Source organism: Streptomyces yatensis (assembly GCF_018069625.1).
GTDB lineage: Bacteria > Actinomycetota > Actinomycetes > Streptomycetales > Streptomycetaceae > Streptomyces > Streptomyces yatensis.
The window spans coordinates 1094367-1152037 of record NZ_CP072941.1 but is presented as its reverse complement, the minus strand read 5'-3'; the positions used below and the strand labels follow the sequence as shown (position 1 = coordinate 1152037).

Below are 57671 nucleotides of genomic sequence, written 5' to 3'. Positions count from 1 at the left end.
CGCCGAGCGGACCGAACCCCCCGACAAGGCGCCCGGGGCGGGGGAGTCGTTCGTCACCGCCGCCGTGCTGGAGATCCCCGACGACCAGCCGGTGGTCCGCCTCGTCAACTGCGGACATCCGCCGCCGATCGCGCTGCGCGACTCGGGCGTGAAGACGCTGGAGGGCCATGCGCCCGCACTGCCGCTGGGCCTCGGCCATCTGGTGGCCGACCGGTACCACAGCGAGGTCTTCCCCTTCGAAGAGGGCGATCAGCTGCTGCTCTACACCGACGGGGTCATCGAGGCGCGGAACAGCGAGGGCACCTTCTACCCGCTCACCGAACGGCTCCCGGGGTGGAACGGCGCCGGCCCCCAGCACCTCGTCGACCGGGTGCACCGCGATCTGATCTGCCACACGGGCGGCCACCAGAGCGATGACGCGGCCCTGGTCGTCCTCGAACGCCACGGAGCGGATCGCTGACGCCACCGGGCGGCGAGCCGAGGCGGCCCGGGCGGCGAGCTGGGGCGGCCCGGGCGGCGAGCTGGGGCGGAGCCCGGCTCCCCGATGCCCGCCGCCCGCGGAACCGCCCACGAACGGACATCGGTATCAATCGCCCTTAAACTGGTCACATGGGCAGCGGGAATGAGGGCCCGAACCAGGGCCCCGAGGACTTCGGGCCGGATCCACTCGGCGACTTCCTCGCACGCTTCCTCGGGACCGGGCCGGCCGGGCAGCGCCCCGATTCACGCCATGTCGACTTCGGCCGGCTGATGAGTGAGAACGCGCGGCATCTCGTCTCGGCCGCGGCGTCCTACGCCGCCGAACACGGCAGCACCGACCTCGACACCGAGCATCTGCTGCGGGCCGCGCTCTCCTCCGAGCCCACCCGGACCATGGTCTCGCGCGCCGGAGCCGACCCCGACCGGATCGCCGCGGACATCGACCGGGAGGCGGGAGGCGGCCCGCCGCGCAACTCGGTCGCCGTCACCCCGGCCGTCAAGCGGGCGTTGCTCGACGCCCATGAGATAGCCCGCTCGCGCGGCTCCTCGTACATCGGCCCCGAACACGTACTGATCGCGCTCGCCGCCAATCGCGAGTCCACCGCCGGGCAGATCCTCAACGCCGCCCGCTTCGAACCCCGGGCCCCCGGGCCGCCCCAGACCGGTGGCCTCACGCCCAGCGCCCCCACCACCGACCAGCGGCCCGTCGTGGACCAGCGGAAGACCCCGAACCTCGACCGGTTCGGCCGTGATCTGACCGAACTGGCCCGCGAGGGGCGGATCGACCCGGTGATCGGCCGCGATGAGGAGATCGAGCAGAGCATCGAGGTGCTCGCCCGGCGCGGCAAGAACAACCCCGTCCTCATCGGCGAAGCCGGAGTCGGCAAGACGGCCGTCGTCGAAGGGCTCGCCCAGCGGATCACCGACGCCGATGTGCCGGACATCCTGCTCGGCCGCCGGGTCGTCCAGCTCGACATCGCGAGCGTCGTGGCCGGCACCCGCTTCCGCGGCGACTTCGAGCAGCGGGTCACCGGCATCGTCGACGAGATCCGCGCCAACACCGACGAGTTGATCATCTTCATCGATGAGCTGCACACGGTCGTCGGCGCCGGCGGCGGTGGCTCCGAGGGCGGCCAGATGGACGCGAGCAACCTCCTCAAGCCCGCGCTGGCCCGCGGTGAACTGCATGTGATGGGCGCGACCACGCTCCGGGAGTACCGCCAGTACATCGAGAAGGACGCCGCGCTCGCCCGCCGCTTCCAGCCCATCATGGTCCCCGAGCCCACCCCCGCGGACGCCGTCGCCATCCTGCACGGCCTCCGGGACCGCTACGAGGCCCATCACCAGGTCCGCTACACCGACGAGGCGCTGCTCGCCGCCGTCGAGCTCTCCGACCGCTATCTGACCGACCGTTTCCTGCCCGACAAGGCCATCGACCTCATGGACCAGGCCGGGGCCCGGGTCCGGCTGCGCTCCAGCGGCCGCGGCACCGATCTGCGCGCCCTGGAGCGCGAGGTCGAGCAGCTCACCCGGGACAAGGACCAGGCCGTCGCGTCCGAGAGCTACGAACACGCCACCTCCCTGCGGGACCGCATCGCCGAACTCAACACCCGGATCGCGGAGGCATCGGGTACGCAGTACCACGGCGGGCGCGTCGCCGAGGTGACCGTCGAGGACATCGCCGAAATCGTCTCCCGGCAGACCGGGATCCCCGTCGCCAGCCTCACCCAGGAGGAGCGCCAGCGCCTGCTGGGCCTGGAGGAACACCTCCATCGGCGGGTCGTCGGGCAGGAGGAGGCGGTGGCCGCCGTGGCCGACGCGGTCCTGCGCGCCCGCGCCGGACTCGCCGACCCCAACCGCCCGAGCGGCAGCTTCCTCTTCCTCGGCCCCACCGGCGTCGGCAAGACCGAACTGGCCCGCGCCCTGGCCGAGGCGCTCTTCGGCAGCGAGGACCGCATGGTCCGCCTCGACATGAGCGAGTACCAGGAGAAGCACACCGTCAGCCGGCTGGTCGGGGCGCCCCCCGGATACGTCGGGCACGAGGAGGCCGGGCAGCTCACCGAGGCCGTGCGCCGCCAGCCCTACTCCCTGCTGCTCCTGGACGAGGTGGAGAAGGGCCACCCCGATGTCTTCAACATCCTGCTCCAGGTGCTCGAGGACGGCAGGCTGACGGACGCCCAGGGCCGCACCATCGACTTCAAGAACACCGTCATCGTGATGACCAGCAACCTCGGCTCGGAAGCCATCACCGGACGCGGTGGCCCCCTGGGCTTCGGCGGCGGTGGCGACGAGGCCGACGAGGCGGCGCGCCGGGAGCGGGTGCTGCGCCCGCTGCGCGAGCACTTCCGGCCGGAGTTCCTCAACCGCATCGACGAGGTCGTCATCTTCCGGCGGCTCGCCGACGACCAGCTCCGGCAGATCGCCGATGTGCTGCTGGAGGAGACCCGGCGCCGGCTGCACGCCCAGGACGTCAGCGTGGAGTTCACCCCGCCCGCCGTCGAGTGGCTGGCCCGGCACGGACATCAGCCGGAGTACGGCGCCCGGCCGCTGCGCCGCACCATCCAGCGCGAGGTCGACAATCCGCTCTCCCGGATGCTGCTCGGCGGCACGCTGCCGGCCCACAGCCATGTCCGGGTCGATGTGGAGAACGACAGGCTGGCCTTCCACACACAGGAGGGAGCGCGGACGGGGCAGCCCGGCCCGCCCGGTCAGGCGGAGGAGCCGCGGGACCAGGCGGAGCAGCCGGACGAGCCGGGCGGGCCGGATCAGCCCGAGCGGTAGCGCCACGGCGAGCGGGGGCCGGGTCAACGGCCCATCGTCAGACCGTCCTTCTTGGCGCCCCGGCTGAGCACCGCCTCCTGGATGGTGCTCAGCGCGCTGGTGTAACCCGGGTTGCCGGGGCTCTTCTCCAGGGCCCGGGGGAGGTTCACCAGGGAGATCGGATCGTTGTCCACGGCGTGCGGGATGTACTCCGCCTTCTTCACCTCCCACGCCCTGCCCTCGGCGGTGGGCGGGGCGAAGGTGAAGCGCGCCGCCGAGCCCATCTGGCCGCGCTTGTCGGGCATGATCCCCGCGATCTGGTCGCCCATGCCGTAGACCACCCAGGTGCCGTTGACCTTCTCGTACGCCTGGGGGACATGGGCGTGGGTGCCGATGATCAGGTCGATGTCGCGGCGGCCCCCGTCCTTGGAGGCGGTCAGCTTCTTGGCGAGCGCGAGCTGCAGCTTGTCCGGCGCCTGCTGCCATTCGGTGCCCCAGTGCACGCTGACGACGACCACATCGGCCCCGGCGCGCCGCGCGGCCCGGGCGTCCTTGATGATCCGCGCCGGGTTGATGAGGTTGACCAGCCAGGCCTTGCCCTTGGGGACCGGGATGCCGTTGGTGCCGTAGGCGTAGGCGAGCTGGGCGACCTTGGCGCCACCGGTCTCCATCATCGTGGGACGGGTGCTCTCCGCGGCGGAACGGGCCGATCCGGCGTGCTTGAGCCCGGCCTTGTCCATGGCGTCGAGGGTGCGGACCACTCCCTCGGGACCGGCGTCGAGGGTGTGGTTGGAGGCGGTGGAGCAGGAGTCGTAGCCGAGGCTCTTCACGGCCGAGGCGAGCTGCGGAGGCGTCTTGAAGGTCGGATAGCCGGTGAACGGCCCGTGGGCGGCCCCGTAGACGGTCTCCATATGGCAGATGGCCAGGTCGGCCCCGGCGACGACGGGCGCGGCCGCCCGGATCATGCGCTGGAAGTCATAGCCGTCACCGCCCGCGTCCGCCTGTGCCTGCCGGATGACCGAGGCGTGTACCAGCAGATCGCCGGTGGCCACCAGGGTGAAGCCCTTCATGGCCCGGTGCCTGGCCGGCGCGGTTCTCGACGGCTTCTCCTCGGCGTTGGGGGCGGCCGGTGTCCCGCTGCCGCACGCGGTGACGGCGCCGAGCAGGGCGACGGCGAGCAGCGCCGTCCGATGGCGTGGGTGATGGGACACGGTGCACTCCGCACTGGTCCGGGCCATGCCGGACCCTTTTGTTCTGATTGTCGGATTGTCATATTTATATGCACGACATCCGGAGGGCTTGCGGAGTGGTGGGGAGCTTCACCGGTTCGGCCGATCCGATGTACCCGATGGGCCCGGCCGCCGCTTGTTCGGCGCCCAACGATGGGACAATGCGCGCCGGTCGCGTGAAGCCGCCGCCCGGGCGGTCCCCGAGGTCGCCGTCGGTCGCGTAACTCCCGTGTGAACATGGGCGGTCAGCGATGCGCGCGGGGTGCGGAGCTGACACCATGGGGTGTGCCGCCCGCGACATACGGCGGGAGCTCGGGGGAGGACGCTCCATGCAGATCGGCCGGCCCAGCATCACCGCCCGCGGCGCGGCCGCGTTCCGCGCGGCCCACCAGGAGCTGGAGGGCGGCCGGGTGTTCTCCGATCCGCTGGCGCTCCGTATCCTCGCCGCCGACGCGGACGATCCCCTCCTCGAGGCGGCCTTCCGGCCCGAGCGCGAGGATGTGCGCCTGTCCGTGGCCGCCCGCGCGCGGTTCGCCGAGGACGCCGTAGCGGCCGCCGTGGCGCGCGGGGTGCGACAGGCGGTGGCGCTGGGGGCGGGGCTGGACACCTTCGGCTGCCGCAATCCGTACGAGGCGGAGGGCCTGCGGGTGTTCGAGGTGGACCACCCCGCGACCCAGGAGTGGAAGCGCGACCGGCTGGCCGCCGCGGAGATCCCCGTACCGCCCTCGCTGATCTTCGCACCGGTCGACTTCGAGCGGCAGGGCCTGGCCGACGGGCTGACGGCGGCGGGCTTCGACCCGGCCCGCCCGGCGTTCTTCATCTGGCTCGGGGTGGTGCCGTATCTGACGCACACCGCCGTACTGGACACGCTCGGCTTCATCGCGGGCCTGCCGGGCGGGTCCGGAGTCGTCTTCGACTACGGCGAGCCACCGGACCCGCTGCCACCGGAGCACCGCGCCGTGCACGAGGCCCGCGCGGCATGGGCCGCCGAGGCCGGTGAGCCCTTCCTCAGCTTTTTCACCCCGGAGGAACTCGCCGGTGACCTCCACCGGCTGGGCTTCTCCGCACGGGAGGACATCCGCTACCGCGACCTCACGGCCCGGTACGAGAGCGGACACCGCATGGCCGACGGGTACGCGGACCTGGGCGCCCATGTGATCCACACCTGGATCCAGGGCTGAGCCCGGGCCGCCGGTGGGCGGCCCGGGCCCCGTCAATTCCCTTATCGGTGAAGCGACTTGGTGAGCCCGTCGGCGGCGGTCACCGGTACGGTGACCCGGCTGCCGCCCAGGTCCACCGTCACCTTGGCCCCGGTCGCCTCCTCGAAGTAGAGGAAGTCGGCATCGGTGCCGCCGAGGACCAGCCCCAGCCGATGGCCCGGTTTGATCTCGTAGTCGTTCGGCAGGGTCTTCCAGGTGATCCGGTAGGACCGGCCGGGGGTCATCGGCTCGGGGGTGGTGACCGAGTGCCGGTTCTGGGCGTCCATCCAGCCGCGGGCGATCACCTCGGAGGATGTGCGCGCCGTCACATTGGCGGTCTTCTGGTAGCAGGCGTCGTCCTGGGCGGTGCTCTCCCCGTGGCAGGACTCCTCGTCCAGTCCCCGCAGACCGTCATGGATCCTGTTCTGCGGCTCGTTGCGGTTCCAGTCGATCCGTTCGTCCTCGCCGTAGTCCACGAGCAGCGCGGTGAGGTTCGACGTCGGTTTGTCGAGCGTGACCCGCAGATCCACGGTGGGCGTACCGGAGAGCCGCACCCCGGTGCGCAGCGGCGGGGTGCGGAACGCCAGCCGGCCCGGACGGCTCGCCGATGGGTCGGCGGTGAGATCCGCCTCGCTCAGCTTGGTGTCGGTGAAGGTCCCGGTGCCGCTCACGGGGCTCAGTGCCAGGGAGCCGTCGGGCCCCGGGCGCAGGGGCACCGAGGAGGCGCCGGCGGGCCAGTCGGCCTGGGTCGTCCAGGTGGTCGGGCCGGTCTGCAGATCGACCCGGGGCTCGTCCATGATCCCGTTCCGCACGCCGTAGAGCCAGTGGTCGAACCACCGGTGCACGGTGTCGACCCACTGCGCGCGCCGACCGGGCCAGTCGAACGGATCGGTGTGCCCGTAGCGGCCCAGCCACAGCTTGCGTGGCACATCGCGCTCGGCCAGCGGGGCCCACCAGTTGGCGAGCTGGTCGATCCGGACGTTGTAGTCGCTGAGGTCGTGTGCGGCGAGGACGCTCGCGCGCACCTTGTTCACCTCGGGCGTCGGCTGCGCGATGTAATTGCGCTCATGCCAGTGGGCGTTGTAGTTGCCGGTGGCGTCGTCCTCGCCGGCCTGCAGCCGGTCGCGCACCGCCTGGCACTTCTGGGGTGGGTCGGTGTCCAGCGCCGTCGTCAGATAGGAGGCGAAACCATTCCAGTGCTTGGCGCCATTGGTGCGGGCGAAGTCGTACCACGAGCTCATCCCGGAGATCGGGACGATGGTCTCCAGTCCCTCCACACCGGTGCCGGCCACGGCGTTGGCCAGCATGCCCTCGTACGAGTGGCCGATCATGCCCACCTTGCCGGTGGACCAGGAGGCCTTCACCTCGCTGCCGTCGGCCGCGTACGCCGTGGCCCGGCCGCCCAGCCAGTCGATCGCCGCCTTGGCCGCCGCCACGTCGGAGGCGCCGCCGATCGTCAGACAGCCGTCGGATCTGCCGGTCCCGGTCACATCCACATCGACCACGGCGTAGCCGCGCGGCACGAAGTAATTGTCGTAGAAGAGCGGGAACTTGGCCGGGGCGCCCTGGGCGTCGTAGCTCTTCCGCTCCGACTCGAATCCGCGGCCCACGGTGTCGTTGTAGGGGCTGGCCGACATGATGACCGGCACCTTGAGCCCCTGCTGGGTCTCCTTGGGCCGGATGATGTCCACCGCGACCCGGTCCTCGTGTCCATCGCCGTCACTGTCGATGGGCGTCTGGACCATGAGGTGCTCACGCACGGCATCCGGATACGAGAACACCGGCTGGGTGCGGCCGTCGACCACCTTGGCACCGGGCGGGCCGACGGGCTGGGCGGATGTGCGGGCCGACGCGGGCCCGGCGGGCAGTGCGGCAAGGGCTGTCGATATCGCGACCGCGGCGATCACGGCGCCGCGCCATCGTGAGGTGGGCATACGGACCTCCTGGCCACGGCCCCCGCCCCGGGATCGGAGTCGGCGATTGACCGGTCGGCGATCCCGGGGTTCCGGGGCCATGGAGGCTACTCGGCGATTTTCGTACGCATGGTCCAGCGAAAGATCGCTGTGGTGATGTCAGCGGAATCGCTGACGAGTTCGAAGTGCTCGTATCCGTCGCGATGCTGGATTTTGAGCTTCTTGCTGGTGAGGGTCGACCGTCCGGTCCGGAATGCCCGGGGCAGATCGTCAGGTCCGCCTTCGAGGACGACCTGGATCGGGCTGCCGTCGGACAGGTAACTGACGTGATCGCTCATATGTCCACCTCCTTACGCGGTCTTCCTCATGCGGGAACATGCAGTTCCAGCCGGTCATCCGAGGTGAGGATGGCTCGCTGCATGTCCTGCAGGGCCCGGCACGGTTCGAGCCCGAGTTCCTCATTGAGCGTCTTGCGCGCCGCTTGATACACATGCAATGCGTCCGCCCGGCGGCCACAGCGGTAGAGCGCCAGCATCAACTGACGGTGGAGTGCCTCCCGCAAAGGATGCTCGGTGGTCAACTGGTACAGATCACTCACCAGTTCGCGATGGCGGCCGAGCATGAGCCGGGAATCCGTCAGCATCTCGATGCATTCCAGCCGGGCCTCCTTCAGCCAGGTCTGAAAGCCTTCGAGGATCGGCCCATGGCATACATCATCCAGCAACGGATCGCGCCAGAGATCGAGTGCGCTTTCGAATGTGGCCGTGGCCTGCTGGTAGCGCCGCTCCCTGAGATGATCCCGGCCCTCGCACACCAGTCGTTCGAAGCAGTGGAAGTCGAGGCGATCGGGGCCCAGCCGCAGGACATATCCCGGGGGGCGGGTGAGAACGGGGCTTTCGCTCTGGTTGGGCCGGCGCAGGAACTTACGGATCTGGGAGACATACACATGGAGCCCGGCGATCGCCCGGCGCGGCGGATACTCCCCCCAGATCTCCGCGATGAGCTGGTCGATCGGGACCACCTGATCGGCGCGGACGAGAAGAACGGTCAACAGGACCTCGATCTTCCGCGCCCTGATGGTTAATTTCCGCTCTCCTTCTACCACCCGGAGAGGTCCCATGATCTCATATCGCACGATGTGCCCCATCCGAGTCGCCGACGAGTGCGGTCATGGGACAGTCGGCGCCTTTGCCGGAAGTGCCCGCGATGTTTTCTGGGTGTTTCCTCGATTTCGAGGACGATGTCCGTCTGCTTCCGGAGGCGAACGCCTGTGCGGGATGGGCTCTGGTGGTCCGCGCGGATCGCCGCCCCCGGCCGCCCGGGTGGCGCGCGGAAATTGTCACGTCCCCGGAGTCCGGCGACCCCGGAGGGGATGGGAAGTGGGCGCTTGCTGAGCCGCTTGCGTGTGGAAAGTGGTCCGGTCGCGCCCCTCTGCGCGGGGACGGGCGGTGCCGCCGGATCCACTGACGCACGCCGTTCGCGACTGCCATTACTCACCCCTCTTTTATCGGGGGCCCCGCCGAGGAATCAGAGAACTGACAAGATCGGACGCCTTCGGCGGGTGCCCCACATCGTAAGCAAGTCCTATGACTACCCACCTCACCTAGAATCCGGATATACGCGCCCTCGAGGCGGCGTCCTCGACGGTGCGGAGCGGGTATTCGCAATACGTCCGGAAGATCGGAATCCGGATATCCCGCACGTGAGGTGTTGCAGTCCGCGAATGAGAATACGCGGATCGCATCGGCCGGGACAAGCGAATCATGCGAGATCATGGGCCCCCTGGCGCCGCTTTGATGAGGAGCGAGGAATTCCGGCTCCACGGGACCCATGAAGGGGATGTCGAATAACCGTCAGGTTTGTTGCTGATTCAGGGCTTGTGGGCCACCACGATCGCGCAGCCGGCGCTCGGCACGGTGGGGAGCGCCGACTTGGCGGCGTCCAGTACCTCCTGGACGCTGACCCCGTGCCGCGCCTCGAACTCCCGGCGGCAGCGCAGGATGCCGTCGATCATCCGGTTGGCGGTGTCCTTCGTGTTCTCGGTGACATCGGTCAGCTCGTCGAGCACCAGCCCCGCGTCACCGATCAGACCGGGCCAGTCCTCCAGCCGGGTCAGTGAGGTGACCACGTCGGGATCGCCGTCCGGCTGGTAACTGCCGTCGCTCGGCGGGGTGACATCCGTGAGCACCAGCCGGCCCCCGGAACTCAGCACCCGGGCCATCTCCCGCAGCGCCGTCGGGCGGTCCATGTGATTGATCGATTCGAATGCGAGTACGGCATCGAAAGCCGCGTCCTCGAAAGGCATGGCCATGGCGTCGGCGTATTGGAATGCCACCTGGTGGGACAGATCGGCCAGCCGGGCGGATTCGGTCGCCTGCTTGACCTGGAGCTCGCTGATGGTGATGCCCAGGACATGGGCACCGGTGGCGGTCGCCACGCGCATCGCGGGTTTCCCGATACCGCAGCCGACATCCAGCACCCGGTCTCCCGAGCCCACCCGCAGCCGCTCGATCAGCAGATCCGTGAAGCGATCGGTGGCCTCCTGGACCGAACGGGTATCGGACGGGCCGTCCCAGTAGCCGAAGTGGAAGTTGTCGTCCCACGCCATCTGCAGAAGCGGTCCCAGCGAGCTGTAGTAGTCCGACACCGTGCCGCCTGGCGGCACGGCCGATGGAGATGTCATGACACTCCTCCTGTGTGCTGGAGATCGGGTCGGCCAAGGGCACATAAAGGGCTCACCCGCTCAGCGATGGTCATGGGTTCCGGTAACGCGTCTCTAAAGTCACCGGCCGCGGCCTATTTGGTCTTGCTTTAGAGCCGCGCCCCACGATGGGCCACGTGCTCGCACCGATCATCAATCCGGAGCGGGAGTGCCGCCCATGACCCAGAACACGCAGATGTTCTCCCAGCGCCATATGGGGTGCGATGGATAGCGCCGCGCCCAACCGGACACCTCAGCAAGCGGAGCCCATCGCCGTGGTGGGAATGGCCTGCCGCCTGCCGCACGCACCCAGTCCGTCAGCCTTCTGGCGGCTGCTGCGGCAGGGCGGGAACGCCGTCACCACCATGCCGGAGGACCGCCGCCGGACCGGCGCCGCCGCCACAGGCACCGTCGACACATGGGGCCCGGCCGGTGGCACCGTCGTCGCCGACGGCCCGGCCAGTGGCGCCGTCGTCGTCGCCGACGGTCCCGTCGCCGACGGCCCCAACTCGGCGGCCCCGACCTGGTACGGCGGCTTTCTGGACCGCGTCGACACCTTCGACGCCGCCTTCTTCGGCATCTCGCCCCGCGAGGCGACGGCCATGGACCCCCAGCAGCGGCTGATGCTCGAACTCGCCTGGGAGTCGTTCGAGGACGCGGGAATCCGCCCCGGAACACTGGAGGCCACCCGGACCGGTGTGTTCGTCGGCGCCATCTGGGACGAATACGCCACCCTGCTGCGCCGGGACACCACCGCGGCCGCCCGGCACGCCATGACCGGTGTCCACCGCAGCATCATCGCCAACCGGGTCTCCTACGCGTACGGTCTGCGCGGTCCGAGCCTCACCGTCGACACCGCACAGTCGTCCTCGCTGGTGGCCGTCCACACGGCCTGCGAGAGCCTGCGGCGCGGGGAGTGCACCCTGGCGCTGGCCGGCGGTGTCAACCTCATCCTCACCGAGGACAGCATGACGGCCGCCGCCGCCCAGTTCGGCGGGCTCTCCCCGGACGGGCGCTGCCACACCTTCGACGCCCGCGCCAACGGCTTCGTCCGTGGTGAGGGCGGTGCGGCGGTCCTCCTCAAACCCCTGGAAGCGGCCGTACGCGACGGCGACCCGGTGTACTGCGTCATCCACGCCGGAGCCGTCAACAACGACGGCGCCACCGACGGACTGACGGCCCCCAGCCCGGCGGCCCAGGAGGACGTGGTGCGCACCGCCCACCGGCGGGCCGGAGTCGCACCCGACGAGGTCCAGTACGTCGAACTGCACGGCACCGGAACGCCCGTCGGCGACCCCGTCGAAGCGGCGGCACTCGGCGCCGCGCTCGGCACCGCCCGGACGGACGGCACACCCCTGCTCGTCGGTTCCGCCAAGACCAACGTGGGCCACCTCGAAGGCGCCGCCGGCATCGTCGGCCTTCTCAAGACCGCCCTCGGCATCAGGCACCGCCTGCTCCCCGCGAGCCTCCACTTCGCCACCCCGAACCCGCGGATCCCGCTGGCAGAGCTCGGACTGCGGGTCCAGGACCGGCTCGGCGAATGGCCCCGCCCGGACCGGCCACTGTTCGCCGGGGTCAGCTCCTTCGGCATGGGCGGCACCAACTGCCATCTCGTCGTCGGCGAAGCACCCGCGTCCGCGTCCGTGCCCGCGTCCGCGTCCGTGCCCGCACCCGCACCCGCGTCCGTGCCCGCACCCGCGTCCGTGCCCGCCTCTGTGCCCGCACCGGCCGACACCCCCGCGCCCCCTGTGGTGGCCTGGCCGATCTCCGCGAAGACCGACGCGGCGCTGCGCGCCCAGGCCGGGCGGCTGCGGGACCATCTGGCGGACCACCCCGATCTCTCCCCGGCCGACATCGCACACTCGCTGGCCACCACCCGCACCGCCTTCGACCAACGCGCCGTGCTCCTCGGCGAGGACACCGACGAGCTGCTGAGCGGGCTGGACGCGCTGGCCGAGGGCGGGGAAACTGCCGGAATGGTGCGGGGCCGGGCCGTGGACGGCGGCCTCGCCTTCCTCTTCAGCGGTCAGGGCAGCCAGCGAGCGGCCATGGGGCGTGAGCTGTACGCCGCCCATCCGGTCTTCGCCGCGGCGCTGGACGAGGTGTGCGACTGTCTGGACGCACGGCTGGCGGAGCCGCTGCACGAGGTGATGTCGGCCCAAGCCCCCTCGCCGAGGGCGGAGTTGCTCGACCGGACCTCGTACACCCAGCCCGCGCTGTTCGCCGTCGAGGTGGCCCTGTTCCGGCTGGCCGCATCCTGGGGACTCACCCCCGGCCATGTGATGGGCCACTCGGTCGGCGAGATCGCCGCGGCCCATGTGGCCGGTATGCTCACCCTGCCCGACGCCTGCGCTCTGGTGGCCGCCCGCGGCCGGCTGATGCAGTCGGTCACGGCGAAGGGGGCCATGGCCGCGCTGCAGGCCGACCCGGACGAGGCCGCCGGACTGCTCGCCGGATGGGAGGACCGGCTGGACATCGCCGCCGTCAACGGTCCCTCGTCCGTGGTGATTTCGGGCGACCACGACGCCGTCCACGCGGCAGCCGCCGTCTGGCGCGAGCGCGGCCGCAAGGCCCGGCTGCTGAAGGTCAGCCACGCCTTCCACTCGCCGCACATGGACGGCATGCTGGACGAACTGCGCGCCGCCGCCTCGGAGCTGACCTTCTCCCCACCGGCCGTCCCCCTCGTCTCCAATGTGACGGGACGGCTCGCTACCGCCTCCCAACTCGCCTCACCCGACTACTGGGCCCGGCACGCGCGCCACGCGGTGCGCTTCATGGAGGGTGTGCACACCCTCCTGGACGCCGGTGTCACCACCTTCGTCGAACTCGGACCGGACGCCCCGCTCACCGCCATGACCCGCGAATGCCTGACCGCACGGCCGGGGCCGGCCCCCGGGCGGCCGGGCCCGGCCGCCGTGGCGGCGCTGCGCCGCGACCGACCCGAGGCGCGCACCTTCGCCACCGCCATGGCCCAGGCGTATGTCCGCGGCGCCGAAGTGGCCTGGGACCGGGCCTGCGGCGGGCAGCCCCGGCAGCGGATCGCCCTGCCGACGTACGCCTTCCAGCGGGACCGCTACTGGCCCGGCACCCCACCCGAATCCACCGCACCGGCCACCTCCGCCACCGAGACGGCCACCTCCGAGACGGGGACGGCCACCCACGCCACCGGGACGGACCGCGCCCCGGATCCGGTACCGCCCGCAGGAGAGACGGCCGAGCCCGCCGACGCGGCGTGGCACCGCGATCCACTGGACACCGTGCGGACGCATGTGGCTCTCGTCCTCGGGCACTCCGAGCCGGGCGCCATCGATCCCAGCCTCACCTTCAAGGAGCTGGGCTTCGACTCGCTCGCGGCGACCGAACTGAGCGAGCGGCTCGGCGCGGCCACCGGGCTGCCCCTGACCGCCACGCTCGCCTTCGACCACCCCACGCCACTGACCGTCGCCGACCATCTGCGCGCCCACACCACCCCCGTCACCGGCCCCTCCACCGCGTCCACGGCCACCACACGGCGCGACGCCGGTGAACCGATCGCGGTGGTGGCCATGGGCTGCCGCTTCCCGGGCGGGGTCGATTCGCCCGAGGCGCTGTGGCGGCTGGTGGCCGAGGGCGCCGACGCGATCGGGGAGTTCCCCCGGGACCGCGGCTGGGACCTGGCCGGACTCTTCGACCCCGACCAGGACCGCCCCGGCACCAGCTACGCCCACGAGGGCGGCTTCCTCCACGACGCCCCGGAATTCGACGCGGAGTTCTTCGGCATCAGCCCCCGCGAGGCGCTGGCCACCGACCCCCAGCAGCGGCTGCTGCTGGAGACCGCGTGGGAGACGTTCGAACGGGCGGGCATCCGCTCCACCACCCTCCGGTCCAGCCCGACCGGTGTGTTCGTCGGCGTGACGGCCCAGGACTACGGCCCGCGGCTGCACGAGGCGCCCAAGGGGCTCGACGGCCATCTGCTGACCGGCGGCACCCCGAGCGTGGTGTCCGGCCGCGTGGCGTTCACGTTCGGCCTGGAGGGGCCCGCGGTGTCGGTGGACACGGCGTGTTCGTCCTCCCTCGTGGCCGTCCATCTCGCGGTGCGGGCGCTGCGGCAGGGCGAGTGTGCGCTGGCCCTGGCCGGAGGGGTGACGGTGATGGCCGCACCCGGGATGTTCACCGGCTTCTCCCGTCAGCGGGGACTGGCCCCCGACGGGCGGTGCAAGCCGTTCGCGGCGGCAGCCGATGGCACCGGCTGGAGCGAGGGCGTCGGCCTGCTGCTCCTGGAACGGCTGTCCGACGCCCGGCGGGAGGGCCACCGGGTGCTGGCGGTGATCCGGGGCTCGGCCGTCAACCAGGACGGCGCCTCCAACGGCCTGACCGCGCCCAACGGCCCCTCCCAGCAACGGGTGATCCGCCAGGCCCTCGCCGACGCCCGGCTCTCGCCCTCCGAGGTGGACGCCGTCGAGGCACACGGCACCGGGACCACCCTCGGCGACCCGATCGAGGCCCAGGCCCTGCTCGCCACCTACGGTCAGGAGCGGACCGGGGAGCGGCCCCTGTGGCTGGGCTCGCTGAAGTCCAACATCGGCCACACCCAGGCCGCCGCGGGCGTGGCGGGCGTCATCAAGATGGTGATGGCCATGCGGCACGGCCTTCTGCCCGCCACCTTGCACATCGACGCGCCCAGCCCGCACGTCAACTGGGACAGCGGCGTGGTGCGCCTGCTGACCGGACCGGTGGAGTGGCCGCGTGACGAACGCCCCCGCCGCGCGGGCGTGTCCTCCTTCGGTATCAGCGGCACCAACGCACACCTCATCGTGGAACAGGCCCCCGAGCCGGAACCCGCACCCGCCGAGGCGCCGACGGACGAGGACGACCGACCGGTGCCCTGGGTGCTCTCCGCCCGGAGCGCCGAGGCCCTTCGAGGACAGGCCCGGGAGCTGGCCTCCCGCATGGCCGCCGACAACCCGCCGTCAGCCCGGGACGTGGGCTGGTCACTGATCACCACCCGGACGGCGTTCGAGCACCGCGCGGTGGTGGTCGGCGACGACAGCGACGAACTCACTGCCGCACTCCGGGCGTTGGCGACCGAGGGCACCCACCCGGGCGTGGTGCACACGGGCACGGCCGCCACGACGGGCGGTGCGGGCCCGGTGCTGGTCTTCCCCGGACAGGGCTCGCAGTGGGCCGGGATGGGTGCTGGACTGCTGGACGCGTCCCCGGTGTTCGCGGCCCGGGTGGCGGAGTGCGAACGAGCGCTCGCACCCCACGTCGACTGGTCGCTCACCGACGTTCTGCGGGGGGCCGAAGGCGCCGCCGATCTGAGCCGGGTGGACGTGGTGCAGCCGGTGCTCTGGGCGGCGATGGTGTCCCTGGCCGCCGTATGGGCCGAGTACGGTGTGCGGCCCGCCGCCGTCGTCGGCCACAGCCAGGGCGAGATCGCGGCGGCCGTGGTGGCGGGGGCGCTGTCCCTGGAGGACGGCGCCAAGGTCGTGGCACTGCGCAGCCGGGCCCTGCGGCGACTCGCCGGAGGCGGGGCCATGGCTTCCCTCGGCGTGGGCCACGAGCGGGCGGAGGAGCTGCTGTCCGGGCTCGGGGATCGGGCCGCCGCGGTAGGGGTGGCGGTGGTGAACGGGCCCGGGTCCACGGTGGTGTCCGGGCCGCCGGAGCAGGTGGCCGCCGCCGTGACCACCTGCCAGGGGGCGGGCGAGCGGGCGCGGATGATCGAGGTGGACTACGCCTCGCACAGCCCGCAGGTCGACGAGATCGCCGATGAACTCACCGTACTTCTCACCGGAGTTGAGCCGGTCGGCGCTTCCGGGTCCGGGGTGGCGTTCTACTCCACGGTGACCGGTGGCCGGGCCGATCCCGCCGTCCTGGACACGAGCTACTGGGTGCGGAATCTGCGGGATCGGGTGCGGTTCGCCGAGGCGGTCCAGGCGCTGCTGGCCGCCGGCCACCGGGTGTTCATCGAGGCCAGCACCCACCCCGTCCTCACCATGGCGATGCGGGAGAGCTTCGAGCACGCGGAGAGCACCGCCGCCGCGGTGCCCACTCTGCGCCGGGACCACGGAGACCTGGTCCAGCTGACGAAGTCGGTCGCGCAGGCGTTCATCGCCGGGGCCGAGGTGGACTGGTCGGCAGCGTTCCCGGGCGACCCCACGCCTCGTACGGTCGATCTGCCCACGTACGCCTTCCAGCGCCGGCGCTACTGGCTGGACGCCCCTGGCGGGTCCGGCGGGGACCCCGGCGCCCTCGGCCTGGTCGCCGCGGACCATCCGCTGTTGGGCGCCGCAGTGCGGCTCGCCGACGGCAGCGGCCATGTGCTGACCGGACGGCTCTCCCCGCAGACGCACGGCTGGCTCACCGACCATGTGGTGGCGGGCGTGGCCCTGGTCCCCGGAACCGTGCTGATGGAGTGGGCGCTACGGGCGGCCGACGAGGCCGGCTGCGGTGCGGTGGAGGAACTCGCGCTGCGGCTGCCGCTGGTGATGCCCGCGACGGGCGGTCGGTGTGTCCAGGTGGTGGTGGGCCCGTCCGCCGCCGACGGACGCCGTGACATCGCGGTCTACTCCCTCCCCGACGACGCCCTTCGCACGGGCGGGGACACCGACTGGATGTGCCATGCCGTGGGCGTCCTCGGCCCCGCCGTACCGGAGAGCCGAGCGGGGGAGCTGCCCGGGACATGGCCGCCGCCCGGAGCTCGGCCGGTGGACACCGACGGTTTCTATGAACGGATCGCCGCATCCGGATACGCCTACGGAGCCGCGTTCCAGGGGCTGCGCACGGTATGGCGGGACGGCGCCGATCTGCTGGCCGATGTGGAACTGCCCAAGGCCGCGGGAGAGCCCAGTGGATTCGGTATCCACCCGGCCCTGCTGGACGCGGTGCTGCATCCGACGCTGCTGACCGGCCAACTCGATGCCGGGCCGGAGCCGGACGAGGGGCGGATGTGGCTGCCGTTCACCGTGAGCGGCGTGTCCTTGTGGGCGGCCGAGGCCACCGCCGTACGGGTCCGACTCACCCCCCGTCCGCGGACCGCCGAGGGCGAACGGGAACTGCGGGTTGTCGTCGCCGACGCCGTGGGCGCCCCGGTGCTGACGATCGACGCGCTGCTGCTGCGCCCCGCCGAGCCCGATCAGCTGCGGGCCCTGAACACCGGCCGGGTGGCCACCGATGGCGGCGGTGGCGGAGGCGTACGGCGGCGCACCGCTGCCGCCGCCGAAGTGCCGTCCGTCGACTGGGGCGCCAGGCTGGCGCGGCTGTCGGCCGTCGACCGGTATCGCACGCTCCTCGGCCTGGTGCGCGACCACGCCGCCACCGTGCTGGGCCACACCGATGCCGAGGCGGTGCGCGCCGACGCCAGCTTCAAGGAGCTGGGCTTCGAGTCGCTGACCGCTGTCGAACTGCGCGATCGCCTCGCGGCCGCCACGGGGCTGCGGCTGCCCGCGGCCCTGATCTTCCGGCATCCCACCCCGGAAGGCATCGCCCACCACCTTGTGCGACGGCTGACCTCGGACGGCACCGCCGCCACCCCCACCGCGATCGTCCCGCCGAGCACGCAGGTGCCACGGCAGCCGACGGATGAAATGAGCGCGGCCCAAAGGCTGGAGTCCGCCTCGGCGGATCAGGTCCTTGAGTTTATTGACAACGAGCTTGGTGTGTCCTGAATGTGCCGGGCGCGACGATCGCTGAAGGCCGGGTGACCCTCATGGCGAACGAAGAGAAGCTGGTCGAGTACCTCAAGCGCGTTTCCGCCGATCTGCACGATACGCGTCTGCGTTTGCGCGAGGTGGAGGAGCGTTCCCACGAGCCGGTGGCCGTGGTCGGCATGGCCTGCCGCTTTCCCGGCGGGGTCACCTCCCCGGAGGAGCTGTGGGAACTGCTCGTCTCGGGTGTCGACGCCATCGGGGACTTCCCGACGGACCGTGGCTGGGACCTCGAGAACCTTTACCACCCCGATCCGGAGCACTACGGCACCAGCTGTGTCCGCCAGGGCGGATTCGTCGAAGCGGACCGGTTCGACGCGGCGTTCTTCGGCATCAGCCCCAGGGAAGCGCTGGCCATGGACCCGCAGCAGCGGCTGGTGCTGGAGATGGCCTGGGAATCCTTGGAGCGGGCCGGTATCGACCCGGTGTCGCTCAAGGGCACCCGCACCGGTGTCTACGCCGGTGTGTCCAGCCAGGACTATCTGTCCCGGGCACCGCGCATCCCCGAGGGGTTCGAGGGCTACGCCACCACGGGCGGACTCACCAGCGTGATCTCGGGCCGGGTGGCCTACACCTTCGGTCTGGAAGGGCCGGCGGTGACCGTGGACACCGCCTGCTCCGCCTCGCTGGTGGCCATGCATCTGGCGGTACAGGCACTACGGCAGGGCGAGTGCACCCTGGCCCTGGCGGGCGGTGTCACCTCACTCGCCACCCCCATCATGTTCACCGAGTTCTCCCGGCAGCGCGCCCTGGCCCCGGACGGCCGGTGCAAGTCCTTCGCCGCCGACGCGGACGGCACCGGCTTCTCCGAAGGCGTCGGCCTGGTGGTGCTGGAGCGGCTCTCGGAGGCGCGGCGCAACGGCCATCGGGTGCTGGCGGTGATCCGGGGCTCGGCCATCAACCAGGACGGCGCCAGCAACGGCCTTACCGCGCCCAACGACGTGGCCCAGGAACGCGTCATCGCCCAGGCCCTGGCCAACGCTCAGCTGACGCCCGGCGATGTGGACGCCCTCGAAGCACACGGCACCGGCACCAAACTCGGCGACCCGATCGAGGCCGAGGCCCTGACCGCCACGTACGGCCGGAACCGCCCCGCCGAGCGGCCACTGCTCTTGGGCTCGCTGAAGTCCAACATCGGCCATACGCATGCGGCGGCCGGTGTGGCAGGCGTGATCAAGATGGTGATGGCGCTCCGGCACCCACACCTGCCCGCGAACCTGCACCTGGACGTCCCCACCCCGCATGTGGACTGGGAGGGCAGCGGGCTGCGGCTGCTGGATCAACCGGTGGAGTGGCCCCACCTGGAACGACCCCGTCGCGCGGCGGTCTCCTCGTTCGGCATCTCCGGCACCAACGCCCATCTGATCCTGGAGCAGGCGCCTGAGGACGATGCGCCCATGGGCCCGGCCCGCTCGGACATGGGCACGGTTCCGTGGGTGCTCTCGGCCCGGAGCAAGGAGGCGCTGCGGGGGCAGGCTGCCGCTCTGGCCGAGCGGGTGGAGGGCACGTCCGAGCTGTCGTCTGTGGATGTGGGCTGGTCGTTGGTGACGACGCGTTCGGTGTTTGAGCATCGGGCGGTGGTGGTGGGCGGTGACAGGGCCGAGTTATTGGCTGCTGTGGAGGCGTTGGCGACGGACGTGTCGCATCCGGGTGTGGTGGAGTCGGGTGGGGCGGCGTTGGGTGGGGCGGCGTTGACGGGTGATGTGGGTCCGGTGTTGGTGTTTCCGGGTCAGGGTTCGCAGTGGGTGGGGATGGGTGCGGAGTTGTTGGAGGTGTCGCGGGTGTTTGCGGCGCGGGTGGGGGAGTGCGAGCGGGCGTTGGCGCCGTATGTGGAGTGGTCGTTGACGGATGTGTTGCGGGGGGCTGATGACGCCGCCGATCTGAGCAGGGTGGATGTGGTGCAGCCGGTGTTGTGGGCGGTGATGGTGTCGTTGGCTGCGGTGTGGGCGGGGTTTGGGGTGCGTCCTGTGGCGGTGGTGGGTCATAGCCAGGGTGAGATTGCGGCTGCGGTGGTGGCGGGTGCGTTGTCGTTGGAGGACGGCGCGAAGGTGGTGGCGTTGCGGAGTAAGGCGTTGCGGCGGTTGGCCGGTGGTGGGGCGATGGCGTCGCTCGGTGTGGGTCAGGAGCGGGCGGCCGAGTTGTTGTCCGGCCTGGGTGATCGGGTGGCCGGTGTGGGGGTGGCCGCAGTGAACGGGCCCTCGTCGACGGTGGTTTCGGGTCCGCCTCAGCAGGTGGCTGCGGTCGTCGCCGGGTGTCAGGAGGTGGGGGAGCGGGCGCGGTTGATTGAGGTGGATTATGCCTCGCATGGTCCTCAGGTGGAGGAGATCCGGGGTGAGTTGGATGAGGTTCTGGGGGGTGTTCGTCCGGTTGTTGGTGGGGTGGATGGGGTGGCGTTCTATTCGACGGTGACGGGTGGGCGGGTGGATGCGTCGGTGCTGGACGCCGGGTATTGGGTGTCGAATGTGCGGGAGCGGGTGCGGTTCGCTGATGCCGTTCAGGCGTTGGTGGCGGATGGGCATCGGGTGTTTATCGAGGCCAGTAGCCATCCGGTGTTGACTCTCGGTCTGCAGGAGACGTTTGAGCGGGTGGGTGTGGACGCGGTTGCCGTGCCCACGTTGCGTCGCGATCACGGTGGCCAGGCTCAGCTCCTCCACTCGCTGGGCCAGGCGTTCATCGCTGGGGTCGAGGTGGACTGGCGGGCCGCGTTCCCGGCCGATCCCACGCCTCGTACGGTCGATCTGCCCACGTACGCCTTCCAGCACCAGCGCTATTGGCTCGACGGCCTCAGCGGCGGCCGGGATGCCGATCCCACCGACCTCGGCCTCGTCCCCGCGGGGCATCCGCTGCTCGGCGCCGCCGTGGAGCTCGCCGACGGCCAGGGCCATCTGCTGACGGGGCGGCTCTCGGCACGGTCCCATGGCTGGCTCGCCGACCATGTCGTGGCGGGCGCGGCTCTGGTGCCCGGGACGGCCCTGGTGGACTGGGCGTTGCGGGCCGCCGATGAGGTCGGCTGCGGTGGGGTGGAGGAGCTGGCGCTCCAGGTGCCGCTCGTGTTGCCGCCTCACGGCGGGGTCCGGCTGCAGGTGGTCGTCGGCGGGCCCGGCGCCGATGGCCGGTGCGATGTGCGGATGTACTCGCGTCCGGACGACGGTAGCGACACGGCGGCCGGATGGGTGTGCCATGCGGAGGGCGTGCTGAGCCCGCCTCCCGAGGGTTCCGGGCCGGTGGAGGAGTTGGGTGGGGCGTGGCCACCGGCGGGTGCGAAGCCGGTGGAGCCCGTGGACTTCTACGAGCACATCGCGGCGTCGGGGTATGCGTACGGCCCGGCCTTCCAGGGGCTGCGCGCCGTGTGGCGGGACGGCGCTGACCTGCTGGCCGAGGTGGCGCTGCCCGAAGCGGCGGGGGAGCGGACGGGGTTCGGCATCCACCCGGCGCTGCTGGACGCCGCGCTCCATCCCGTTCTGCTGACCGAGGGGTCCGCGAGCGACGCCGCCGAGTCGGCCGATGGCCGGGTGTGGCTGCCGTTCACCTGGAACGGAGTGTCGCTGTGGGCGGCCGGGGCGACCACCGCACGGGTGCGGATCTCTCCGTACGGGCCGAGCGCGGAGGGGGAGCGCACGCTGCGGGTGACCGTGGCGGACGCCCTGGGTGCGCCGGTGCTGAGCGCCGACGCGGTGGTGTTGCGATCGGCCGACGCCGATCAGCTGCGTACGGCCCAACGCCCCGGCGCCGATGGGCTGTTCGTCATGGACTGGGTTCCCTTGCCCGTTCCCGCGCCGCCCAACGGCCACGACCAGACCACCGGCCCCGCAGCCGATGACACCGGCTGGGCGATCCTGGGGCCCGGGGACAAGGCTCCGGCCGGGGCCACCGCCGTATGCCATCCGGATCCGCAGGCGTTGATCAGCGCGCTCGACGCGGGAGCGCCCGCCCCCACGGTCGTACTGGCACTTGAGCCCGTCAGGCAGGCGGCTGCGCCGGGTGGCGGGATCGCGGCCGACGGTCTGGCCTCGGCGCAGCGGATTCTGGCGCTGCTGCAGGACTGGCTGGCCGAACCACGCCTGGCCGAGGCCCGGTTGGTGGTGACGACGTGCGGTGCCGTTGCGGCCGGTGACCCGGACGGGGTTGATCCCGCGGCCGAGGGTCTGGACGCGGCGGGGGCCACGGTATGGGGTCTGGTGCGCAGCGCGCAGGCCGAGAACCCCGGCCGTTTCCTGCTGCTCGATCTCGACCCCCACACCGAGGTGTCCGCCCGCCTCGTGGCCGACGCCGTGGCGCGCGCCGTGGAGATGGACGAGCCCCAGCTGGCGCTGCGCGCGGGGCGGGCGCTGATGCCCCGGCTGGTGCGCGCCGCGCGCAGCGGGGGCCTGGCGGCCCCGGTGGGGCCGTCCGCGTGGCGGCTCGGACTCGAGGGTGCCGGGACCGTGGACTGTGTGCGGCCGGTGGCCTGCCCGGAGGTGCTGGACCCTCTGCGGGCGGGCCAGGTGCGGATCGATGTCCACGCGGCGGGCGTCAACTTCCGCGATGCGCTGATCGTGTTGGGGATGTATCCCGGGGACGCGGTGTTCGGGGGCAGTGAGGGCGCCGGTGTGGTGCGGGAGATCGGCCCGGAGGTGACCGATCTGTCGGTGGGCGACCGGGTGACGGGCCTGTTCGAGGGCGCGTTCGGCCCGCGGGCCGTGGCGGACGCCCGTACGGTGGTGCCCATTCCCGACGGCTGGACCTTCCGGCAGGCGGCCGCGGCCCCCGTCGTGTTCCTCACCGCCTGGTACGGCCTCGTGGAGCTGGGCGGGCTCCAGGCGGGCGAACGGGTGCTGATCCATGCCGCGACCGGTGGTGTCGGGACGGCCGCGGTGTGGATCGCGCGCCATCTGGGCGCGGAGGTCTATGCCACGGCGAGTCCGGGGAAGCATGCGGTGCTGGAGGCGATGGGTATCGACGAGGCGCACCGGGCCTCGTCCCGCGATGCGGACTTCGAGGAGACGCTCAGGGAGGCCACCGGTGGCCGGGGTGTGGATGTGGTGCTCAACAGCCTCGCCGGGCCCTTCGTGGACGCCTCGCTCCGCCTCCTCCGCGAAGGCGGCCGGTTGCTGGAGATGGGCAAGACCGATATCCGCGACCCGGAGCGGATCGCGGCGGAGTATCCCGGTGTCCGCTATCACGCGTACGACCTGATCGCCGATGCCGGTCCGGACCGTATCGGTCACATGCTGTGCCGGCTGAACGAGTTGTTCGCCTCCGGTGCGCTGGAGCCGCCTCCCGTACGGGCGTGGCCGCTGAGCCGGGCGCGTGAGGCGCTGCGGTGTCTGAGCCAGGCCAAGCACACCGGCAAGCTGGTGCTGGACGTCCCCGCCTCCGTGGATCCCGAGGGCACTGTGCTCATCACCGGTGGCACCGGCACCCTCGGCCGACACGTCGCCGAACATCTCGTCCGCGCCTGGAACATCCGCCATCTGCTGCTGGTGAGCCGCAGCGGCCTCGACGCTCCCGGCGCACCGGAGCTGCTGGCCCACCTCACCGACCTGGGGGCCGACGTGCGTATCGCCACTTGCGACATAGGCGACGCCGCCCAAGTGGCCGAAGTCCTCGTGGGCATCGGCCCGGCACACCCCCTGACCGGTGTCGTGCACGCGGCCGGGGCGCTGGACGACGCGATGCTGCCCTCGCAGGATCCGAAGCGGCTGGCGCGGGCCTGGGCGGCGAAGGCCGCTGCGGCGGCCCAGCTGCACACCGCCACCGCGCATCTGCGGCTGGGCATGTTCGTCCTGTTCTCCTCCTTCGCCTCCGATCTCGGCACCCCCGGCCAGGCCAACTACGCCGCCGCCAACGCCTTCTGCGACGCCCTGGCCACCCGCCGCCAGGCGGCCGGGCTCCCCGGGCTGTCGGTGGCATGGGGACTCTGGGCGGCCACCAGCGGTCTCACCGCACGGCTGGCCGACGCCGATCTGGCCCGGATCGGCCGTCTGGGCATCAAGGCCAACAGCACCGAGGAGGGGCTGGCGCTGCTGGACGCGGCCTGCCACCACGGTCATCCGCATCTGCTGGCGCTCCACCTGGACACCGGCTCCCTCGCCGCGCAGCCCCCCGGCGCCCTCCCGGCCCCCCTGCGGGCCCTGGCCACCGTCGGCGGCAGCGGCCGGGCCCGGCCCACGGCGGCCGCCGTGGGCCAGAACACCGACTGGGCCGGCCGGCTCAGGGGGCTGCCGGCCACCGAACAGCACCGGCTGCTGCTCAATCTGGTGCGCACCCAGGCGGCCACGGTGCTCGGCCACGCCGATCCGGGGGTGGTGCAGCCGGACGCGTCGTTCAAGGACCTCGGCTTCGACTCGCTGACCGCCGTCGAACTGCGCAACCGGCTGGCCGCGGCCACCGGGCTGCGGCTGCCCGCGGCCCTGGTCTTCGACCACCCGGAGGCGGCGGTGCTGGCCGAGCATCTGCGCCAGGAGCTCGCGCCGGACGGCGAGCCCGGCGCCCCGGGCCCCGGCGTGCCCCAGCCCCATCCCGTCCTCAACGAGCTGGTCAGGCTGGAGAACAGCCTGTCGGCCGTCGTCGTCGAGGACGTGGACTCCGGCGCGGTCACCGCCCGGCTGGAAACGTTGCTGTCCAAGTGGAAGGCGATGTGCTCGCCGGCGGAGTCGGACGACGGCAATGCCGTGGAGCGGTTGCAGGTGGCGACCGCCGATCAGGTTCTGGAATTCATCGACAACGAACTTGGCCTGTCATGAACAACGTGGCGCGCCCTTCGCTGAAGGCCGGGTGACCCTCTGTGACGCACGCTAATGAAGAGAAGCTGGTCGACTATCTGAGGCGAGTGGCAGGCGATCTGCACGAAACGCGTCAGCGGCTGCGCGAGTTGGAGGACCGCTCCCAGGAGCCGGTGGCAGTGGTCGGCATGGCCTGCCGCTACCCGGGCGGGGCCGACTCGCCCGAGAAGCTGTGGCGGCTCCTCGCCTCCGGCGCGCACGCCATGGGGGAGTTTCCGGCCGACCGCGGCTGGGACCTGGAGGGACTCTTCCACCCGGACCCGGACCACCCCGGCACCAGCCATGCCCGCGAGGGCGGTTTCCTCTACGACGCCGACCGGTTCGACCCCGAGTTCTTCGGGATCAGCCCGCGCGAGGCGCTGGCCATCGACCCGCAGCAGCGGCTGCTGCTGGAGGTGGCCTGGGAGCTGCTCGAACGCGCCGGAATCGACCCGCTGTCGCTGAAGGGCACCTCGACGGGCGTGTACGCCGGGACCGCGCTTCCCGGCTTCGGCACCCCGCATATCGAGAAGAGCGCCGAGGGCTATCTGGTCACGGGCAACGCGCCCAGTGTGCTCTCCGGCCGGGTGGCGTACACCCTCGGTCTTGAGGGCCCCGCGGTCACCGTGGACACCGCCTGCTCGTCCTCGCTGGTGTCGATGCATCTGGCGGCCCAGGCGCTGCGGCAGGGGGAGTGCACCCTGGCCCTGGCCGGCGGGGTGACGGTGATGGCGATCCCGAACGTCTTCACCGAGTTCTCTCGGCAGCGCGGGCTGGCTCCCGACGGCCGGTGCAAGGCGTTCTCCGCCGACGCGGACGGCACCGCGTTCTCCGAGGGCGTGGGCCTGGTGCTGCTGGAACGGCTGTCCGACGCACGCCGCAACGGCCATCAGGTGCTCGCCGTGATCCGGGGCTCGGCCATCAACCAGGACGGCGCCTCCAACGGCCTGACCGCCCCCAACGGTCCCTCCCAACAGCGCGTCATCCGCCAGGCGTTGGCGAACGCACGGCTGTCCCCGGCCGAAGTGGACGTGGTGGAGGCGCATGGCACCGGAACCCGCCTCGGCGATCCCATCGAAGCCCATGCGCTGCTCACCACCTACGGCCGGGACCGGTCCGAGGACCGGCCGCTGTGGCTGGGATCGGTCAAGTCCAACATCGGGCACACCCAGGGCGCCGCGGGGGTGGCCGGCGTCATCAAGATGATCATGGCGATGCGGCAGGAGACGCTGCCCGCCACCTTGCACATCGACCGGCCCACGCCGCATGTCGCATGGGACACCGGCGCCGTGCGCCTGCTCACCGAAGCCGTCGACTGGCCGCGCGGCGAGCGGCCCCGCCGGGCGGCGGTGTCCTCCTTCGGCATCTCCGGCACCAACGCCCATCTGCTGCTCGAACAGCCCCCCGCCGACGCGCCCTCAGCCCCGGATCGGACTCCTGGTCCGACCGCCGTGGACACCGCGCGGATGGTCAGCCGCGTAGTGCCGTGGGTGGTCTCCGCCCGTACCGACCAGGCGTTACGGGACCAGGCCGAGGCGCTCGCCGCACATCTCACCGCCCACCCCGGGCTGCCCGTGGCCGATGTGGGCTGGTCGCTCGCCCGGACCCGCTCGGCCTTCGAACACCGGGCCGTGGCCATCGGTGAGGACCGCGACGAACTGCTGGCCGCCGTGCGGGCGCTCGCCGAGGGCCGCAGCCACCCCGGGCTGACCCGGGCCACGGTGGCCGCCCGCTCCGGCGGCACCGCGTTCATGTTCACCGGGCAGGGCAGCCAGCGGCCCGGTATGGGCCGTGAGCTGTACCGGACCTTCGATGTGTTCGCCACCGCCCTCGACGACGCCTGTGCCCATCTGGACCCGCTGCTCGGCCACCCGCTGCGCGACACCCTCTTCGCGGCCGAGGACACCGACCAGGCGCGGGCCCTGCACGGCACCGGTGTGACCCAGGCGGCCCTCTTCGCCCTGGAGACCGCGCTCTTCCGGCTCGTCGAGTCCTTCGGCCTCACCCCCTCGTTCCTCACCGGCCACTCCGTCGGCGAGCTGGTGGCCGCGCATGTGGCGGGCGTGCTGTCCCTTCCCGCCGCCTGCGAGCTGGTGGCCGCCCGCGGTCGGCTGATGCAGGCGCTGCCGTCCGGCGGCGCCATGGTCGCCGTCGAAGCCACCGAGGAACAGGTCCTCCCCCTGCTCACCGGCCGTGCGGACCGCGTGGCGCTCGCCGCGGTCAACGGCCCCACCTCGGTGGTCGTATCCGGGGCCACGGAAGACGTCGACGAGATCGCCCGCACCCTGAAGGAGCAGGGGCACCGCACCAAGCGGCTCCGCGTCAGCCACGCCTTCCACTCGCCCCTGCTCCATCCCATGCTCGACGACTTCCGTGACGTGGCGCGGCGGCTCACCTACCACGCACCGCGCATCCCGGTGATCTCCAACGTCACCGGCCGGCCCGCCGCCCCCGAGCAGCTCCGCGACCCCGAGTACTGGGTACGCCACGTCAGCGCGCCCGTACGGTTCCACGACGGTCTGCGCACCTTGCACGGCGAAGGTGTGACGCGCTACCTCGAACTCGGGCCGGACGCCGTCCTCACCACCATGGCCCAGGACGCCCTGGCCGCCGGGACATCCCCTGCCGATGCCTCCGACGCGCCCGACACTCCTGACCCCGCGCCCGTGTTCGCCACCGCCCTGCGCCCGGGCCGCGACGAGCCCCGTACGCTGCTGACCGCGCTCGCCCTGACGCACATCGACGGCGGCACGGTCGACTTCGCCGCCGCCCTCCCCGAGGACGCGGGCCGTGTGGACCTGCCCACCTACCGGTTCCAGCGGCAGCGGTACTGGCGGCCCGTCCCGAACGCCACCGCCGACGTACGCGCCGTCGGCCTCGGCCCGACCGGTCACCCCCTGCTCCAGGCCGCCGTGGAGACACCCGACGGCAGGCTGCTGCTCACCGGCCGAGTGTCCCCGCACACCCACGCCTGGCTCGCCGACCACACCATCGCCGACAGCGTGCCCCTGCCCGGTACGGCCCTGCTGGAGCTGGCCCTCCTCGCCGCCGCGCACACCGGCTGCGAACTGCTCGACGACCTCACCCTGGAGACGCCGCTGATCCTGCCCGTCTCCGGCGCGGTACGGATCCAGCTCGCCGTCACCGCGCCCGACGAGACCGGACGACGGACCGTCACCATCGCCTCCCGCTCCGCCGACGAGGGTGGCGACGCCCTGGACGCCCCGGCCGCCTGGCGCCACCACGCCACCGGCGTACTGGCAGATCGGGTCACGCCACCGCCCGACGACGAACCGCGGGCCACGGCCTGGCCACCCGCCGGGGCCACCCCCGTCGACGTGGCGGACCTGTACGACCGGCTCACCGCGCAGGGCTACACCTACGGGCCCGCCTTCCGCGGCCTGCACACCGCATGGCGGCTCGGCGACGAGATGTTCGCCGAGGTACGCCTGGCCCCGGAACAGCGCGGCGAGGCCGACGGCTACGGACTGCACCCGGCCCTGCTCGACAGCGCCCTGCACCCGGTGGAAGAGCTCTTCGGCGGCGACCACGCGCCGGACGGCGCCGAGGGGACCGTCCGACTGCCGTTCTCCTTCAGCGGGGTACGGCTCTTCGCGACCGGCGCCACACGGCTGCGCGTACGCATCACCCCCACCGCACCGGACACCGTCACGCTGCGGCTGACCGACGACCACGGCGCGCCCGTGGCCACCGTCGACGCCCTCGGGCTGCGGGAGGTGTCCGCCGACCGCTGGCGCTCCGCCCGCGCCGCCACGGCCGACGCCCCGCTGTACCGCCTGGACTGGCAGCCGTATCCGGTCTCCGCCGACACCGCCCCGCCCACGGCGAGTTGGGTCACCGTCGGATCCCAATATCCGGGCCCTGACCTCCCGGCCCATCCGGACCTGGCCGCCCTGCGGGCCGCCCTCGACGGCGGACAGCCCGTCCCCGATGTCGTCGTCCTCGCATGCCCCGGCGCACCGGACACCGCAGCACACCCGGACGAGACGCCCGCCCGTGTCCGCGCGGCAGTCCATCACGTCCTCGGGGCGCTGCGCACCTGGCTGACGGACGAGCGGTTCAGCGGGGCCCGGCTGGTCATCGCCACCCGTGGCGCGGTCGCCACCGGCCCCGGGGACGAGCCCGCCGACCTGGCCACCGCGCCCGTATGGGGCCTGGTCCGCGCCGCCCAGGCCGAACACCCGGAGCGCATCCTGCTGCTCGACCTGGACGACGACACCGCGTCGCGAGATGTCCTGCGCACCGTCGTTGCGGCCGCTGTCACCGGTGCCGAATCCGAGGTGGCGGTGCGGGCCGGAACGGCCCATGTGCCCCGTCTGGTCAAGGTCCGCCCCGACCAGGATACCCCGCCCCGCGCCCCCCGTCAGGACACCCCGCCCCGCGCCCTCGACCCGGATGGTACGGCGCTGATCACCGGTGGCACCGGAGCGCTGGGCCGGCTGGTCGCCCGGCATCTGGTCACCGCACACGGCGCCCGCCATCTGCTGCTGGTCAGCCGGCGCGGGGGCATCACGGAGGACATCGACGCCTTCGCGGACGAACTGACCGCACTGGGCGCCGCGGACGTACGCATCGCCGCATGTGACGCCGCCGACCCCGAGGCGCTGGCCGCGCTGCTCGCCACCCTCCCCGCGGCGCATCCCCTGACGGCCGTCGTCCACGCCGCGGGGGTGCTCGACGACGGCGTGGTCACCGCCATGACCCCCGGGCAACTCGACACCGTACTGGCCCCGAAGCTGGACGCGGCATGGCATCTGCACCGGCTGACCCGGGACATGGACCCGGCCGCGTTCGTGATGTTCTCCTCCGCCGCCTCCATCATGGGCAACGGCGGCCAGGCCAACTACGCCGCGGCGAACATGTTCCTCAACGCCCTCGCCGAGTACCGCCGGGCAGAGGGACGGACGGCCCACACGCTGGCCTGGGGGCTGCTCGCGTCCGCCGGTGGCATGACCGGCCACCTGGACGACGCCGACCTCGCCCGGATGGCCCGCTCCGGGATCGCCCCCGTCTCCAACGAGCAGGCCCTCACGCTGCTCGACACGGCGCTCACCACCGACCACCCCACCCTCGTCCCCGCGCGCTTCGACCTCGCGGCGCTGCGCACCCGGGCCGCCGCCGGGCCACTTCCGCCCGTACTGCGGCGGCTGGTGCACCTCCCCACGAAGGCCGCGCGCAACACCGGGACGGCATCCTTGTCCGGGCGGCTCGCCGGGCTGTCCACCGAGGAGCAGGACCGGCTCATCGGAGAGCTGGTACGCGACCAGGTCGCCACCGTGCTGGCCCACCCCGCACCGGAGGCCATCGAACTGGGCAGGGCCTTCCAGGACCTCGGCTTCGACTCGCTGACGGCGCTGGACCTGCGCAACCGGCTCAACGCGGCCACCGGCACCCGGATCCCGGCCACCGTCATCTTCGACTATCCGACCCCCGACGCCCTGGTGCGCTTCCTGCGCGAGCGGCTGGTCGGGAGCGTGGCCGAGACACCGCTCCCGCCGACGGCCACCCTCGTGGCGGCCGACGACGACCCGATCGCCATCGTCGGCATGGCCTGCCGCTATCCGGGCGGCGTCGGCTCCCCCGAGGAGCTGTGGCGGCTGGTGGCCGAGGGCGTGGACGCGATCGGGGAGTTCCCCGCGGACCGCGGCTGGGACCTCGCGGGCCTCTTCGACCCCGACCCGGACCACACCGGCACCAGCTATGCCCGGGAGGGCGGATTCCTCTACGAGGCCCCACGGTTCGACGCCGAGTTCTTCGGGATCTCCCCGCGCGAGGCACTGGCCACCGACCCCCAGCAGCGGCTGCTGCTGGAGACCGCGTGGCAGGCGTTCGAGAGCGCGGGCATCGACCCGGTGACCCTGCGGGGCAGCCGGAGCGCCGTGATCACCGGGGTGATGTACGACGACTACGGCAGCCGCTTCCTGGGCCGTACCCCGGAGGGCGTCGAGGGCCGTCTGATGACCGGCAGCACACCGAGCATCGCCTCCGGCCGGGTGGCGTTCACCCTCGGCCTGGAGGGGCCCGCGGTGACGGTGGACACGGCGTGTTCCTCATCGCTGGTGGCCATGCACTTCGCGGCACAGGCCCTGCGGCAGGGGGAGTGCACCCTGGCCCTGGCCGGCGGGGTCACGGTGATGGCCACCCCGAACACCTTCGTGGAGTTCTCGCGGCAGCGCGGACTGGCCCCGGACGGCCGCTGCAAGCCGTTCGCCGCGGCGGCCGACGGCACCGGCTGGGGCGAGGGCATCGGCCTGCTCGTCCTGGAGCGGTTGTCGGACGCGCGCCGCAACGGCCGTGAGGTGCTGGCCGTGATCCGGGGCTCTGCCATCAACCAGGACGGCGCCTCCAACGGTCTGACCGCCCCGAACGGACCCTCCCAGCAGCGGGTGATCCGCCAGGCCCTGGCCACCGCACACCTCTCCCCGGCGGACGTCGACGTGGTGGAGGCCCATGGCACGGGCACCACGCTCGGCGACCCCATCGAGGCCCAGGCGCTGCTGGCCACCTACGGGCGGGAGCGGCCCGAGGGACGGCCGCTGTGGCTCGGCTCCATCAAGTCCAACATCGGGCACACCCAGGCCGCCGCGGGCGTGGCGGGTGTGATCAAGATGGTCATGGCGATGCGCCACGGGCTGTTGCCCGCCTCCCTCCACATCAACGCACCCAGCCCGCATGTGGAATGGGACGACGACGGAGTGCGGCTGCTGACCGAGGCGGTCGAGTGGCCACGGGCCGAGCGGCCCCGGCGCGCGGGTGTCTCCTCCTTCGGCATCAGCGGCACCAACGCCCATGTGATCCTCGAACAGGCCCCCGACCAGGATCAACATGCCGAGCGTGAGCCCGAGTCCGACGGCTCCCGGGTGGTGCCCTGGGTGCTCTCCGCGCGGGGCGCCGAGGCGCTGCGGGACCAGGCGCGGGCGCTGGCCGCGCGGCTGGCCACCGGGCCCACTGCCGAGCCGGTCGAGGTGGGCTGGTCCCTCGCCTCGCCCATCGAGGTGGGCTGGTCCCTCATCCGCTCCCGCACCCTCTTCGACCACCGCGCCGTGGTGGTCGGCGAGAGCCACGCCGAACTGATGGCGGCTGTCGAGGCGTTGGCGGCCGACGAGACCCACCCGGGCGTGGTCCACACGGGCACGGCTGCCACGACGGGAGGCGCGGGCCCGGTGCTGGTCTTCCCCGGCCAGGGCTCCCAGTGGATCGGGATGGGTGCCGGACTGCTGGACGCCTCCCCGGTGTTCGCCGCCCGGGTGGCGGAGTGCGAACGAGCGCTCGCACCCCACGTCGACTGGTCGCTCACCGACGTGCTGCGCGGGGTGGACGGCGCGGGCGATCTGAGCCGAGTGGATGTGGTGCAGCCCGTCCTATGGGCTGTGATGGTGTCCCTGGCCGCCGTATGGGCGGGCCACGGGGTGCGGCCCGCCGCCGTCGTGGGCCACAGCCAGGGCGAGATCGCCGCCGCCTGCGTGGCCGGGGCGCTCACCGTGGAGGACGGCGCCCGCATCGTGGCCCTTCGCAGCCGCGCGCTGCGCCAACTGGCCGGTGGCGGAGCCATGGCCTCCCTCGGCGTAGGTGAGGAACAGGCCACCGAGCTGCTGTCCGGGCTCGGCGACCGCGCCGCCGCCGTGGTCGTGGCCGCCGTGAACGGCCCCGCCTCCACGGTGGTGTCCGGGCCGCCGGAGCAGGCGGCCGCGGCCGTGGCCGCCTGCCGTGACCTCGGGGAACGGGCCAGGACGATCGAGGTGGACTACGCCTCGCACAGTCCCCAGGTCGACGAGATCGCCGATGAACTCACCGAACTGCTCACCGGAGTTGAGCCGGTCGGGACGTCCGGGTCCGGGGTGGCGTTCTACTCCACGGTGACCGGTGGCCGGGCCGATCCCTCCGTGCTGGACACGGGCTATTGGGTGCGGAATCTGCGGGAGCGGGTGCGGTTCGCCGAGACGATTCAGGCGCTGCTGGACGCCGGCCACCGGGTGTTCATCGAGGCCAGCACCCACCCCGTCCTCACGGTCGGCATGCAGGAGAGCTTCGAGGAGGCGGGCGTTCCCGCCGCCACCGTACCGACCCTGCGCCGGGACCACGGCGATCTCGCCCAGCTGGTGCGGTCGCTGGCCCAGGCGTTCACCGCGGGAGCCGAGGTCGACTGGACCACCCTCTTCCCCACCGATCCCGCGCCCCGCACGGTGCCGCTGCCCACCTACGCCTTCCAGCGCGAGCGCTACTGGCTCGAAGGCACCACGGGCCGGGGCGGCGACCCCGCCGACCTCGGCCTGGTCTCCGCCGATCACCCCCTGCTCGGCGCGGCCGTGGAGCTCGCCGACGGCAGCACCCAGCTGCTCACCGGACGGCTGACGGCCGGTGGCGGCGAGGGCTGGCTCGGCGAACACGTGGTGGCGGGCGCCCGGCTGGTGCCGGGCGCGGCCCAGGTCGAATGGGCGCTGCGGGCCGCCGACGAGGCGGGCTGCGGCGCGGTCGAGGAACTCGCCCTGCAGGTCCCGCTCGTCCTCCCCGACACCGGCGGGCTGCGCGTCCAGGTGGTGGTGGGCGAGGCCGCCGACGACGGCCGCCGCGAGGTACGGGTGTACTCCCGGCCCGACCGCGACGCCGAAACCACTACGGACCCGGTCTGGGTGTGCCATGCGGTCGGCGTACTCGGCCCCCACGGCGAACCGGCACCCCAGCCCAACGGAGCCTGGCCCCCGGCGGGCGCGGAGCCGGTGGACACGGACGGCTTCTACGAGCGCGCCGCGGCCGCCGGATACGGATACGGGCCCGCGTTCCAGGGCGTACGGAAGCTGTGGCGCGACGGAGCGGATGTGCTGGCCGAAGTGGCGCTCCCCGAAGCGGCGGGCGACCGGGCCGGATTCGGCATCCACCCGGCGCTGCTTGACGCCGCGCTGCACCCGGCGGGCATGCTCACCGCCGGGACCGAGCAGCAGCGCGTCACCGGCCGGGTGTGGCTGCCGTTCACCTGGAACGGAGTGTCGCTGTGGGCGGCCGGAGCGACCACCGTACGCGTCCGGCTGTCCCCGCGTGAGCAGGGCGCGGACGGTGAGCGGGCGCTGCGGCTGACTGTGGCCGACGCTATCGGCGACCCGGTCCTGACGGTCGACTCGCTGGTGCTGCGCCCCGCCCGTACGGATCAGCTGCGAACCGCGGGCCGAGGCACCGTGGACGGACTGTTCACCCTCGACTGGATCCCGCTCCCCGAGGCGGCGCCCGGCGCCGACACGGGGCTGCCCGAGCCGGTGGCCGGGGACGGCGGCTGGGTGGCGCTGGGCTCCGAGTGCGCGGAGTGGGGCCTGTTGCCGGGCGTGGTCCGCCACCCGGACCTGGAGTCGCTGGTCGCGGCGCTCGACGCCGGAACACCCGCGCCCTCGGTGGCGCTGACCGCCGTACCGGCCTCGGAGACGGCCGTGGACATCGGGGCCACCGAAGCCGAATCCCTGGCGGCCGTGCGGCGAACCCTGGACCTGCTGCGGGGCTGGCTGGCCGAACCCCGGCTGGCCGAGAGCCGTTTGGTGGTGGTGACCCACGGCGCGGTAGCGGCCGGCGGCCCGGTGGCGCAGGACACCGAGGCCGGGGCCGTGGACGCGGCCGGCGCCGCGGTGTGGGGACTGCTGCGCAGCGCACAGGCGGAGAACCCGGAGCGGTTCATCCTGCTGGACCGCGATCCGCACGGCGCGCCCGACGCCGACGAGATCGGCGCTACGGTGCTGGACGGTGTGCTGAGGGCCGTCGCCCTGGACGAACCACAGGTGGCGGTGGGCTCCGGCAGGGTGTGGGCGCCCCGTCTGATGCGCGCGGGCGGCCCCGGAAGCGGCGGCCTGGTGGGCCCGGTGGGAGAGTCCGCGTGGCGACTCGCCGTGCGGGGCGCGTCCACCGTGGACAATGTGACACCCGTGCCGTGCCCCGAGGCGCTGGCGCCGCTGGGGCCGGGAGAGGTCCGGATCGCGGTGCACGCGGCGGGCATGAACTTCCGCGATGCGCTCATCGTCGTCGGGATGTACCCCGGAGGCGGGGTGTTCCGCGGCAGCGAGGGCGCGGGCATCGTCGTGGACATCGGCCCGGAGGTGACCGGGCTCGCGGTGGGCGACCGGGTCATGGGCCTGTTCGAGGGCGCGTTCGGCCCCTGGGCGGTGGCGGACGCGCGCATGGTCGTGCCGATCCCCGACGGCTGGAGCTTCCGGCAGGCGGCCGCCGTGCCGGTGGTGTTCCTCACCGCCTGGTACGGGCTGGTGGACCTGGCCGGGCTGCGGGGCGGCGAAACGGTGCTGATCCACGCCGCGACCGGCGGTGTCGGCATGGCGGCCGTGCAGATCGCCCGCCACTTGGGCGCCGAGGTCTATGCCACGGCCGGCCCCGGCAAGCACGGGGTACTCGAGGAGATGGGCATCGATCAGGCGCATCGAGCCTCCTCGCGCGACCTGGACTTCGAGGAGGTGTTCCGCGAGGCCACCGGCGGACGTGGCGTCGACGTGGTGCTCAACAGCCTCGCCGGGCCGTACGTCGACGCCTCCCTGCGGCTGCTGGCCGACGGCGGACGGCTCTCCGAGATGGGCAAGACCGACATCCGCGAGCCGGAGCACCTCGCGGCCGCCTATCCGGGTGTCCGCTACCGCGCCTTCGACCTGGTCCCCGACGCCGGTCCGGACCGCATCGGCGAGATGCTGCGGGAAGTGAGCGAGCTGTTCGCGGCCGGAGCGCTGCGGCCCGCCCCCGTACGGCCCTGGCCGCTCAGCCGAGCGCGGGACGCGCTACGCCAGCTGAGCCAGGCCAGGCACATCGGCAAGCTGGTGCTGGACGTACCCGCCGCGGTCGATCTGGACGGCACCGTACTGATCACGGGCGGCACCGGCACCCTGGGTGCCCACATCGCCGAACACCTCGTCCGCACCTGGGGGATCGGCCGGCTGCTGCTGGTGAGCAGGCGCGGGCCGGACGCTCCGGGCGCCCGCGACCTGGCCGCCCGACTGGAGGAGCTGGGCGCGCGGGTGCGCCTTACGGCGGCGGATGTCACCGACGCCACGGCGGTGGCGGAGCTGGTGGCGGGCATCGACCCCGAGCATCCGCTGACCGGAGTCATCCACGCCACCGGTGTGCTGGACGACGCGGTGGTGACCTCACAGACCCCCGAACGGCTGGCGCGCGTCTGGACCGCCAAGGCCACGGCCGCGGCCCATCTGCACACGGCCACGGCCCATCTGCGGCTCGGCATGTTCGTCCTCTTCTCCTCCGCCGCGGGCACACTCGGCAGCCCCGGACAGGCCAACTACGCGGCGGCCAACGCCTTTTGCGACGCACTCGCCGCCCATCGGCGGGCCGCAGGGCTGCCCGGCGTATCGGTCGCCTGGGGCCTGTGGGCCGACGCCAGCGGGATGACCGGACACCTGGCCGAGGCGGATCTGGCCCGGATGTCCCGTACCGGTGTCGCCGCCCTGAGCACCCGGCACGGTCTGGCCCTGCTCGACGCCGCCGTCCAGCACGGCGGTGCCCATCTGGTCGCCGCCCACGTGGATACCCGCACCCTCGCCGGGCTGCCCGCCGACAGCCTGCCCGCCACGCTGCGCGCCCTGGCCGCCACGGGCGGCGGTGGCGGCACCGGGCGGCGGACCGCGGCGGCGGCCGGGGAAGGCCGCGAGGTCGACTGGGGCGCCCGGCTCGCGGGCCTGTCCACGGCCGAACGGCACCGACTCGTGCTCAACCTGGTCCGGGGCCACGCGGCCACGGTCCTCGGACACGCCGATGTGGACGCGGTACAGGCCGAGGCCAGCTTCAAGGAGCTGGGCTTCGACTCGCTGACCGCCGTAGAACTGCGCAACCGGCTCGCCGCCGCCACCGGACTGCGGCTGCCCGCCGCCCTCGTCTTCGACTACCCGGAAGCGGCCGCACTCGCCGACTACCTGCTGGAACGGCTGGCACCCGGCGACGGACCCACGCCGGGCCGGGACGCCGTCGACCCGGTCCTCGGCGAGTTGGCCAGGCTGGACACCACCTTGGCCACCCTCGTCACGGACGACGAAGGCCGGCAGCGGATCGCCAAACGGCTGGGCGCCCTCCTGGCGACATGGAACGGCGGCGGGTCCGGCGCCCCCGCCGACGCGACCGACTTCGACGCCCTCGAAGCCGCCTCGGACGACGAGATGTTCGAGCTCATTGACCGTGAACTGCCCTGATGGAGGCGCGGAACTGATGTCGGGTACCGAAGAGAAGCTCCGCCAGTACCTCAAGAAGGTCACGGCAGATCTGGGGCAGACGCGTCGGCGGCTTCGCGAGATGGAGGAGCGGTCACAGGAGCCGGTGGCCATCGTGAGCATGGCCTGCCGGTTCCCCGGCGGGATCGCCTCGCCCGAGGACCTGTGGGAGCTGGTCGCCTCGCGCGGGGACGCGATCGGGGAGTTTCCCACCAACCGTGGCTGGCGTACCGAGACCCTCTACCATCCGGACCCCGACCACTCCGGCACCAGCTACGTCCGCCACGGCGGATTCCTGGACCGGGCGGACGGGTTCGACGCCTCCTTCTTCGGCATCAGCCCGCGCGAGGCCCTGGCGGCCGAACCCCAGCAGCGTCAACTGCTGGAAGTCTCCTGGGAGTTGCTCGAACGCGCGGGAATCGACCCCACCTCGCTCAAGGGCACCCCCACCGGGGTCTACGCGGGCGCCGGAATTCTCGGCTTCGGCACCCCGCAGATCGAAAAGAGCGCGGAAGGATATTTGCTCACCGGAAACACCCTGAGCGTCGTCTCCGGCCGGGTGGCCTTCACCCTCGGCCTGGAAGGGCCCGCGGTGACGGTGGACACCGCCTGCTCGTCATCGCTGGTCGCCATGCATCTCGCCTGCCAGGCGCTGCGGCAGGGCGAATGCACCCTGGCCCTGGCCGGTGGCGTGACCGTGATGACCACGCCGAACACCTTCGTGGAATTCTCCCGCCAGCGCGGACTCGCCCCCGACGGCCGCTGCAAGCCCTTCGCGGCCGCCGCCGACGGCACGGGCTTCTCGGAGGGCGTCGGGCTCCTGCTGCTGGAACGGCTCTCCGACGCACAACGCAACGGACATCAGGTGCTCGCGGTGATCCGGGGCTCGGCCATCAACCAGGACGGCGCGTCCAACGGGCTCACCGCGCCCAATGGTCCCTCCCAGCAGCGGGTGATCCGCCAGGCGCTGATCAACGCCCAGCTCTCCTCCGCCGAGGTGGACGCGGTGGAGGCACATGGCACGGGCACCACGCTCGGCGACCCGATCGAAGCCGAGGCGCTGCTCGCGGCGTACGGCCAGGACCGGCCGGAGGGCAGGCCGCTGTGGCTCGGCTCGCTGAAGTCCAACATCGGCCATACGCAGGGTGCGGCGGGTGTGGCCGGTGTGATCAAGATGGTGATGGCGCTGCGCCATGAACTGCTGCCCGCCACGCTGCACGTCGATGAGCCGACCCCGCACGCGGACTGGTCCGGCGGTGCGGTGCGGCTGCTCACGGAGCCGGCGGAGTGGCCGAGAAACGAGCAGCCGCGCCGGGCGGGGGTCTCCGCGTTCGGGATCAGTGGCACCAATGCGCATGTGATTGTGGAGCAGGCTCCTGAGGGGGTTATGCCGGAGGTGGATTCCTCCGAGGTGGGTGGGGTGGTGCCGTGGGTGGTGTCGGGGCGGAGCGTGGAGGCGTTGCGGGGGCAGGCGGCGGCGCTGGCTGGGCGGGTGGGTGGTACGGCGGAGTTGTCGTCTGTGGACGTGGGGTGGTCGTTGGTGATGACGCGGTCGGTGTTTGAGCATCGGGCGGTGGTGGTGGGTGAGGGCTGTGGTGAGTTGGTTGCGGGGGTGGAGGCGTTGGCGGGGGGTGTGTCGCATCCGGGTGTGGTGATGTCGGGTGCGGCGGCGCTGACGGGTGATGTGGGTCCGGTGTTGGTGTTTCCGGGTCAGGGTTCGCAGTGGATGGGGATGGGTGCGGAGCTGTTGGAGGTGTCGCCGGTGTTTGCGGCGCGGGTGGGGGAGTGTGAGCGGGCGCTTTCGGCGTATGCGGAGTGGTCGTTGACGGATGTGTTGCGGGGGGTCGATGGTGCGGCGGACCTGAGCAGGGTGGATGTGGTGCAGCCGGTGTTGTGGGCGGTGATGGTGTCGTTGGCTGGGGTGTGGGCGGGGTATGGGGTGCGTCCTGCGGCGGTGGTGGGTCATAGCCAGGGTGAGATCGCGGCTGCGGTGGTGGCGGGTGCGTTGTCGTTGGAGGACGGCGCGAAGGTGGTGGCGCTGCGGAGTAAGGCGTTGCGACAGCTGGCCGGTGGTGGCGCGATGGCCTCACTTGGAGTAGGCCAGGAGCAGGCGGGCCAGTTGCTCTCCGACCTGGGCGCTCAGGCCGCTGGTGTAGGTGTGGCCGCAGTGAACGGGCCCTCTTCCACCGTGGTTTCGGGCCCGCCAGAGCAGGTGGCTGCTGTCGTCGCAGCGTGCCAGGAGGTGGGGGAGCGGGCGCGGCTGATCGAGGTGGATTATGCCTCGCACGGTCCTCAGGTGGAGGAGATCCGCGATGAGTTGAACGAGGTCTTGGCCGGTGTCCGTCCGCTTGATACGTCGGGTTCGGGTACGGCGTTCTATTCGACCGTGACCGGTGGTCGTGTGGCCACCACCGACTTGGATACCGGCTACTGGGTGGCGAATCTCCGGGAGCGGGTGCGGTTCGCTGATGCCGTCGAGGCGTTGGTGGCGGATGGGCATCGGGTGTTCATCGAGGCCAGTAGTCATCCCGTGTTGACTCTTGGTCTGCAGGAGACGTTTGAGCAGGTGGGTGTGGACGCGGTTGCCGTGCCCACGCTGCGTCGCGATCACGGCGGCCGGGCCCAGCTCCTGCACTCACTCGGGCAGGCGTTCGTCGCTGGGGTCGAGGTGGACTGGAGGGCCGCGTTCCCGGCCGATCCCACGCCTCGTACGGTCGATCTGCCCACGTACGCCTTCCAGCACCAGCGTTACTGGATGAACGCCTCGGGCGCGGTCGGCGACCCCGGCAGGCTCGGCCTGGTCGCAGCGGACCATCCGTTGCTCGGCGCCGCCGTGGAGCTGGCCGATGGCAGCACCCACCTGCTCACCGGGCGCATCTCGGCAGTTGGCGGCGACGACTGGCTCGGCGAACACATCGTGGCGAACGCCGTCCTGGCCCCGGGCGCTGCGCTGGTGGAGTGGGCACTGCGGGCGGCCGACGAGGTCGGCTGCGGTGGGATCGAGGAGCTGGCGCTCCAGGTGCCATTGGTGCTGCCGGAGTCGGGCGGGCTGCGTGTCCAGGTGGTGGTGGGCGCGGCGGCGGAGGACGGGCGGCGCGATGTGCGGATCTACTCCCGTCCGGACGGCGAGGGCGACGCGGGGACCGATGCGGGCTGGCTGTGCCACGCCGAAGGGGTGCTGAGCCCCGCATCGGAAGGCGCGGGCCGGCCGGCCGAGGGACTGGGTGGAACATGGCCTCCGGCGAGTGCGAAACCGGTGGATCTGGAGGGGTTTTACGAGCGTTCCGAGGCGGCGGGCTATGCGTATGGGCCGTCTTTTCAGGGGCTGCGCGCCGTGTGGCGGGACGGCGCTGACCTGCTGGCCGAGGTGGCGCTGCCCGAGGCGGCCGGGGACGCGGACGGCTTCGGCATCCACCCGGCGCTGCTCGACGCGGCCCTGCATCCGGCCCTCCTCTTCGACACCGGATCCGAGCGGGAGCGGGGCGGCGGCCAGGTGCTGCTGCCGTTCGCCTGGAACGGGGTGTCGTTGTGGGCCGCTGGAGCGAGCACGGTACGTGTGCGGCTCACCCCGCATCGGGGCGGCGCCGAGGGCGAGCGCGGGCTGCGGCTGGTGGTGGCCGATGCCGTGGGCGACCCCGTTCTGACGGTCGACTCCCTGGTGACACGGCCGGCGTCCGTAGAGCAGTTGCGGGGGGCGGCGACGGCACGTGGTGTGGATGGTCTGTTCGTCCTGGACTGGACCCCACTGCCGCAGTCCACAGGAGCCGATGGGGCGGTGGCCGATCGCGCTGATTGGGCGGTGCTGGCGGCCGAGGGGGCGCATCCGGATCTGGAGGCGCTTCTCGCGGGGCTCGATGAGGGGAAGCCGGTCCCGGCCGTGGTTCTCGCCGAGTTCCCGAGCCCGGACGTCGACGCCGACACCGCGACCGATATGGCGACTGCTGGTCTGGCGGTGGCGCGAGGCGTCCTGGAGTTGGTGCAGAAGTGGCTGGCCGAGCCACTGCTGGCCGATGCGCGGTTGGTCGTGGTGACGCGTGGCGCGGTCGCCGTCACCCACGCCGAGGGCGATACGAATGTGGCTGTCGCAGCGGTGTGGGGTCTTCTGCGGAGCGCTCAGGCGGAGAACCCGGGACGCTTCCTTCTGCTCGATCTCGAACCGGATCTCGCCCTCGAACTGGATTTCGGCCTCGAACCGGATGGGGATCGAGAGCTCGGCCTTCAGCTGCGGGACGCCATCACACAGGCGATGGACCTGGATGAGCCGCAGTTGGCCGTACGGGATGGCCGGGCGTGGGTGCCACGGCTCATCCGTGCCTCCGCCGACAGCGGTCCGGAGGAGCGGGACCACCCGGCGGCGCTCGATCCCGACGGCACCGTCTTGGTTACGGGCGGCACCGGCACCCTGGGCGGCCTGGTGGCCGAGCACCTGGTGCGCACCTGGCAGGTCGGCCATCTGCTCCTGGTGAGCCGTCGCGGGCCGGACGCCCCGGGGGCCCGCGATCTGGCCACCCGCCTGGAAGGGCTGGGCGCGCGGGTGCGGATCGCCGCCGTGGACGTCACGGACGCGTCGGCGGTGGCCGAGCTGGTGGCGGGGGTCGATGCCGAGCATCCGCTGACCGGTGTCATCCATGCCACGGGGCTGCTCGACGACGCGGTGATCACCTCGCAGACACCTGAACGGCTGGCCCGGGTGTGGGCGGCCAAGGCCACGGGCGCGGCGCACCTTCACACCGCCACCGCCGACCTTCCGCTGTCCCTGTTCGCGATGTTCTCGTCCGCCGCCGGGGTCATGGGCAGCCCGGGCCAGGCCAACTACGCGGCGGCGAACGCCTTTTGCGACGCCCTCGCCGCCCACCGTCACGCCCATGGCCTTCCCGGGCTGTCGGTGGCCTGGGGCCTGTGGGCCCACTCCAGTGAGATGACCGGAAAGCTCGTCGCGACGGACCGGGCCCGGATGTCCCGCTCGGGTATCGCCGCGATGTCCAGCGAGACGGCGCTGGGCCTGCTCGACGCCGCCTGTGCGCAGGGTGGCCCGCTGTGTGTCGCCGTGGACTTCGATCCGGCCGGGGTGGCTGGTGGGGATCTTCCGGCGGTGTTGCGGGGGTTGGTGGCCGGTCGTACCGGGCGGCGGATGGCGGCTGGTGAGGCAGGGGTTTCGGGGTTGGCTGGGCGGTTGGTGGGGTTGGGGGATGCCGCTCGCTTGGATGTGGTGGCGGAGGTGGTGCGGGGTGGTGTGGCGGTGGTGTTGGGGTTCGCTTCCGCTGGTGAGGTGCGGGTGGATGCCGCGTTCAAGGAGTTGGGCTTTGATTCGTTGACGGCGGTGGAGTTGCGTAATCGGTTGTCGGTGGTGACGGGGTTGCGGTTGCCGGCGACGTTGGTGTTCGACTATCCGACGCCTCGGGTGCTGGCGGAGTATCTGTGCACCCGGCTGACCGGCGAGACCGCCGGTTCCGGTGCGCACACTCCCGTCGTGGCGGCGACCGATGCCGATGAGCCGATCGCCATCGTCGCGATGACCTGCCGATTCCCGGGCGGGGTCAGCTCTCCGGAGGAGCTTTGGGATCTGGTCGCCTCGGGCCGTGACGCCATCGGGGAGTTTCCGACCGGCCGAGGCTGGGACCTGGACGGGCTCTTCCACCCCGATCCTGACCACCCCGGCACCTCGTACGCGCGCAAAGGCGGGTTCCTCTACGACGCCGATGCGTTCGACGCGGCGTTCTTCGGGATCAATCCTCGGGAGGCGCTGGCCACCGATCCGCAGCAGCGGTTGCTGTTGGAGGCGTCGTGGGAGGTGCTGGAGCGGGCGGGGATCGACCCGGTGTCGTTGAAGGGCAGCCCGACCGGGGTGTACGCGGGCGTGATGTATCACGACTACGCGGCCGGGCTCAGCGGCGGCGACGCGCGGCTGGAAGGCTACGCCATGCTGGCCAGTTCGGGCAGCGTGGTCTCGGGCCGGGTGGCGTACACGCTGGGCTTTGAGGGTCCTGCGGTGACGGTGGATACGGCGTGTTCGTCGTCGTTGGTGGCGATGCATCTGGCGGCGCAGGCGTTGCGGCAGGGGGAGTGCACGCTGGCGTTGGCCGGTGGGGTGACGGTGATGGCCACCCCGGATGTGTTCACCGGTTTCTCCCGTCAGCGTGGTCTGGCCCCCGATGGCCGGTGCAAGCCCTTCGCGGCCGCCGCCGACGGCACCGGCTGGAGCGAAGGCGTGGGCGTCCTGCTGCTGGAGCGGCTGTCGGACGCCCGGCGCAACGGGCACGACGTCCTGGCCGTGATCCGCGGCTCCGCCGTCAACCAGGACGGTGCGTCGAATGGACTCACCGCGCCGAACGGTCCCTCGCAGCAGCGAGTCATCCGCCAAGCGCTGACGAGCGCCGGGCTGTCGCCGTCCGACATCGATGCGGTGGAGGCGCATGGCACGGGTACGACGCTGGGTGATCCGATCGAGGCGCAGGCGCTGCTGGCCACCTACGGTCAGGATCGCCCTGCCGGGCAGCCCTTGCTGCTCGGCTCGATCAAGTCCAACATCGGCCATGCCCAGGCGGCGGCGGGCATCGCGGGCGTCATCAAGATGGTGCAGGCCATGCGCCACGGCACGCTGCCCGCCTCTCTGCACATCGACGAACCCACTCCCCATGTGGACTGGGACAGCGGTGCGGTGCGGCTGCTGACCGAGAGGGTCGAATGGCCGAATGGTGAGCGGCCGCGCCGGGCCGGTGTGTCCTCGTTCGGCGCCTCCGGCACCAACGCCCATCTCCTTCTGGAGCAGGCCCCCGAGCCGGGCGAGCGTGCCACGACCGAGCCCGTGATCTCCCCCGATATGCGGGCTGTTCCATGGACACTGTCCGCGCGGAGTGCGGAGGCGCTGCGCGGCCAGGCCGCCGCGCTGGCCGAACGCATGGCCAACTCCGCTGAGACGACAGCGGTCGATGTGGGATGGTCACTCGCCACCACGCGATCGCTCTTCGAGCACCGGGCGGTGGCGTTGGGCGATGACCGCGCCGAGCTGTTGGCCGCCGTGGCGGCGCTGGCGAGCGGTGAGCCACATCCGGGGGTGGCGCTCCCCGTCAGTGGCGCGGCGACGGGCAAGACGGTGTGGCTTTTCAGCGGTCAGGGCAGCCAGCGTGAGGGGATGGGGGCCGGGCTGTACGAGCGGTTCCCGGTGTTCGCCACGGCGTTCGACGAGGTCTGCGGTCTGCTCGACCCTCACCTGGAACACCCCCTTCGCGACGTGGTGTTCCACGGTGTGGCCGAGCGGCCCGGGTTGCTGGACCACACCACCTACGCCCAGGCCGGACTGTTCGCCCTGCACATCGCCCTGGCCCGCCTGCTCGACTCACTCGGCGTACATCCCGACGCGGTCATCGGCCACTCGATCGGCGAGATCGCGGCCGCCCATGTCGCCGGAGTCTTCGACCTCCCCGACGCCTGCCGTCTCGTCGCCGCCCGCGCCACCCTGATGGGTGGGCTTCCTGAGGGCGGAGGCATGGTCACCATCGCGGCCACCGCGGACGAACTCGCCGAGGACCTGGCCCGATACGACGGTCAGGTGGGCATCGCCGCCCTGAACACCCCCGGCAACACCGTCGTCTCCGGCCCGGTCGAGCTGGTCGCCGGCATCGGCAACGTCTGGGCGGCGAAGGGCCGCAAGACCAGGACCCTGACGGTCAGCCACGCCTTCCACTCCCCGCTGATGGACCCGATCCTGGAGCCGTTCGCCCAGGCCATCGACGGCCTGACCTTCCACCGGCCCACCCTTCCGGTGCTCAGCAACCTCACCGGTGAGCCGGCCGACGAGGAGATGGCCGCACCGGGCTACTGGGTGCGCCATATCCGCCAACCTGTCCGCTTCCACCCCGCCATCGCCCATATCGCGCCCGACACCGGCGTCTTCCTCGAACTCGGCCCCGACCCCGTCCTGGCCACCGCGACCCAGCACACCCTTCAGCACCTCACCGCCGACGAGGCGACGACCGACACCGACACCGACACCGATACCCACGAGGGCGGGGCCGGGCCCGGGCGGCCGACTCCGCTGGTCACAGCGACCCTGAGCCGTAAGCGACCCGATGTGCACGCACTCGGCCACGCCCTCGCCCAACTGCACACCCATGGCACCGATGTCGACTGGGCCCACTGGTTCCCGGCAGACCCGGCGCCCCGGACGGTCGACCTGCCCACGTACGCCTTCCAGCGCGAGCGTTACTGGCTGGCCCAGGGCGGTGGCGTCGGCGATGTGGGGGCCGCCGGTTTGCAGCGGGTCGAACATGCGCAGCTGCCGGCGGCCGTCGGGCTCGCCGACGGCGGGCTGGTGCTCACCGGTCGCGTCTCGGCCGGTGGCGCCGGGGGCTGGCTGGCCGAGCATGTGATGGCGGGCGCCGTGCTGGCGCCCGGGGCGGCGCTGGTCGAGTGGGCGCTGCGGGCCGCCGATGAGGCGGGCTGCGGCGGGGTGGAGGAACTGGCGCTCCAGGTGCCGCTCGTTCTGCCCGCGTCCGGTGGGCTGCGCGTTCAGGTGGTGGTCGGCGTGGCCACCGAGGACGGGCGGCGTGATGTGCGGGTGTACTCCCGGCCCGACCGAGATGTCGAGCCCGGTGCCGAACCGGGCTGGGTATGCCATGCCGAGGGCGTTCTGAGCCCGCCGTCCCCGCAGGGCCCCGCGCGGGGCCCTGCGGACGAGCCGGGCGGGGTATGGCCCCCGGCGGGCGCGGAGCTCGTACGGCTGGACGGGTTCTACGAGCGCGCCGCGGCATCGGGGTACGCCTACGGCCCGTCGTTCCGAGGCCTGCGGACCGTATGGCGGGACGGCGCGGATGTGTTCGCCGAAGTGGCGCTGCCCGAGGCCGCCGGAGAGCCCGAGAGATTCGGTATTCATCCGGCACTGCTGGATGCCGCGCTCCATCCGGCGTTCCTCCTCGACCGGCCCGGGCAGGAGCACGAGGACGGCCGGGTGTGGCTGCCGTTCGCCTGGAGGGGCGTGTCGCTGTGGGCGGGCGGCGCCACGACCGTACGGGTCCGGCTCTCGCCCCGGGAGCTGGAGGCGGGTGGCGCCGAGGACGAGCGCGGTCTGCGGGTCGAGGTGGCCGACGCCCTGGGCGGTCCGGTACTGACCGTCGACTCGCTGGTGATGCGATCGGCCGACGTCGACCAACTGCGAGCCTCCGCCGGTCCCGGGCCCGAGGTGGACGGACTGTTCACCCTGGAGTGGACGCCCCTGCCCGTCCCCGCACCGGACACCGGCGCCGGACACCACGAGCCGGATCCGGCGGACGGCGGTGAGTGGGTGGTTCTGGGCTCGCAGGAGTGCGGGCCGATCGTGCCGGGCGCGGTACACCATCCGCATCTGGAGTCGCTGGTGTCCGCGCTCGACGGTGACGGCCCCGCCCCCGCGGTGGCCATCGCCTATCTGCCCGCGCTCGGCGGCCCGTCCGGCGGGGACGCGGGTGAGGACCTGGCGTCCGCCGGTCTGGCGGCCTCGCAGCGGGTGCTGGAGCTGGTGCGGGGCTGGCTGGCCGAACCACGCCTGGCCGACGCCCGGTTGGTGGTGGTCACGCGGGGAGCGGTCACCATCGACACCACCGAGGCGATCGACACTTCCAAGGCCGAGGGAGCCTCCGAGGCGGACGGCGCCTCCGAGGCGGACGGCGCCTCCGAGGCGGACGGCGCCTCCGAGGCGGACGGCGCCTCCGAGATGGACGGCGCCTCGGACCGGGACGGCGCCCGGGCGGGTGGCCTGGACGTGGCCGGGGCCGCCGTGTGTGGGCTGGTGCGCAGTGCGCAGGCGGAGAACCCGGGGCGATTCCTCCTGGTCGATCTCGACCCGGACTCCGAGCCGCTCGAAGAGAGTGTGCGCGGCGCCGTGGTGTGGGCGGCGCACCTGGACGAGCCGCAGGTCGCGCTGCGGGCGGGGCGGCTCCGGGTGCCCCGGCTGATGCGTGCCGGTGGCGTGAGCAGCGGAGGTGTGGCCGCACTGGTGGGACAGCCCGCATGGCGGCTGGAGCTGACCGGCGCCGCCACGGTGGAGAACGTGAAGCCGGTGCCGTGCCCGGAGGTGCTCGAGCCCCTCGGACCGCGTCAGGTGCGGGTGGCGGTGCACGCGGCCGGTATCAACTTCCGCGACGCGCTCATCAGCCTGGGCATGGTCCCGGGCCAGACCGGGCTCGGTGGCGAGGGCGCCGGTGTGGTGCTGGACGTAGGCCCCGAGGTGACCGGGGTCGCGGTGGGCGACCGGGTCATGGGGGTCTTCGACCGCGCGTTCGGCCCGACGGCGGTGACCGACGCCCGTATGGTGGCGCCCGTTCCCGCCGGGTGGACCTCTGCGCAGGCGGCCTCGGCGCCGGTGGCGTTCCTGACCGCCTGGTACGGGCTCGTCGAGCTGGCCCGGCTGCAGGCCGGGGAGACGGTCCTGATCCATGCCGCGACCGGCGGTGTGGGCATGGCGGCCGTACGGATCGCCCGGCATCTGGGGGCGGAGGTCTACGCGACGGCGAGCCCCGGCAAGCACGGGGTGCTGGAGGCGATGGGCATCGACGAGGCACACCGGGCCTCGTCCCGCGATCTGGACTTCGAGGAGGTGTTCCGCGGGGCCACCGGTGGGCGTGGCGTCGATGTGGTGCTGAACAGCCTCGCCGGACCCTTCGTCGACGCGTCGCTGCGGCTGCTGCGCGAGGGTGGCCGGCTGATGGAGATGGGCAAGACCGACCTCCGTGACCCCGAGCACATCGCGGAGGAGCACCCCGGGGTGACGTACCAGGTCTACGACCTGATCACCGACGCCGGGCCCCAGCACATCGGCCGGATGCTGGGCGAACTGGGCGAGCTGTTCGCCACCGAAGCCCTGCGGCCGCTGCCGGTGCGGACGTGGCCGCTCAGCCGGACACGTGAGGCGCTGCGCCATCTCGGCCAGGCCAAGCACACCGGCAAGCTGGTCCTGGACGTTCCCGCCCCGGTGGACCCGGACGGCACCGTCCTCATCACCGGTGGTACCGGCACCCTGGGCGCGCTGGTCGCCGAACACCTCGTACGCGTATGGGGGATCGGGCATCTGCTGCTGGTGAGCCGCCGGGGCCCGGAAGCGCCGGGCGCCCGGGACCTCGCCGACCGGCTGACCGCCCTCGGCGCGCGGGTACGCGTCGTCGCCGCCGATGTCACCGACGCGGCGGCCGTGGCCGATCTGGTGGCGGGGGTCGACCCCGGGCATCCGCTGACCGGAGTCATCCATGCCGCGGGTGTGCTGGACGACGCGGTCGTCACCGCGCAGACTCCCGAGCGGCTGGCCCGGGTCTGGGCGGCCAAGGCCACCGCCGCGGCGCATCTGCACGCCGCGACGGCACATCTGCGCCTGGGCGCGTTCGTGCTGTTCTCGTCGGCCGCCGGGGTCATGGGCAGTCCGGGTCAGGCCAACTACGCGGCGGCCAACGCCTTCTGCGACGCGCTTGCGGCCCACCGCCAGGCATTGGGCCTGCCGACGGTCTCGGTGGCATGGGGCCTGTGGGCCGAATCCAGCGAGATGACCGGCGGCCTGGCCGACGCCGACCTGGCCCGGATGTCCCGCTCGGGCGTCACCGCGATGACCGCGGACCACGCTCTCCGGCTGCTCGACGCGGCGGCCGAGCACGGTGGCCACCAGCTGATCGCGGCGGACATGAACACCCGTGTCCTGGCCGCCCAGCCCGCCGACGCTCTCCCCGCCACGCTCCGCGCCCTCGCCGCATCCGGCGCCGGTGGCGCGGCGGCACGGCGTACGGCGGCGGCAGCCGATGCGCGGCCGGACGACTGGGCCGGCCGGCTGGCCGGCCTGTCCGCCACGGAACAGCACCGCGCCGTACTCCAGTTGGTCCGTGGCCACGTGGCCACCGTGCTGGGGCATTCCGACGCCGAAGCGGTGCAGGCCGACACCAACTTCAAGGAGCTCGGCTTCGACTCGCTGACCGCCGTAGAACTGCGCAACCGGCTCGCCGCCGCCACCGGTCTGCGGCTGCCCGCCGCCCTCGTCTTCGACTATCCGGAAGCGGCCGTGCTCGCCGACTACCTCCTGGAGCGCATCGCTCCGGCGGTCGGCACCGCCACGGGCCGGGATGGCGCCGATCCGGTCCTCAACGAACTGGCCAGGCTCGAGGCCACCCTGATCGGCCTTGAGATGAAGGACGACGATTCGGGAGCGGTCACGGCACGGCTGGAAAGCCTGCTGGCGAAGTGGAAGGCGACACGAAAGCCGGCGGAGGAAGAAAAAACCGCCGCGGAGAGGCTGGAGTCCGCGTCCGCGGCCCAGGTTCTCGACTTCATCGACAACGAACTGGGTGTGTCCTGAATGTGCCGGGCGCGACGATCGCTGAGGCCGGGTGAAACCTCATGGTGAACGTGAATGAAGAGAAACTGGTCGAGTATCTCAAGCGCGTCTCCGCGGATCTGCACGATACGCGCCTGCGTTTGCGCGAGGTGGAGGAGCGATACCAGGAGCCGATCGCGGTCGTGAGCATCGCCTGCCGGTTCCCGGGCGGAGTGAACACGCCCGAGGACCTGTGGCGGCTGGTCGCCGGCGGTGTGGACGCGATCGGGGACTTTCCCACCGACCGCGGCTGGGATCTCGACAGCCTCTATCACCCGGACCCGGACCACCCCGGCACCACCTATGTCCGCCGGGGCGGATTCCTCTACGACGCCGACCGATTCGACCCCCAGTTCTTCGGCATCAGCCCACGCGAGGCGCTCGCCACCAGCCCCCAGCAGCGACTGCTGCTGGAAACCGCCTGGGAGGCATGCGAACGGGCGGGCATCGACCCGGTGTCCCTCAAGGGCTCCCGGACGGGCGTCTACGCCGGTACGGCGACCACCGGCGGCGCCACATCGAGCGACCTCCCGCAGAAGGGATCCGAGGGATACGCGGGCAACGCGCCGAGCCTGCTGTCGGGCCGGGTCTCCTACACCTTCGGCCTCGAAGGCCCGGCCGTCACGGTGGAGACGGCGTGCTCGTCATCCCTGGTCGCGATCCATCTGGCCTGCCAGGCACTGCGGCAGGAGGAGTGCGCCCTGGCCCTGGCGGGCGGGGTGACGGTGATGGCCACCCCCGAGGTGTTCACCGGCTTCTCCCGGCAACGGGGGCTGTCCCCGGACGGTCGGTGCAAGGCGTTTTCGGTACACGCCGACGGCACCGGATGGGGCGAAGGCGTCGGACTCGTCCTGTTGGAACGGCTCTCCGACGCCCGGCGCAACGGGCATGAGGTGCTCGCCCTGATCCGTGGCTCGGCCATCAACCAGGACGGCGCCAGCAACGGATTCACCGCGCCGAACGGCCCCTCCCAGCAGCGGGTGATCCGCCAGGCCCTCGCCAGCGCCCGGCTGGCCCCGTCCGAGGTGGACGCGGTGGAGGCGCATGGCACGGGCACCAAGCTGGGCGACCCGATCGAAGCCGACGCGCTGATCGCCACGTACGGCCGGGACCGGCCGGAGGACCGGCCGCTGTGGCTCGGCTCGCTCAAGTCCAACATTGGCCATACACAGGGCGCGGCGGGCGTGGCCGGTGTCATCAAGATGGTGATGGCCCTGCGGCACGGCGTACTCCCGGCCACCCTCCATGCCGAGGAGTTGACGCCCCATGTGGAGTGGGACGGCGGCGGGGTGCGGCTGCTGACCGAGGCGGTGGAGTGGCCCGAGGGTGAGCGCCCGCGCCGGGCCGGTGTGTCGTCCTTCGGGATCAGCGGCACCAATGCGCATGTGATTGTGGAGCAGGCTCCTGAGAGGGATGTGGAGTCGGCGTCCTCCGAGGTGGGTGGGGTGGTGCCGTGGGTGGTGTCGGGGCGGACTGCGGAGGCGTTGCGGGGGCAGGCGGCGGCTTTGGCCGAGCGGGTGGAGGGCGCGTCCGAGCTGTCGTCTGTGGATGTGGGCTGGTCGTTGGTGACGACGCGGTCGGTGTTCGAGCATCGGGCGGTGGTGGTGGGTGATGACCGCGCCGAACTATTGGCCGCCGTGGAGGCATTGGCGGGCGGCGTGTCGCATCCGGGTGTGGTGCAGTCGGGTGCGGCGGCGCCGGCGGGTGATGTGGGTCCGGTGCTGGTTTTCCCCGGTCAGGGTTCGCAGTGGGTGGGGATGGGTGCGGAGCTGCTGGAGGTGTCGCCGGTCTTTGCGGCGCGGGTGGCGGAGTGCGAGCGGGCGTTGGCGCCGTATGTGGAGTGGGCGTTGACGGATGTGTTGCGGGGGGCTGATGACGCCGCCGATCTGAGCAGGGTGGATGTGGTGCAGCCGGTGTTGTGGGCGGTGATGGTGTCGTTGGCTGCGGTGTGGGCGGGGTTTGGGGTGCGTCCTGTGGCGGTGGTGGGTCATAGCCAGGGTGAGATTGCGGCTGCGGTGGTGGCGGGTGTGTTGTCGTTGGAGGACGGCGCGAAGGTGGTGGCGTTGCGGAGCAAGGCGTTGCGGCGGTTGGCCGGTGGTGGGGCGATGGCGTCGCTCGGTGTGGGTCAGGAGCGGGCGGGCCAGTTGCTCTCCGGCCTGGGCGATCAGGCGGCCGGTGTAGGCGTGGCCGCAGTGAACGGGCCCTCATCGACGGTGGTTTCGGGTCCGCCGGAGCAGGTGGCAGCTGTCGTCGCCGGGTGTCAGGAGGTGGGGGAGCGGGCGCGGCTGATCGAGGTGGATTATGCCTCGCACGGTCCTCAGGTGGAGGAGATCCGCGATGAGTTGAACGAGGTTCTGGCCGGCATCCATCCGCTTGATACGTCCGGTTCGGGTACGGCGTTCTACTCGACCGTGACCGGTGGTCGTGCGGTTTCCACCGACTTGGACACCGGCTACTGGGTGGCGAACCTGCGGGAGCGGGTGCGGTTCACCGATGCCGTTCAGGCGTTGCTGTCTGATGGGCATCGGGTGTTCATCGAGGCCAGTACGCATCCCGTGCTCACCCTCGGCCTCCAGGAGACCTTCGAGGAAGCCGAGGTCACGGCCGTCACGGTGCCGACTCTGCGCCGCGATCACGGCGGCCGGGCCCAGCTCCTCCACTCGCTCGCCCAGGCGTTCACCGCCGGGGTCGACGTCGACTGGAGGGCCGCGTTCCCGGCCGACCCCACCCCTCGTACCGTCGATCTGCCCACGTACGCCTTCCAGCGCCAGCGCTACTGGGCCACTGCCACCGGCGGGGTCGGTGATGTGGGCGCTGCGGGGCTGCAGCGGGTGGAGCACCCGTTGCTGCGGGCGGCGGTGGGCCTTGCCGATGGCGGGCTGGTGCTGACCGGACGGGTGTCGGCCACCGGTGGTGAGGGCTGGCTCGGTGACCATGCGGTCGCCGGAGCGCCGCTGGTGCCGGGTGCGGCGTTGGTGGAGTGGGCGTTACGGGCGGCCGATGAGGCGGGCTGTGGCGGCATCGAGGAACTGGCGCTGCAGGTCCCGTTGGTGCTGCCGTCGTCGGGCGGGCTGCGGGTGCAGATCGTCGTGGGTGAGGCCGCCGAGGACGGGCGGCGCGATGTGCGCGTGTACTCCCGGCCCGACCGCGATGTCCAGCCCGGCGCGGATCCCGACTGGGTGACCCATGCGGAGGGTGTCCTGAGCCCGCCGGCCACGCCGAATGCGGCCGAGGAACTGGGGGGAGTCTGGCCTCCCGAGGGCGCGAAGCCGATGGATGTCGAGGGGTTCTACGCGCATGCCGAGGCGGCGGGCTATGCCTACGGGCCGTCGTTCCAGGGGCTACGTGCCGTATGGCGCGACGGCGCTGACCTGCTGGCCGAGGTGGCGCTGCCCGAGGCGGCCGGGGACGCGGACGGCTTCGGCATCCACCCGGCCCTGCTCGACGCCGCCCTGCATCCGATGCTGCTCGCCGCCGACGGCGAGTCGGCCGACGACGCTGGAATGAGACTGCCGTTCGCCTGGAACGGGGTCTCCCTGTGGGCCGCGGAGGCGACCACCGTCCGGGTCCGGCTCTCGCCCCGTCAGCCCTCTCCCCATCAGGACGGTGCGGTGGGGGAGGGCGGGGTGCGGGTGGTCGTGGCCGATGCCATGGGCGCCCCGGTGCTGACGGTCGACTCCCTGACGATGCGCCCCGCCGACCCCCGTCAGCTGAGGTCCGGGGACGGACGTGGCGTCGACGGGCTGTTCACGCTGGGCTGGATCCCGATGCCCGACGTGTCGGAGGTGGACACCTCCGACCCCATGGGCTGGGTGGTGCTGGGCGAGGACGCCCTGCACCTGGCCGAGGAACCCGGACTCGGCGGTGGGGGAGTGGTATGCCATCCGGGTCTCGAAGCCTTGGTCACCGCGCTCGACGACGGTACGCCACCTCCCGCCTTCGCCGTGACGCACCTGCCCGCAGATGGTGGTCCGCCGGAGGCCGGAGCCGCGGCAAGGGCGGCCGGTGGCTTGGCCGCCGTCGGCCGGGCGCTGGAGCTGGTGCAGAGGTGGCTGGCCGAACCGCGGCTGGCCGACACCCGGTTGGTGGTGGTGACACGCGGGGCGGTGTCCACCGGTGGCCCTGAAGACGATCATTCCGGCGACGAAGAGCTGAATGTGGCCGTGGCAGGGCTGTGGGGCCTGCTGCGGAGTGCGCAGGTGGAACACCCGGACCGGTTCGTCCTCCTCGACCTCCACCAGGCCACCGATCCGACCGCGGGTGAGGTGGCAGAAGCCGTGGCCCATGCCGTACGGGCGGATGAGCCACAGGCGGCGCTGCGCGCCGGGCGGCTGAGGGTGCCCCGGCTGATGCGCGCACGCGACACCGAGGACGCCACCGACAGGGAAGCCGGAGGGCTGACCCCCGGTGGGCTCGACCCCGACGGTACGGTGCTGATCACCGGTGGTACGGGCCTGCTGGGCGGCCTGGTGGCCGAGCATCTGGTGCGTACGTGGCAGGTCAAGCATCTGGTCCTGGTCAGCCGACGTGGCTCGGACGCGCCCGGCGCACCCGAGTTGGCCGCGCGGCTGAGCGACCTGGGCGCGCAGGTGCGGATCGCCGCGGTGGATGTCACGGACGGTGACGCGGTCGCGGACGCGGTGGCCGGTATCGACCCGGCGCATCCGCTCACCGGTGTCATTCATGCGGCCGGGCTGCTGGATGACGCGGTGGTCACCTCGCAGACCCGGGAACAGGTGGCGCGGGTGTGGGCGGCGAAGGCCGCGGCGGCCGCCCATCTGCACACCGCCACGGCGGATCGTCCGCTCCGCATGTTCGTGATGTTCTCCTCGGCCGCCGGAGTCGTGGGCAACGCGGGCCAGGCCGGATACGCGGCGGCGAACGCGTTTGTCGATGCCCTGGTCGCCCACCGGCGGGCGCTGGGACTGCCCGGGCTTTCGCTGGCATGGGGGCTGTGGGCCCAGGCCAGCGAGATGACCGGGCATCTGGGCCGGGCGGACCTGACGCGACTGCGCGGAATGAGGCCGTTGTCGTCCGAGCGCGGCCTGGCCCTGCTGGACGCCGCATGCAGGTTGTCGAACCCGCTGATGGTGGCCGTGGACTTCGATCCGGCCGGGGTGGCTGGTGGGGATCTTCCGGCGGTGTTGCGGGGGTTGGCGGCCGGTCGCACCAGGCGGCGGATCGCGGAGGGCGGCCCGTCGGCCTCGGGGTTGGCTGGGCGGTTGGTGGGGGTGGGGGCGGCTGCTCGGTTGGACGCGGTGGCGGAGGTGGTGCGGGGTGGTGTGGCGGTGGTGTTGGGGTTTGGTTCGGCTGGTGAGGTGCGGGTGGATGCCGCGTTCAAGGAGTTGGGTTTTGATTCGTTGACGGCGGTGGAGTTGCGTAATCGGTTGTCGGTGGTGACGGGGTTGCGGTTGCCGGCGACGTTGGTGTTCGACTATCCGACACCTCGGGTGTTGGCGGAGTATCTGTGCACCCGGCTGACCGGCGAGACCGCCGGGCCCCTTACGCCCGTCGCAGCAAGGGCCGATACCGACGATCCCGTGGCGATCATCGGCATGACCTGCCGATTCCCTGGAGGCGCGAACTCCCCTGAAGCCCTATGGGATCTGGTCGCCTCGGGGAGGGACGTGATCGGGGAGTTTCCGACCGGCCGAGGCTGGGACCTGGACGGGCTCTTTCACCCAGACCCGGACCACCCCGGCACCAGCTATGCCAACGAGGGCGCCTTCCTCCATGACGCCGATGCGTTCGACGCGGCGTTCTTCGGGATCAATCCTCGGGAGGCGCTGGCCACCGATCCGCAGCAGCGGTTGCTGTTGGAGGCGTCGTGGGAGGTGCTGGAGCGGGCGGGGATCGACCCGGTGTCATTGAAGGGCAGCCCGACCGGGGTGTACGCGGGCGTGATGTATCACGACTACGCGGCCGGGCTCAGCGGCGGCGCCGATGTGAAGCTCGAGGGCTATGCGATGCTCGCGGGTTCGGGCAGCGTGGTCTCGGGCCGGGTGGCGTACACGCTGGGCTTTGAGGGTCCTGCGGTGACGGTGGATACGGCGTGTTCGTCGTCGTTGGTGGCGATGCATCTGGCGGCGCAGGCGTTGCGGCAGGGCGAGTGCACGCTGGCGTTGGCCGGTGGGGTGACGGTGATGGCCACTCCGGATGTGTTCACCGGTTTCTCCCGTCAGCGTGGTCTGGCCCCCGATGGCCGGTGCAAGCCCTTCGCGGCCGCCGCCGACGGAACGGGCTGGGGCGAGGGCGCGGGTGTGCTGCTGCTGGAGCGGCTGTCGGACGCCCGGCGCAACGGTCATGAGGTGCTGGCCGTGATCCGTGGTTCGGCCGTCAACCAGGACGGTGCGTCGAATGGACTCACGGCGCCGAACGGTCCGTCGCAGCAGCGGGTGATCCGTCAGGCGCTGGCGAGCGCCGGGCTGTCGGTTTCGGATGTCGATGCGGTGGAGGCGCATGGCACGGGTACGACGCTGGGGGATCCGATCGAGGCGCAGGCGTTGTTGGCCACCTACGGTCAGGATCGTCCGGCCGAGCAGCCGCTGTTGCTGGGCTCGATCAAGTCCAATATCGGGCATACGCAGGCGGCGGCCGGGGTGGCCGGTGTCATCAAGATGGTGCAGGCCATGCGCCATGGAACGCTGCCCGCCTCCCTGCACATCGATGAGCCGAGCCCCCATGTGGACTGGGACAGCGGTGCGGTGCGGTTGCTGACCCAGGCGGTGGAGTGGCCGAAGAGTGAGCGGCCGCGCCGGGCCGGTGTGTCCTCGTTCGGCGCCTCCGGAACCAACGCGCATGTGATCCTCGAGCAGGCTCCTGCTCCGCCCGAGGAGGAAGAGCAGACGGAGCCGTTCTCCTCCGACCCGGGCACGGTCTCATGGGTGCTCTCCGCGCGGAGTGCGGAGGCGCTGCGCGGCCAGGCCGCCGCCCTGGCTGAGCGTGTGGGCGGCGCATCCGAGCTCTCATCCGTTGATGTGGGCTGGTCGCTGGTCACCACGCGATCGGTGTTCGAGCATCGGGCGGTGGTGGTGGGTGATGACCGCGCCGAGCTATTGGCCGCCGTGGAGGCATTGGCGGGCGGCGTGTCGCATCCGGGGGTGGTGCAGTCGGGTGCGGCGGCGCCGGCGGGTGATGTGGGTCCGGTGCTGGTTTTCCCCGGTCAGGGTTCGCAGTGGGCCGGTATGGGTGCGGAGCTGCTGGAGGTGTCGCCGGTCTTTGCCGCGCGGGTGGCGGAGTGCGAGCGGGCGCTGGCGCCGTACGTGGACTGGTCACTCACCGATGTGTTGCGCGGCGCGGAGGGTGCGGCGGATCTGGGGCGGGTGGATGTGGTCCAGCCCGTTCTGTGGGCGGTGATGGTGTCGTTGGCTGCGGTGTGGGCGGGGTATGGGGTGCGTCCTGCGGCGGTGGTGGGCCATAGCCAGGGCGAGATCGCGGCGGCTGTCGTCGCGGGAGCGCTGTCCCTCGAAGACGGTGCCAAGGTCGTGGCGTTGCGCAGCAAGGCGTTGCGACAGCTGGCCGGTGGTGGCGCGATGGCCTCACTCGGCGTGGGCCAGGAGAGGGCGGGCCAGTTGCTCTCCGAGTTGGGTGATCAAGCCGCTGGTGTAGGCGTGGCCGCAGTGAACGGGCCCTCGTCGACGGTGATTTCGGGTCCGCCGGAACAGGTGGCCGCTGCCGTCGCCGCGTGTCAGGAGGTGGGGGAGCGGGCGCGGCTGATCGAGGTGGACTACGCCTCGCACGGTCCTCAGGTGGACGAGATCCGGGAGGAGCTGAGCGAGGTTCTGGCCGGTGTCCGTCCGCTCGATACGTCGGGTTCGGGTACGGCGTTCTACTCGACCGTGACCGGCGGCCGTGCCCTCACCACCGACCTCGGCACCGGTTACTGGGTGGCGAATCTGCGGGAGCGGGTGCGGTTCACCGATGCGGTCCAGGCGTTGCTGGCGGACGGGCACCGGGTGTTCATCGAGGCCAGTACGCATCCCGTGCTCACCCTCGGCCTTCAGGAGACCTTCGAGGAAGCCGAGGTCACGGCCGTCACCGTGCCGACATTGCGCCGCGATCACGGTGGCCGGGCCCAGCTGGTGCACTCGCTCGCCCAGGCGTTCACCGCCGGGGTCGACGTCGACTGGACCACGCTGTACCCGAGCTCCCCGGCGCCCCGCGTGGTCGCACTGCCCACCTACGCGTTCCAGCGCGAGCGCTACTGGCTCGACGGCCACGGTGGACGCGGCGGCGACCCGGCCGACCTCGGGCTGGTCTCCGCCGGACATCCGCTGCTGGGCGCCGCTGTGGAGCTCGCCGATGGCCGTGGCCATGTGCTGACGGGCCGGATTTCCGCCCGTACGCATGCGTGGCTCGGCGAGCATGTGGTGGCGGACGCGGTGCTGGTCCCGGGCGCTGCGCTGACCGAGTGGGTGCTGC

13 protein-coding genes (2 of these 13 cut by a window edge) are annotated in these 57671 nt (G+C 72.2%); 8 read left to right on the top strand and 5 right to left on the bottom strand.

Annotated elements, in window-relative coordinates; genetic code table 11:
- Positions 1-460, top strand: the end of a protein-coding gene (locus tag J8403_RS04125) for a PP2C family protein-serine/threonine phosphatase (RefSeq protein ID WP_211128066.1). 650 nt of this gene lie to the left of the window's left edge; 460 of the gene's 1110 nt are visible here — the last part of the coding sequence; its start codon lies off the left edge, out of view; its stop codon occupies positions 458-460.
- 149 nt (positions 461-609) lie between these two features.
- Positions 610-3261, top strand: coding sequence for an ATP-dependent Clp protease ATP-binding subunit (locus tag J8403_RS04120; protein WP_211121912.1), 2652 nt, complete (start codon positions 610-612; stop codon positions 3259-3261).
- A gap of 23 nt (positions 3262-3284) precedes the next feature.
- Here the strand turns inward: J8403_RS04120 and J8403_RS04115 are convergent, their stop codons facing one another.
- Positions 3285-4478: a CapA family protein gene (locus J8403_RS04115; protein ID WP_211121911.1), complete on the bottom strand. Its 1194-nt coding sequence runs from the start codon at positions 4476-4478 to the stop codon at positions 3285-3287.
- Between the two features lie 320 nt (positions 4479-4798).
- On the opposite strand from J8403_RS04115, the gene J8403_RS04110 reads away from it, so the two are divergent.
- Entirely contained in the window at positions 4799-5650 is an 852-nt protein-coding gene (locus J8403_RS04110; protein ID WP_211121910.1) for a class I SAM-dependent methyltransferase, read from the top strand.
- A gap of 41 nt (positions 5651-5691) precedes the next feature.
- On the opposite strand, the gene J8403_RS04105 is transcribed toward J8403_RS04110, so the two are convergent.
- From J8403_RS04105 to J8403_RS04090, 4 genes are all read right to left on the bottom strand, one after another.
- Entirely contained in the window at positions 5692-7602 is a 1911-nt protein-coding gene (locus J8403_RS04105) for a Xaa-Pro dipeptidyl-peptidase (RefSeq protein WP_211121909.1), read from the bottom strand.
- Positions 7603-7688: 86 nt separating this feature from the next.
- Positions 7689-7919 (bottom strand): DUF5988 family protein, encoded by a 231-nt coding sequence (locus J8403_RS04100; protein ID WP_211121908.1) that lies wholly within the window; start codon positions 7917-7919, stop codon positions 7689-7691.
- Between the two features lie 26 nt (positions 7920-7945).
- Complete coding sequence (locus J8403_RS04095) at positions 7946-8716, bottom strand: AfsR/SARP family transcriptional regulator (protein WP_059144684.1); 771 nt, start codon at positions 8714-8716, stop codon at positions 7946-7948.
- Between the two features lie 735 nt (positions 8717-9451).
- Positions 9452-10264: an SAM-dependent methyltransferase gene (locus tag J8403_RS04090; protein WP_211121907.1), complete on the bottom strand. Its 813-nt coding sequence runs from the start codon at positions 10262-10264 to the stop codon at positions 9452-9454.
- 242 nt (positions 10265-10506) lie between these two features.
- On the opposite strand from J8403_RS04090, the gene J8403_RS04085 reads away from it, so the two are divergent.
- The 5 genes in view from J8403_RS04085 to J8403_RS04065 are tightly spaced (at most 41 nt apart) and all read left to right on the top strand, a layout consistent with a single transcriptional unit that may run on beyond the window.
- Entirely contained in the window at positions 10507-17928 is a 7422-nt protein-coding gene (locus tag J8403_RS04085) for a type I polyketide synthase (protein WP_246585682.1), read from the top strand.
- Between the two features lie 41 nt (positions 17929-17969).
- Positions 17970-24692 carry an SDR family NAD(P)-dependent oxidoreductase gene (locus tag J8403_RS04080; RefSeq protein ID WP_343245251.1) on the top strand — a complete coding sequence of 2241 codons (6723 nt, stop codon included), beginning with the start codon at positions 17970-17972 and terminating at the stop codon, positions 24690-24692.
- Between the two features lie 41 nt (positions 24693-24733).
- Entirely contained in the window at positions 24734-36907 is a 12174-nt protein-coding gene (locus J8403_RS04075) for a type I polyketide synthase (RefSeq protein WP_211121905.1), read from the top strand.
- A 16-nt stretch (positions 36908-36923) separates the two neighbouring features.
- Positions 36924-49232 carry a type I polyketide synthase gene (locus tag J8403_RS04070; protein ID WP_211121904.1) on the top strand — a complete coding sequence of 4103 codons (12309 nt, stop codon included), beginning with the start codon at positions 36924-36926 and terminating at the stop codon, positions 49230-49232.
- A 41-nt stretch (positions 49233-49273) separates the two neighbouring features.
- Positions 49274-57671, top strand: the 5' portion of a protein-coding gene (locus tag J8403_RS04065) for a type I polyketide synthase (RefSeq protein WP_211121903.1). Its footprint extends 3761 nt past the window's final position; only the first 8398 of its 12159 coding nucleotides appear in the window; its start codon is at positions 49274-49276; its stop codon lies beyond the right edge, outside the window.

Bases quoted from the DNA above. Each gene is read 5' to 3' on its own strand.
- J8403_RS04070 (WP_211121904.1), top strand. From the start codon at position 36,924: ATGTCGGGTACCGAAGAGAAGCTCCGCCAGTACCTCAAGAAGGTCACG.
- J8403_RS04080 (WP_343245251.1), top strand. From the start codon at position 17,970: ATGGCGAACGAAGAGAAGCTGGTCGAGTACCTCAAGCGCGTTTCCGCC.
- J8403_RS04115 (WP_211121911.1), bottom strand. From the start codon at position 4,478: ATGGCCCGGACCAGTGCGGAGTGCACCGTGTCCCATCACCCACGCCAT.
- J8403_RS04085 (WP_246585682.1), top strand. From the start codon at position 10,507: ATGGATAGCGCCGCGCCCAACCGGACACCTCAGCAAGCGGAGCCCATC.
- J8403_RS04090 (WP_211121907.1), bottom strand. From the start codon at position 10,264: ATGACATCTCCATCGGCCGTGCCGCCAGGCGGCACGGTGTCGGACTAC.
- J8403_RS04120 (WP_211121912.1), top strand. From the start codon at position 610: ATGGGCAGCGGGAATGAGGGCCCGAACCAGGGCCCCGAGGACTTCGGG.
- J8403_RS04110 (WP_211121910.1), top strand. From the start codon at position 4,799: ATGCAGATCGGCCGGCCCAGCATCACCGCCCGCGGCGCGGCCGCGTTC.
- J8403_RS04105 (WP_211121909.1), bottom strand. From the start codon at position 7,602: ATGCCCACCTCACGATGGCGCGGCGCCGTGATCGCCGCGGTCGCGATA.
- J8403_RS04100 (WP_211121908.1), bottom strand. From the start codon at position 7,919: ATGAGCGATCACGTCAGTTACCTGTCCGACGGCAGCCCGATCCAGGTC.